Annotated in this window: 59 protein-coding genes, 1 tRNA gene and 5 pseudogenes (1 of these 65 running past the window's edge); 32 read left to right on the top strand and 33 right to left on the bottom strand. The window is 60.1% G+C overall.

The window, feature by feature from the left end:
- Positions 1-186: 186 nt before the first annotated feature.
- Positions 187-897, bottom strand: a complete 711-nt coding sequence (locus tag X727_RS163050; RefSeq protein ID WP_023672467.1) for an SIMPL domain-containing protein — start codon at positions 895-897, stop codon at positions 187-189.
- Between the two features lie 134 nt (positions 898-1,031).
- Here X727_RS163050 and X727_RS163055 point away from each other — a divergent pair.
- Positions 1,032-1,107: transfer RNA gene (locus X727_RS163055), tRNA-Ile, on the top strand.
- A gap of 96 nt (positions 1,108-1,203) precedes the next feature.
- On the opposite strand, the gene X727_RS1000000168820 is transcribed toward X727_RS163055, so the two are convergent.
- The 3 genes from X727_RS1000000168820 to X727_RS1000000168810 form a co-directional block, all read right to left on the bottom strand.
- On the bottom strand, positions 1,204-1,542 hold the full coding sequence (locus X727_RS1000000168820) for a site-specific integrase (protein ID WP_245265772.1): 339 nt from the start codon (positions 1,540-1,542) through the stop codon (positions 1,204-1,206).
- Positions 1,539-2,159: a hypothetical protein gene (locus tag X727_RS1000000168815; RefSeq protein ID WP_245265777.1), complete on the bottom strand. Its 621-nt coding sequence runs from the start codon at positions 2,157-2,159 to the stop codon at positions 1,539-1,541. The genes X727_RS1000000168820 and X727_RS1000000168815 overlap by 4 nt, the downstream gene beginning before the upstream one ends.
- A 405-nt stretch (positions 2,160-2,564) precedes the next feature.
- The gene (locus X727_RS1000000168810; protein ID WP_023833479.1) at positions 2,565-2,894 is read right to left on the bottom strand and encodes an SOS response-associated peptidase family protein; all 330 of its coding nucleotides are present in this window, start codon (positions 2,892-2,894) and stop codon (positions 2,565-2,567) included.
- Positions 2,895-3,900: 1,006 nt separating this feature from the next.
- Between X727_RS1000000168810 and X727_RS01000000164290 the strand changes: the two are divergent.
- Positions 3,901-4,368 (top strand): annotated as a pseudogene (locus tag X727_RS01000000164290) (toprim domain-containing protein); the annotation flags it as partial.
- 333 nt (positions 4,369-4,701) lie between these two features.
- Positions 4,702-5,211, top strand: a pseudogene (locus X727_RS28025) (hypothetical protein); the annotation flags it as partial.
- On the opposite strand, the gene X727_RS163060 reads toward X727_RS28025, so the two are convergent.
- Both X727_RS163060 and X727_RS1000000167700 read right to left on the bottom strand, forming a co-directional pair.
- Complete coding sequence (locus X727_RS163060) at positions 5,208-6,086, bottom strand: adenylate/guanylate cyclase domain-containing protein (RefSeq protein ID WP_023833476.1); 879 nt, start codon at positions 6,084-6,086, stop codon at positions 5,208-5,210. The pseudogene X727_RS28025 and the gene X727_RS163060 sit on opposite strands and share 4 nt — an antisense overlap.
- Positions 6,087-6,813: 727 nt before the next feature.
- Positions 6,814-6,963: a hypothetical protein gene (locus X727_RS1000000167700; RefSeq protein WP_023833475.1), complete on the bottom strand. Its 150-nt coding sequence runs from the start codon at positions 6,961-6,963 to the stop codon at positions 6,814-6,816.
- Positions 6,964-7,271: 308 nt separating this feature from the next.
- Between X727_RS1000000167700 and X727_RS163070 the strand changes: the two genes are divergently transcribed.
- Together X727_RS163070 and X727_RS1000000165975 are read left to right on the top strand one after the other, a co-directional pair.
- A complete protein-coding gene (locus tag X727_RS163070; RefSeq protein WP_023744401.1) occupies positions 7,272-8,015 on the top strand; it encodes a hypothetical protein in 744 nt (247 codons plus the stop codon).
- A gap of 1,377 nt (positions 8,016-9,392) precedes the next feature.
- Positions 9,393-9,521, top strand: coding sequence for a DUF768 domain-containing protein (locus X727_RS1000000165975; RefSeq protein WP_023744403.1), 129 nt, complete (start codon positions 9,393-9,395; stop codon positions 9,519-9,521).
- A gap of 194 nt (positions 9,522-9,715) precedes the next feature.
- On the opposite strand, the gene X727_RS163085 is transcribed toward X727_RS1000000165975, so the two are convergent.
- Positions 9,716-9,901 carry a hypothetical protein gene (locus tag X727_RS163085; RefSeq protein WP_023833470.1) on the bottom strand — a complete coding sequence of 62 codons (186 nt, stop codon included), beginning with the start codon at positions 9,899-9,901 and terminating at the stop codon, positions 9,716-9,718.
- A 293-nt stretch (positions 9,902-10,194) separates the two neighbouring features.
- Here X727_RS163085 and X727_RS163090 point away from each other — a divergent pair, with 293 nt between their 5' ends.
- The 3 genes and pseudogenes from X727_RS163090 to X727_RS1000000169520 all read left to right on the top strand — a co-directional run.
- Complete coding sequence (locus tag X727_RS163090; RefSeq protein ID WP_023706903.1) at positions 10,195-10,434, top strand: hypothetical protein; 240 nt, start codon at positions 10,195-10,197, stop codon at positions 10,432-10,434.
- 169 nt (positions 10,435-10,603) lie between these two features.
- Positions 10,604-11,104 (top strand): hypothetical protein, encoded by a 501-nt coding sequence (locus X727_RS1000000167695; protein WP_155923512.1) that lies wholly within the window; start codon positions 10,604-10,606, stop codon positions 11,102-11,104.
- A 936-nt stretch (positions 11,105-12,040) separates the two neighbouring features.
- Positions 12,041-12,242, top strand: a pseudogene (locus tag X727_RS1000000169520) (helix-turn-helix domain-containing protein); the annotation flags it as partial.
- 278 nt (positions 12,243-12,520) lie between these two features.
- Here X727_RS1000000169520 and X727_RS163100 read toward each other — a convergent pair.
- Genes X727_RS163100 through X727_RS163120 form a run of 5 tightly spaced genes read right to left on the bottom strand, consistent with a single transcriptional unit; the run spans position 12,521 to position 16,993 of the window.
- Positions 12,521-13,060, bottom strand: a complete 540-nt coding sequence (locus tag X727_RS163100; protein WP_023744408.1) for a prepilin peptidase — start codon at positions 13,058-13,060, stop codon at positions 12,521-12,523.
- A 1-nt stretch (position 13,061) separates the two neighbouring features.
- Entirely contained in the window at positions 13,062-13,613 is a 552-nt protein-coding gene (locus X727_RS163105) for a tetratricopeptide repeat protein (RefSeq protein WP_023833468.1), read from the bottom strand.
- Between the two features lie 53 nt (positions 13,614-13,666).
- Positions 13,667-14,587 carry a type II secretion system F family protein gene (locus X727_RS163110; RefSeq protein ID WP_245265748.1) on the bottom strand — a complete coding sequence of 307 codons (921 nt, stop codon included), beginning with the start codon at positions 14,585-14,587 and terminating at the stop codon, positions 13,667-13,669.
- Positions 14,588-14,633: 46 nt separating this feature from the next.
- Entirely contained in the window at positions 14,634-15,605 is a 972-nt protein-coding gene (locus X727_RS163115) for a type II secretion system F family protein (RefSeq protein WP_023744411.1), read from the bottom strand.
- Positions 15,605-16,993, bottom strand: coding sequence for a CpaF family protein (locus X727_RS163120; RefSeq protein WP_023833467.1), 1,389 nt, complete (start codon positions 16,991-16,993; stop codon positions 15,605-15,607). Before X727_RS163120 ends, X727_RS163115 begins: the two co-directional genes overlap by 1 nt.
- 531 nt (positions 16,994-17,524) lie before the next feature.
- On the opposite strand from X727_RS163120, the gene X727_RS163125 reads away from it, so the two are divergent.
- The 10 genes from X727_RS163125 to X727_RS163175 all read left to right on the top strand — a co-directional run bounded on the left by X727_RS163125 (position 17,525) and on the right by X727_RS163175 (position 25,790).
- Complete coding sequence (locus X727_RS163125; protein WP_023833466.1) at positions 17,525-17,746, top strand: Flp family type IVb pilin; 222 nt, start codon at positions 17,525-17,527, stop codon at positions 17,744-17,746.
- Positions 17,747-17,846: 100 nt separating this feature from the next.
- Positions 17,847-18,689, top strand: coding sequence for a Flp pilus assembly protein CpaB (gene cpaB / locus X727_RS163130; RefSeq protein WP_023833465.1), 843 nt, complete (start codon positions 17,847-17,849; stop codon positions 18,687-18,689).
- 324 nt (positions 18,690-19,013) lie between these two features.
- On the top strand, positions 19,014-20,465 hold the full coding sequence (locus X727_RS163140) for a type II and III secretion system protein family protein (protein WP_023833463.1): 1,452 nt from the start codon (positions 19,014-19,016) through the stop codon (positions 20,463-20,465).
- Positions 20,452-20,748, top strand: a complete 297-nt coding sequence (locus X727_RS163145) for a hypothetical protein (protein WP_023744416.1) — start codon at positions 20,452-20,454, stop codon at positions 20,746-20,748. Before X727_RS163140 ends, X727_RS163145 begins: the two co-directional genes overlap by 14 nt.
- A 69-nt stretch (positions 20,749-20,817) precedes the next feature.
- Positions 20,818-22,341 carry a pilus assembly protein TadG-related protein gene (locus X727_RS163150; protein WP_081726023.1) on the top strand — a complete coding sequence of 508 codons (1,524 nt, stop codon included), beginning with the start codon at positions 20,818-20,820 and terminating at the stop codon, positions 22,339-22,341.
- Between the two features lie 7 nt (positions 22,342-22,348).
- Positions 22,349-22,840 (top strand): TadE/TadG family type IV pilus assembly protein, encoded by a 492-nt coding sequence (locus X727_RS163155; protein WP_023833462.1) that lies wholly within the window; start codon positions 22,349-22,351, stop codon positions 22,838-22,840.
- Entirely contained in the window at positions 22,834-23,469 is a 636-nt protein-coding gene (locus X727_RS163160) for a TadE/TadG family type IV pilus assembly protein (RefSeq protein WP_023744419.1), read from the top strand. The genes X727_RS163155 and X727_RS163160 overlap by 7 nt, the downstream gene beginning before the upstream one ends.
- Positions 23,466-24,632 (top strand): AAA family ATPase, encoded by a 1,167-nt coding sequence (locus X727_RS163165; RefSeq protein ID WP_023833461.1) that lies wholly within the window; start codon positions 23,466-23,468, stop codon positions 24,630-24,632. The genes X727_RS163160 and X727_RS163165 overlap by 4 nt, the downstream gene beginning before the upstream one ends.
- Positions 24,613-25,200: a L,D-transpeptidase gene (locus X727_RS163170; protein WP_023833460.1), complete on the top strand. Its 588-nt coding sequence runs from the start codon at positions 24,613-24,615 to the stop codon at positions 25,198-25,200. The genes X727_RS163165 and X727_RS163170 overlap by 20 nt, the downstream gene beginning before the upstream one ends.
- A complete protein-coding gene (locus X727_RS163175) occupies positions 25,197-25,790 on the top strand; it encodes a hypothetical protein (protein WP_023681011.1) in 594 nt (197 codons plus the stop codon). Before X727_RS163170 ends, X727_RS163175 begins: the two co-directional genes overlap by 4 nt.
- 23 nt (positions 25,791-25,813) lie before the next feature.
- On the opposite strand, the gene X727_RS163180 is transcribed toward X727_RS163175, so the two are convergent.
- Together X727_RS163180 and X727_RS163185 are read right to left on the bottom strand one after the other, a co-directional pair.
- Positions 25,814-26,353: a hypothetical protein gene (locus X727_RS163180; RefSeq protein ID WP_023833459.1), complete on the bottom strand. Its 540-nt coding sequence runs from the start codon at positions 26,351-26,353 to the stop codon at positions 25,814-25,816.
- A 129-nt stretch (positions 26,354-26,482) separates the two neighbouring features.
- Positions 26,483-26,716, bottom strand: coding sequence for a hypothetical protein (locus X727_RS163185; protein WP_023681013.1), 234 nt, complete (start codon positions 26,714-26,716; stop codon positions 26,483-26,485).
- Positions 26,717-26,908: 192 nt separating this feature from the next.
- Between X727_RS163185 and X727_RS163190 the strand changes: the two genes are divergently transcribed.
- Positions 26,909-27,247, top strand: a complete 339-nt coding sequence (locus tag X727_RS163190; protein ID WP_196814966.1) for an AIPR family protein — start codon at positions 26,909-26,911, stop codon at positions 27,245-27,247.
- On the opposite strand, the gene X727_RS1000000169760 is transcribed toward X727_RS163190, so the two are convergent.
- The 7 genes and pseudogenes from X727_RS1000000169760 to X727_RS1000000167685 form a co-directional block, all read right to left on the bottom strand.
- The gene (locus tag X727_RS1000000169760) at positions 27,187-27,534 is read right to left on the bottom strand and encodes a conjugal transfer protein TraD (RefSeq protein ID WP_348524520.1); all 348 of its coding nucleotides are present in this window, start codon (positions 27,532-27,534) and stop codon (positions 27,187-27,189) included. The genes X727_RS163190 and X727_RS1000000169760 overlap by 61 nt on opposite strands.
- 277 nt (positions 27,535-27,811) lie before the next feature.
- Positions 27,812-29,149 (bottom strand): HlyD family type I secretion periplasmic adaptor subunit, encoded by a 1,338-nt coding sequence (locus tag X727_RS163195; RefSeq protein ID WP_023833457.1) that lies wholly within the window; start codon positions 29,147-29,149, stop codon positions 27,812-27,814.
- 19 nt (positions 29,150-29,168) lie between these two features.
- On the bottom strand, positions 29,169-30,842 hold the full coding sequence (locus tag X727_RS163200; protein ID WP_245274101.1) for a type I secretion system permease/ATPase: 1,674 nt from the start codon (positions 30,840-30,842) through the stop codon (positions 29,169-29,171).
- A 201-nt stretch (positions 30,843-31,043) separates the two neighbouring features.
- Positions 31,044-33,560, bottom strand: a complete 2,517-nt coding sequence (locus X727_RS28175) for an Ig-like domain-containing protein (RefSeq protein ID WP_245274100.1) — start codon at positions 33,558-33,560, stop codon at positions 31,044-31,046.
- Positions 33,529-33,963: pseudogene (locus tag X727_RS1000000168795) on the bottom strand (Ig-like domain-containing protein); the annotation flags it as partial. The gene X727_RS28175 and the pseudogene X727_RS1000000168795, both read right to left, overlap by 32 nt.
- Positions 33,964-33,992: 29 nt before the next feature.
- Positions 33,993-34,328 carry a hypothetical protein gene (locus X727_RS1000000169515; RefSeq protein WP_032888130.1) on the bottom strand — a complete coding sequence of 112 codons (336 nt, stop codon included), beginning with the start codon at positions 34,326-34,328 and terminating at the stop codon, positions 33,993-33,995.
- Between the two features lie 10 nt (positions 34,329-34,338).
- Positions 34,339-34,812, bottom strand: coding sequence for a hypothetical protein (locus tag X727_RS1000000167685; protein ID WP_155923510.1), 474 nt, complete (start codon positions 34,810-34,812; stop codon positions 34,339-34,341).
- 518 nt (positions 34,813-35,330) lie between these two features.
- On the opposite strand from X727_RS1000000167685, the gene X727_RS1000000167680 reads away from it, so the two are divergent.
- From X727_RS1000000167680 to X727_RS1000000168780, 3 genes are all read left to right on the top strand, one after another.
- Entirely contained in the window at positions 35,331-35,558 is a 228-nt protein-coding gene (locus X727_RS1000000167680) for a hypothetical protein (RefSeq protein WP_155923509.1), read from the top strand.
- A gap of 287 nt (positions 35,559-35,845) precedes the next feature.
- A complete protein-coding gene (locus X727_RS1000000168785) occupies positions 35,846-36,391 on the top strand; it encodes a hypothetical protein (protein WP_245265751.1) in 546 nt (181 codons plus the stop codon).
- Positions 36,388-36,600: a hypothetical protein gene (locus tag X727_RS1000000168780; RefSeq protein ID WP_245265752.1), complete on the top strand. Its 213-nt coding sequence runs from the start codon at positions 36,388-36,390 to the stop codon at positions 36,598-36,600. Before X727_RS1000000168785 ends, X727_RS1000000168780 begins: the two co-directional genes overlap by 4 nt.
- Before the next feature lie 205 nt (positions 36,601-36,805).
- Here X727_RS1000000168780 and X727_RS1000000167675 read toward each other — a convergent pair whose 3' ends face one another.
- Positions 36,806-36,961 (bottom strand): hypothetical protein, encoded by a 156-nt coding sequence (locus X727_RS1000000167675; RefSeq protein ID WP_023744425.1) that lies wholly within the window; start codon positions 36,959-36,961, stop codon positions 36,806-36,808.
- A gap of 313 nt (positions 36,962-37,274) precedes the next feature.
- Here X727_RS1000000167675 and X727_RS1000000169510 point away from each other — a divergent pair, with 313 nt between their 5' ends.
- Positions 37,275-37,406, top strand: coding sequence for a hypothetical protein (locus X727_RS1000000169510; RefSeq protein ID WP_023707393.1), 132 nt, complete (start codon positions 37,275-37,277; stop codon positions 37,404-37,406).
- Positions 37,407-38,096: 690 nt separating this feature from the next.
- Here the strand turns inward: X727_RS1000000169510 and X727_RS1000000165955 are convergent.
- From X727_RS1000000165955 to X727_RS163205, 3 genes are all read right to left on the bottom strand, one after another.
- Positions 38,097-38,303, bottom strand: coding sequence for a KTSC domain-containing protein (locus X727_RS1000000165955; RefSeq protein WP_023697380.1), 207 nt, complete (start codon positions 38,301-38,303; stop codon positions 38,097-38,099).
- A 23-nt stretch (positions 38,304-38,326) separates the two neighbouring features.
- Positions 38,327-38,527 carry a hypothetical protein gene (locus X727_RS1000000167670; RefSeq protein WP_155923316.1) on the bottom strand — a complete coding sequence of 67 codons (201 nt, stop codon included), beginning with the start codon at positions 38,525-38,527 and terminating at the stop codon, positions 38,327-38,329.
- Between the two features lie 187 nt (positions 38,528-38,714).
- Positions 38,715-38,903 (bottom strand): DUF3606 domain-containing protein, encoded by a 189-nt coding sequence (locus X727_RS163205; RefSeq protein WP_023715450.1) that lies wholly within the window; start codon positions 38,901-38,903, stop codon positions 38,715-38,717.
- A gap of 123 nt (positions 38,904-39,026) precedes the next feature.
- Here X727_RS163205 and X727_RS1000000167665 point away from each other — a divergent pair.
- Both X727_RS1000000167665 and X727_RS163210 read left to right on the top strand, forming a co-directional pair.
- Positions 39,027-39,900, top strand: a pseudogene (locus X727_RS1000000167665) (ATP-dependent DNA ligase).
- A gap of 88 nt (positions 39,901-39,988) precedes the next feature.
- On the top strand, positions 39,989-40,348 hold the full coding sequence (locus X727_RS163210) for a metalloregulator ArsR/SmtB family transcription factor (RefSeq protein ID WP_023833452.1): 360 nt from the start codon (positions 39,989-39,991) through the stop codon (positions 40,346-40,348).
- A 437-nt stretch (positions 40,349-40,785) separates the two neighbouring features.
- Here X727_RS163210 and X727_RS163215 read toward each other — a convergent pair whose 3' ends face one another.
- From X727_RS163215 to X727_RS163235, 3 genes are all read right to left on the bottom strand, one after another.
- Positions 40,786-40,983, bottom strand: a complete 198-nt coding sequence (locus X727_RS163215; RefSeq protein WP_023715452.1) for a hypothetical protein — start codon at positions 40,981-40,983, stop codon at positions 40,786-40,788.
- Between the two features lie 256 nt (positions 40,984-41,239).
- A complete protein-coding gene (locus X727_RS163220) occupies positions 41,240-41,548 on the bottom strand; it encodes a DUF982 domain-containing protein (protein ID WP_023833451.1) in 309 nt (102 codons plus the stop codon).
- A gap of 1,296 nt (positions 41,549-42,844) precedes the next feature.
- On the bottom strand, positions 42,845-43,150 hold the full coding sequence (locus X727_RS163235) for a hypothetical protein (protein ID WP_023697371.1): 306 nt from the start codon (positions 43,148-43,150) through the stop codon (positions 42,845-42,847).
- A gap of 69 nt (positions 43,151-43,219) precedes the next feature.
- On the opposite strand from X727_RS163235, the gene X727_RS163240 reads away from it, so the two are divergent.
- From X727_RS163240 to X727_RS1000000165455, 3 genes are all read left to right on the top strand, one after another.
- Entirely contained in the window at positions 43,220-43,429 is a 210-nt protein-coding gene (locus X727_RS163240) for a DUF768 domain-containing protein (RefSeq protein ID WP_023697370.1), read from the top strand.
- A 1,784-nt stretch (positions 43,430-45,213) separates the two neighbouring features.
- Complete coding sequence (locus tag X727_RS1000000165460; RefSeq protein ID WP_155923508.1) at positions 45,214-45,528, top strand: hypothetical protein; 315 nt, start codon at positions 45,214-45,216, stop codon at positions 45,526-45,528.
- A 95-nt stretch (positions 45,529-45,623) separates the two neighbouring features.
- Positions 45,624-45,857: a hypothetical protein gene (locus tag X727_RS1000000165455; RefSeq protein ID WP_023697367.1), complete on the top strand. Its 234-nt coding sequence runs from the start codon at positions 45,624-45,626 to the stop codon at positions 45,855-45,857.
- Positions 45,858-45,956: 99 nt separating this feature from the next.
- Here the strand turns inward: X727_RS1000000165455 and X727_RS163245 are convergent, their stop codons facing one another.
- From X727_RS163245 to X727_RS163260, 4 genes are all read right to left on the bottom strand, one after another.
- On the bottom strand, positions 45,957-46,928 hold the full coding sequence (locus X727_RS163245; protein WP_023833449.1) for an NAD-dependent epimerase/dehydratase family protein: 972 nt from the start codon (positions 46,926-46,928) through the stop codon (positions 45,957-45,959).
- A gap of 11 nt (positions 46,929-46,939) precedes the next feature.
- Entirely contained in the window at positions 46,940-48,082 is a 1,143-nt protein-coding gene (locus tag X727_RS163250; protein ID WP_023833448.1) for a DegT/DnrJ/EryC1/StrS family aminotransferase, read from the bottom strand.
- Between the two features lies 1 nt (position 48,083).
- Entirely contained in the window at positions 48,084-49,109 is a 1,026-nt protein-coding gene (locus X727_RS163255; protein ID WP_023697364.1) for a Gfo/Idh/MocA family oxidoreductase, read from the bottom strand.
- A gap of 297 nt (positions 49,110-49,406) precedes the next feature.
- Positions 49,407-49,892, bottom strand: a complete 486-nt coding sequence (locus X727_RS163260) for an acyltransferase (protein WP_023697363.1) — start codon at positions 49,890-49,892, stop codon at positions 49,407-49,409.
- Between the two features lie 193 nt (positions 49,893-50,085).
- On the opposite strand from X727_RS163260, the gene X727_RS163265 reads away from it, so the two are divergent.
- From X727_RS163265 to X727_RS163280, 4 genes are all read left to right on the top strand, one after another.
- Positions 50,086-51,720: a hypothetical protein gene (locus tag X727_RS163265; protein WP_031201966.1), complete on the top strand. Its 1,635-nt coding sequence runs from the start codon at positions 50,086-50,088 to the stop codon at positions 51,718-51,720.
- 396 nt (positions 51,721-52,116) lie between these two features.
- Complete coding sequence (locus X727_RS163270) at positions 52,117-52,929, top strand: polysaccharide deacetylase family protein (protein ID WP_023697361.1); 813 nt, start codon at positions 52,117-52,119, stop codon at positions 52,927-52,929.
- Positions 52,926-53,897, top strand: coding sequence for a glycosyltransferase family 2 protein (locus X727_RS163275; protein ID WP_196814965.1), 972 nt, complete (start codon positions 52,926-52,928; stop codon positions 53,895-53,897). The genes X727_RS163270 and X727_RS163275 overlap by 4 nt, the downstream gene beginning before the upstream one ends.
- Before the next feature lie 30 nt (positions 53,898-53,927).
- Complete coding sequence (locus tag X727_RS163280) at positions 53,928-54,869, top strand: glycosyltransferase family 2 protein (RefSeq protein WP_196814964.1); 942 nt, start codon at positions 53,928-53,930, stop codon at positions 54,867-54,869.
- An 8-nt stretch (positions 54,870-54,877) separates the two neighbouring features.
- Here the strand turns inward: X727_RS163280 and X727_RS163285 are convergent, their stop codons facing one another.
- Positions 54,878-54,975: the 3' portion of an acyltransferase gene (locus X727_RS163285; RefSeq protein WP_023697358.1), read on the bottom strand. It continues 991 nt past the right edge of the window; 98 of the gene's 1,089 nt are visible here — the last part of the coding sequence; its start codon lies off the right edge, out of view; the stop codon is at positions 54,878-54,880.

Raw genomic sequence — 54,975 nt, 5'->3', positions numbered from 1 at the left:
AGGATCAGCCTGGAGTACCTGGAGTAGCGGCATGACCCTTCTAGGGTCAGCCAGGAGCCCCTTTCCCTCCGCGGAAAGGTGCGGCTCGAAAAAACCCCGGAGGCCAGTCCTCCGGGGTTTTTCATGTCGGAAATCTGCGGTTCCGGCCGACGGGTTCAGCAGAACCGCGCCCAGCCCGGCGGCCTGCTACTTAAGCTCGAATGTCACTGTTACCTGCACGGCGTAGGCATTCTCGCCGGCCTGCACGGGAACCGCGGCGCCTGCCGCATCGAAGGCCTTTGCATTGATCGGCATCGGCGCCGGCGCAACGTTCTGGTCGGTGATTTCCAGCACCCGGCCTATGCTGACGCCGGCGGCTTCGGCCAGCGTCTTGGCCTTGGCCATGGCATCGGCGACCGCCTTCTTGCGGGCTTCGGTGACGGCAGCTTTCGGATCCTCGTTGGAGAACGAAATGCCTCCGCCCTGATTGACGCCGAGCGACACAGCCTTGTCGAGAATCTCACCTGTTTTGTCGATGTCGCGGATGCGCACCGAGAGTGTGTTGGTCACCTGGTAGGCGACAAGCTCGGCTTCCTGGCTGCCGTCCGGTTTGTTGGTGTAGTTGTAACGCGGGTTGATCTGGATGCCGGCGGTCTGCAGGTCGCGGTCCTTGATCCCTGCCGACTTCATTGCCGCGATCACGGCGGCCATGGCGTCGTTGTTGGCGTCGAGTGCCGCGCGTGCGGTCTTGGCCTCGCGCATGACGCTGAGCGTCAGCAGCGCCAGGTCAGGCGCCACGGTCGACTGGCCTTCACCCGACACGATGATGCGGGGCGGGGGCAGCGAATCGGCAGCGCTTGCCATCGCCGGAAAAGCGATCGCGGCGGCAAGTGCGAGCGGCAAAATATGTCTGGTCATGAAAATCTCCTCGGTGTGCGATCCAGTCGCGCCTGTCGACTAGGGCGCGAATATGGGCTGATTTGGGCGATCTCGGCCAGCTCGTCCGGAAAGCCTTGTGCCGCGCAAGGAAAAACACTAATCCAGCGCGCGTGGGGCCTGTAGCTCAATGGTTAGAGCCGGCGGCTCATAACCGCTTGGTTGGGGGTTCGAGTCCCTCCGGGCCCACCATGACCTTTGATTTTGTTATTAAAAATATGCCTCGGCCCAAAACGTTTTGGGCCCATTATGGGCCCGAAGAAAAGGGCACCCGATATGGGACCCTGCTCATGGTCGGTTGATTTCACTTACTTGACGACGCGCAGCCGCTCGCTGCTTCATCGCATCGCGTTTGGTCTCGCGCTCGTTGATGGCGCGGGCTATGTCGACGGCCATTCGCTTCTTGTTAGCCTCCCGGACATATTCGTCCGTCACCGTCATGGAAGAATGCCCCATCGCCTCCATGATGGCACGCGATTGGATGTTGCATTCGGCGAGATACGTGCCGAAGGTGCGGCGTAGCCCGTGGAGAGTGTAGCCCTCCGGAATGCCGGCCTGCTTGTTCCAATGTGCCATCATGCCGGTGAGGCTCTTTTCCGCGAATGGACGCCCATAGGCATTCTTCAGTACCGTTCCGCCTTTCGAACGTCGAGCGGCGCCAAGGCTTGCGCCAGCTTGTCGAGGATGGGGATAAACATCTCGCGACCGCCGTGACGGTTGCGGTTCTTCTTCTGCCGGAAATCGAAGGCTTCGATCACCTCTAGGGAGCCATCGAACAGTTCGATCTCCTCGAAAACCAAATCGTCCCATTGCAACGAGGCGATATCGCCTCGTCGGTTGCCCAGCCAAAAGGCGAGCGCGTAACAGGTGCGCGGCGGGGAGCCGATCGGATGGCGCGCCTCGAACTTTTCACAAATGGGGACCGGCCACGCGGGATTGGTGGTGGATTTAGGAATGCGGACGCGGATCGACAGTGAGGGATTGTTCTGCGGTTTGATCCATTTCTCAACTTCGATCCCCACCCACAGGAGCTTCTTGATTGCGACCAGCAGGTGCTTGGCAACCGTCCGGTTGGCGGCAAAGGCGCTTTCGACAATCGCACGCAGATGGTCGGCGTCGAGATGTTCTACTGGCGTATCGCGCCAAGTCAGCGGGTAGGCAGGTTCGACCTGCATCCCAAGGAAGCGTTCAATCAGCCTGACATTCTTCCGCTGCGTTGCTTCGTCAAAGTCCAGCCATTCCATAGTCCCTTCAAGTCGCCGCGCTGCATGACCGAACGTCTTTGGCAACGCCCGACCGGGTAGGTCGATGATAATTGCCTTCAGGCCCTGGCTCTGGGTCGCCCTCCGTCATCAACAAGCGATTCGTGTGTCATCGCAGTGTAGAATCACACCCGATTCCGCAGGGCAATACCTATCTTAGCGCCTATGCCNCAAGCGATTCGTGTGTCATCGCAGTGTAGAATCACACCCGATTCCGCAGGGCAATACCTATCTTAGCGCCTATGCCGGCCAGGCCGGGATGGTCGTTGGGCAACGTGTTGACGGCACTTGTCTTCACCTCACGCCCAACCCGGTTGAACTGCAGCTGACCGTCGATGTCGTGGCTGAGAATGTCCTTGAGGCTGACCTTGGGCGTCGCCGGTCCAGCTAGGCGTCATTGCATGCCTGGTCGAGAATGAGAGGCTGTCGATCATGCAACTGCTTCATCGGGTCTGCGGCAGGCTCTGTAATGATGGTGCAGCTGGTTATGTCGAGATTGGACTTGTAAGCCCATATGCCTGCAAACGAGAAAGGCGCGTGGCCAGGCTGGTAGATGTGCCAAGGGTCTTTCTTCCCGTCGGCTGGCGATATCGTCCATTCATAGAAGCCACCTGCCGCGATCAGACATCGCTTTGACTTGAAGTCGTCGCGGAACGCTGACGCCGTGTCGGCCCCCTCAATCCACGCATTGAAAGGGACCGGCCACCAATTCCCCATGGGGATATTCGGTGTGCGTCGCAGTCCTAAGAGTGAGAGGGGTGCGCCCGTCTTAGGCCGGAAGGCGTAGTTGCATGCAATTTGAGCCTCAGCTAATGTTGTCCTGTGACGAGAATTCAAACCCCTCGTCAGCTTTTAATGAGATTTTACGCCCGCTGGCTCGCGCCGGCGGGTTTTTTCATCCTACGCGGGAATTTGATAAACGTCGCTTCGGTCTCTGGCTGAACCGGTTCACGCTAATCGACGGCTGTCCGCAGATCGGGCAGGCATAGACATGGTCGCGACGTGGGCTGGCTCGGCGTTGCATCGCTCGCCGGCAATCGGGCCGAGATCGGACAGTTGGTCGTTCAGTTAGGCCTTGTCGACAAGCGGCGTTTTCGCTTGGGTGCAACGTGGCTCTCCACCAAGCGAACGTGCTCGATTTCGACAGTCACCAGCGGCCGATCGGAGGCGCAAGTTTCTACATATCAGGCTCGTTTTGATCGCGCTTGTCGGCGCCCCAGCACGACCCTTATTTCGTTCGCATTTCCGCCTAATGGGCGCTGCAAGCCGGCGCCCTAGTTGCAAGGCTGCCAGCCGCGACCGCCGGCCTTGTTCTTGATGTTCATTCCAGGCCACGAAGGTCGGCCGCGCAACCGCAACCGGAGGCCTACCTATGGGTGAGGTTGTTGGCTAACGCTTGTTCAGCCGCGGGGTCTGGCTTTCGGCCCGGGAAAGGTAGCCGATGGGTTTGCAGCCAATCTGGCTGACCGCTTATCTCTGAGCCAGAGCGACATCGTTTTCCTTGCTAGCAACTCATCGCGGTCGCTATCCGCGCTGCTCTTGCCAGCAATTGCATAGTCGGCCCTGTTGGTTCGAAAGTCCTGTTTCTGCACGGGCATGGTTGCTACTCCCGTCGGCCTCCCCCTCGGCCCGACGGAGCCAGTAGCTGCCGATGCATCGCGAGAGTCTACCAATCGGGGATTGCGTTAAAAATGAAAACACTCAGCGGATGTTAAACGCCGGATTGACCGGCGCGCACCGCACCTGGCTCGCACGGGACAGCGCCGGCAAGGCACCCGTCGACACGCCGCGTCGGGCAATGGGTGACCTTCTGAGTCACGCGTCCGCTTCGGCGTACCCGACAGCGTCATGGCGGCAGGCGAAGGTCGAGACGACGCTGTCGCTCAGATGCGCCTTGCCTGACATGGCGATGGCTGCAGCACTCTCGGCAGCCCATCTTGCCGCCATCCTGTTCCCTCCGAACCTGCGGCGGCTCTACGTCATCCGCGACAACGATCCGGCCGGTGACGGTGCCAGAGACAGCCTGATGGAGCGCGCGACCGACGCCGGAATCGAGGCAATCGTGCTGTCGCCGGCTATGGAGGACTTCAACTAAGACCTCGGCCGTTTCGGACTTGCCGCCTTCCGTGCCCCGATTGCGGACCAACTGATGCGCAAGGACTGCCTCCGCTATCTGAAGCGGTTTACTTGAGCCGGCAGGGAAGCGTGCGGCGGCGCACGGTGCCGGCGGCGTTGCCTGGATGCGGTAGAGAACCGCGATCCGGCCTTCGAGAGGGCGATCAGCCCACAAGCTCGCCGGCCAGGCAATGGCGGCGGCCGACTATTCTCCGGCGGCGCGCGATTGCTGGCGAAAGCCAGCGATAGGGTGCGACGCCTTTCCATCGCGATGCAAAATAGCCGGCCGCCGCCATCCTTCGCTACGCTCCGGCCCTCCGCTTCGCTTCGGGTGTCCGGCCAACCCGCCCACGGGCTCTCGTCGCCATGAAGGCCGCGAGGGGCGCGGTCAAACCGACGGGAGCATCCCATGGCCGAGCACGACGACACCGAACCGCACCACGCAGCTTCTCCGACCGCTCACATCCTCACCGAACTCCAGCTCTATGGCTGGCGCCCCTATGCCGACGAGCCCGACCCGCGACTGCTTCCCAGCGGCGACCACGTGGCCGGAGCCGTGGCCGACATCTATGACGCTCTCATCGCCACCTTGGCCGACACGCGCCTCGAACCCGACCTCGATGACCTGCTCTGGTCCGTCACCAATGTCTTCCACCGAGCTGTACACCGGATCGAGCGGCAACTGGACGACAACGAGCATGCCCAGCGCTGCCTGCAGCGCGAACAGGATGGCAGCGAGATCAAGGCGGTTGAACTCGAGACACTCACCGCCCAGGGCCAGNTGCCTGCAGCGCGAACAGGATGGCAGCGAGATCAAGGCGGTTGAACTCGAGACACTCACCGCCCAGGGCCAGACCATGATCGACGGCGCGATGCCTTCGACCTGATGCGTGACCAGGCGGCCAACCACTACGATCAGGCCGGCGCAATCTTCGCCGCGAGCAGAACGCGGTTCGCCAATGTGTGGACGCTGAGTTCCTTACGATGTTGGGCGGAGAGATCGAGCGGTTTGAACGCGCCGCCGAGGTCGAGCGAGAGCAACTCGGCGTAGATCGGTCCGACCTCCGAGGGATGTTCCCCGTAACGTTGAACAATCGCGCGAAATTTTTCATCGCGCATGGCTTCGCTGTCGGCGGATGAAAAGCCTGCAAGCCGGCTTAGGCGTTGGATGATGGGGTAGAAGGCTGAGGTGATGTGATAGGGGGAGCACTGCAGCCGGATTAGCTCATGATGGCTCTCATAAAGCCGTTCCTCGAGCGCATCCACGAGGCGCGACTTCCCGATGCCCGCTTCTCCCGACACGAAAACCGCCTGGCCTTGGCCGGCTTCGGCCAACTCCCAGCGCTCGAGCAGAATGCCGATTTCGCTGGTTCGGCCGACGAACTTCGACAAAGCGCGATCGTGCGCTGCGTCGAACCGGCTTTCCACCTCCCGCTCGCCACGAACCGCGAATAGGGCAATAGGCGATTTGAAGCCTTTCAACTCCTGCTCACCGAGGCTCTCGATCTCGAAGGACTGCCCGGCGAGCCGACGCGTGCTGTCGGCAACGACGATCTGACCGGGAGCGGCAGCGCTTTGCAGGCGCGCCGCGAGATTGGGTGTGTCCCCTGCGATTGAGGCGCGCTCGTTCACGCTGCTGCCCGCAATGTCGCCGACCACCACGTGGCCCGATGCGATGCCAATACGCGCCTTCGGTTGCTCGCCGTCGGGCGATTGGATGGCCTCGACTGCGGCGAGGGCCTGGAGGCAGCCCGAATGGAACGCTCTGCGTGATCCTCGTAAGCCATCGGCCACCCGAAATAGGCAAGCACGCCGTCTCCGAGATATTTGGCAACATCGGCCTCGAATTGTGGGGCAGGGAAGGGCGGGCACGCTCCCGAACGTTGATCATGCAGTAGCACGGCTATGACTGACGTCTGTGCACGAAAAGGGAAGGCAGGAAGGAGGGTAGTAGTGACGACGGATATGGCTGGACAGAAATCGGATGGCCTGCTCTTCCACAATCGGAGCCGTGAGGCTCGATCGAATTGCACCCATGATGGATGGAGCGGATAGATAAGTAATATCAGACGTTGCGGGAGACCGTGCAGAAATCGCACACGGAAGTCCTGCTTCTCTTCTTTTTCGTTCCCACGACGGAGCCGCCGACAGCCCCATTCGGACGTTCTTTGCCGACGATATTGCGTTGCAATAGACGTTTGAATACAAACAATCCGACAGGTCCATATCGCATGCTTTATACGCTAAGGGATTGGATTAGCCGAAGCAGGCCCATATCCTCGAAGGAGTCGATGCCATCCAGATCCGGTCTTGCCTCGGCATTTACCCGGGTTTTCCTGCCAATGTCGGTTTTGCGCTCATCCCTTCCTGCACACGTCGATGCGGCCTTGCCGGCGCCGCGCATCCGCTTCTCTCCAGGCGGCTGGCAGGTCCCCAACATGTCCTTGATGTGCCGCGAACGAGCCGCGGCCGCCAGCAAGGGTCCAAGCGATTCTAAGAGGCATTTTGCGCAGCAGATGTTTCAGGGTAAGGTCTGGAAGGAATACGACTGCACCGAAGCCCTTAGCCGCTGCGGGCGTTGTAGATGAGTGCGGATCTCGTCGGTGGCGCGTTCGCCAACGTTGTCCCAGATGTAGAACACGGCGGCAAGGATCAACAGAACTAATCGCATGATCTGCGCCTCGGTAACGTGGTTTGCCCACGGCGCTTAGGCGAGTTGAAGGTTTCGGCCCGAGTCCGCGCGCATCCTCAACACCAGCAGGCGCGTCGCTGCGAATGGCGTCAAAACAATAAGCGCCATCGTGGTGTTGACTAAGAGCGACAGCAAACAGATCGAGCTTTGGGCGTAGCAAACGGATTCCATGACGTTCCCCTTTTCCATCGTTACTGGTGGCCTCCGTGCGGCAAGAATGATCCTGGTTCACGAGAAATACAAGCAGTTGCTAATACGTTGATATTTCCCCTAGGGTTGGGGCAACGATGCGAAATCGACGCCGGTCAGTTGTTTGGATAGCGATTGCCCTTGTCCTGGCGGCGTTGGCGATCACGGCGGCGATCATTGGCTTTCAGAATTTACAGCGCTCGTCACCGATCATGGTCTCGGCTGTCTCGGCCTTTAATACTGGGGGGCTCGTCCCTGGCCCCACGGTTAAGGCGCCCTCGAAAAACCTTGGTGCTGTTGCTACCGGTAGGGATATCTGGCTCGAAGTCTCATGGAAGTTTTTCGGGGAGTTGCGGACGCTAGATACCGTAACTGTCGGCGACCTTCGGGCAAGGCGCCTGGTGCGCAGTCATGATGTGCCCTCAAGCGCCAATTCCGAGATCTGGTTCATATCAGCCGGCAGCGGCGACATATTGGAAAACACAACGTCGACCGACATCGGGTTCACTTTTGATGGCGGCAACCCGTCTGTCACGGCGCAGATTTACAGAGTGGTTGGAGCTTCTGAGATACCTGCCGCGATAGCTGCAGAAAGCGGCGACAGGATTACCATCACCATTCCAGCCGATGGCATCGCTTTTATCTCGCTCATCGCTTCCGGCACCACCTCCGGGTCCATGAGCAATGTCACCGAAGATTTTAGTGCCCTTTGTGGAAAGGATTTCCTTGGCATCCATGCATCAACAAGTTCGACCTCCGCTGAATCAGAGACTGCTACGTTTTCGGGAAACTCAACGGCAGATTTTGCAGCTGTCGCACTTCAGTCGGCCGCAGCGAGATAGCTAACCAGCCAGCGCCATTCCAAAGCAAACGCCTAGGCCGACAGCGAGGCCAAGGAACAGCTTGGCGGCAAGATCGAGGGCGAAGGCGCGGACTGGGCGCCACACGTCTGAGCGGGGCTCTCTGAGGGCATTGGCGATATCATCGAACACCGTTTCCATGGAATGATTCCAAATCGGAACTCCGGGAATGTGAATCCTCAGTTTGTTCCACTGTCGCCCCATTGGGCAACCTGCACGGTTCACCCGAAACCGTGCAGGCAGCAAAGGTGGCTTAACGCACCACTCTGAAGCCAGTCGACTCCAGCGACGCTAGTGCCGTCTCTGCAAAGGTCGCGCAATTGTCCAAAGGATCATTGTTTTCATAGAGCGTTGGCTTGATAGGCTGCTGCTATGCCTTCAAAAATGGCGGTTAGAACTTGGTCGCGGCCTCTGGCGGCGCCAGCGGCCGGTTCAACAGTCATCTTTGGTGTTTCTGGGTGTTTGCCTTCCATGAGGAACTCGAGGAGCGCCGACACCAGCCACTCGGTGCTGTCCCTGTCCAGGGTCCCGCAAGACTCGGCCGGGCTCGCGTCACCTCGCCGGGCGGTGCGAGCCCACAATCGCGGGCCATCTGGTCCGCTGCTTCAGCTTGGGCTTCATCAGAATGAAGGGCGACATGGTTCATCCGAATGTAGAAATTTGCGTTGGGGGGAGGTGAGAATGAGGCTACCAGGAAATGTGTTGGCTGGGAGAACGCCGAGGTGCAGTGCGGTCCGCGAAAGCGATCAATGAGGTTGAATGCACAGAACGTGCCGCCAAGACAGCCAGGTTGAAATCGCTACGCTTGGCTCAGATCTTGCCAGAGGCCGACCCGCACTTTTCGTTCAACGAGGAACTCGACTGCTCGGTACTTGTCGCCGTGCTGGCTCGGGAACCGCATTATAATCCAAAGCGGCCCGAATCCCATTCTTTCCGGCGGCTGCCCCTGCGACGAGGCCTTTGATCTCCTCAAGCAGCGCCGTTAGGCTTTGTTAACAATCGGCTTTTTTCGCCGTGGCGACCCCACATGGCTCTCAACAACGCGCACGTGCTCGGCGTCGACAGTCACCAGTGGCCGCAGGCTGACGGTTACCTTGTCGCCGATGCGCGTGACCGGGCCGACTAATTCCATATCTGGCCGATCACGGCCTTCGAAGTCGAATCGACAACCGCATGCGGGAAGTCATAGGAGGGAATCGTCACGCTTATGCGATCGGGTGTCACCCGGCCGCGGGCGGGTGCAGTGTCAAGGATGAGAGGTTGCTAACAAATGAGCGTCCGTGGCCTGAGGTTTCTCGATAAGTGGGTAGCCAACAACTGCCCATTGTGGCGCGGGGAGACCCCATCTCGGTTGGCGACTTGAAAGACCAGTTGATGACAGCTGCCGAGAAGGCCGGGATTCCTGCCGACGAGATCAACGGCGAGCTTGAAAGCGTCTTCGAATTGATTATCGAAGTGAATCGTCGTGTCGCCGAAAGGGTGGACTGAGCCTGAGGCTTCCCCGACGTGCCGGTCATGTCCTACATGCCGGACTGCCTGACAAGGGGCTCGCTTACCTAACCGGCCAGCGCCACGCCAATGCCATCTCAGAGCAAATGTAGATCGACACCGCGAATCCGTGAATCCCCGGTTTGTTCTGGTCATGGCTTCTGCGCCGGTCCGGTCACACAGCGCTAGTGCGTTCACCCCTCCGGCTGGGCAGGGTCCGGTTCTTGGTGCCGCTCTCGTTGATTTTCGAGGAACAGCTTGGCGAGTTCGCCCCACTCAGGATGATCCGTGGTTTTATGCTCTTCTACGAACTCGAGGAAAGCCTTGCGCAAAGCGTCAAGGTCGAAAACCCCAAGATGCTCGCCCATACCGTCGTCCATGCCCGCGACTCTCAACGGTATTAGCTTGTCCTCTCGTTTGAGCCTTCAAGAGGGATTCCCTGAGTTTTGGCTTGGGAGCGCCTACATGGTTAATGGCGTGATTGCTGATATGACTATATCTAGGCAGCGCGGGGGCTCTATCTTCGCGCGCGGTGGCCGGTGCGGCCCCACACCCAAAGACTGCAGCGACCATTTCTGTGGATGGGTAGTGCTAGCCGATGCGACATCATGCTGCAGCGATATTTTAGAATCGGCTAATTGTGCAATCGCTAAATTAATGAAATGCGTGAGGAATGTATTTTCCACAGTTCCTGGTCGGCATGTCTGCCACTGCGATCATTGTGGCGATCTGGACCTACATCGAAGCCGGTTCAATTTGGACCGCGCTCGGCTGTGCGGTCCTTGCGCTGATCGTTCTGCAAGTCGGGTACGCCGGGCTGGTCGTTTGCTTGATATACTGGCGATCATCGGAAGCGGCTGACTCGACTAGTCGAATTTCGGTCGCGGCTCAAGAGAACGTCGACGGCATCTGATAGCCCGCGATCGTCTCGGCACGGTCACGTGACCCTGGGGCAGCAGTTTTGCCTCGCAGTGCCGCCAGCAAGTGGGCCTACAACGTGTTTGCGGTGACAGACACCTNACCCTGGGGCAGCAGTTTTGCCTCGCAGTGCCGCCAGCAAGTGGGCCTACAACGTGTTTGCGGTGACAGACACCTACCCCGAGCTTCGGGCTGAAAGCCCTATCATTGATCCAGACGCGGAACTGGAGGACGGGTGCGTTGTGGTCGCCATGTTTGGAGGCGGTCATCCGCAAACCATGAGCTGGTGCAACAATCACGGGCGAGGCTATGGGGGCCGCTTTGCCGCCAAGGGAAGTCTGCACGAGACGTTCCTTCTCGATTCCCTGGTGTGCGGACGAGGGCCATCTTCTTGCATTCGCATCCTCGGCCGGGTGTTCGGCTACCGGCCGCGCTTCCCGCGCTACAGAACCTGGAACGATCCAGTTTGCTTCTCGAATAATTTGGCTCGCAGCCTCACGGTGGCGGGCTTTTTTGTTGCTCAGCCCCAACGTCTCGACGCCGGGCTGCGGAACGCAAACGTCGTGATGTCGTCACGGGAAATCCCGATGTCGCTGAGCATGTCGTCTGGTGACGCGCTCAACTCGTCCGTTGCCTTCAACAGCGCGTTCTGCTCGGCTCGATGACGGACCCAATCGGCAAGGGGACCAACTGCGACAAGAGGAAGATTCACAAGCATAGGAAGGTTCACAAGCATCGGGACCACTCCCTTTACCCCTGCAGGAAACTGCACGTAGCCTACGCCGATACGTCGATGCGTCTGTGACAAACCTCACAGTCCGATCCGACGGGGCAAAAACTGCCCGGATGCCTGACGGTGGCGGGCTTTTTATATATTAGCAATGCATAAAATTCGAGAAGGTTCATGGCATGGTTGTTAGCAAACTCGCTGCTATCGTGCGACGCAGGTCTCGGTGGATGGTGTGCTGGAATGCGCGGGGCTGGATGGATCAGGGGTCTGATGGAAGCTGACGCTCGCGATCTGCGGAGCGAGATCAGTCGGCTCCAAATAGACTTGATCGCTGCCGCCAACTCTCAGGGTAAATCCAGGCTGCATGACGTCGCGCACACACTGCGATGCCAGAAGGCGCGGCTGGAACGTCTGGAGGAGTGCCTCGCTTCAATGACGTCGAATGTCCGGCCAGAGGCATCCGCAACCCCGCCCGATGAAGGCCGGCCGTAAAAGGCAGCTCATCATTTCCGAAAGAGAACCCGCTGCCTCACGGTGGCGGGCTTTTTATTGCTCAGCCCCTTGCCGGCAGCGTCTTGTCCGTGTTGCGGCGGAAGGTCATGCGAAGCCGGAAATTTTTTTGCCAGGAATGGTCGCCTCCGCGCCGATCGCCGGCTCCCGAGGCAGATCATCACCAGGCGACTCCTGCAAAAGCAGATAGTTTGGGAGACTGTGTGCAGAAAGCGCACAGATTCTTCTTCTCTTCCTTTTTTCGATCTGGAACCTGCCATTAAAGCAACCTTCGATGATCGTGCCAATGTCGTTAGGAGCGCTGGGGAACGCATGGCACGCTGTGCAGGCGCGAACTGAGGCGGGGCGGCGGGCGCGCGGCCGCTAGCAAGAGATCCTGGCGGTCTTCGCCGCACGGGTCGGCGAAACCATTGCCGCGTTATGAACTCGCCGGTGACGATTCGGAAGTCGGCGAGCGCACCATCGACGTCCAGATCAACCGCCTGCGCCGCAAGATCGAGCGCGATCCGTCCAATCCGGTCTGGCTGCAGACGGTACGCGGTATTGGGGACAGGCACCAGTGATCGCCTATGTACGGCGCCATTTTCGGACGAACGTCTTTTTGATGATTGGGAGCGGTGGCGGTTCGGCGCTGATAATTGTTAGTGTCGCCGGTCTGTTGACAACAGCCGCAAACGGGAACGCCACGGCACCAACAATCAATCCAGCCGCCAACCAGGCTACTGTCGACCGGTAATCCTGTATCATAGCCCACCCTCAATAGACAGATAGACTGCCAGTTCGGCATTAAGCAAAGGTTACGTCGGCGCGCGCTTCGTGCAGCAGAGCGGACTGCCGAGGTTCAATTAAGCTGATCCAGGATTCCGGAGCTGCTCGCCAGCACCAGACTTTTGTAGATCACAAACGCGATCGTGCAGATTGCCGCGACCGAAATCGGCACGCCAAACGGCACGACGCCCTTGCGGTCCAAGTGCTGGACAAAGAGCCGGAAGGCGCCTGCCGGCAGCATAAGCGGGTTTCTCACGATCGCCGCGGTGGCGAGGGCGAGGATCAGCAACAACACTGAAAACATGGCGAGATTGCCGCCGCCGATCAGGAACGGCGTAACCGCCATCAGCTTGACGTCGCCGGCGCCGATCTTTCGCAGGCCCCAGAACGGGAAAAGCATGACAAAAAGCAGAAGCCCGGCAACCGCGCTCAGCCCCATTCCAAACCATGATCTCGAATAGAGCGAGAAAAGCGCAAGCGACCCCAAGCCCAGGCCAAGCAGCAGCAGTACATCGCGATTGGCTATCTTCTGGGTAGTAAAATCGAGCCAGGCGACTCTTGCGAGCAGCGGGACGGTGAGCGCCTTGAGCAGTACCGATCCAAAAAACAGCATGCTACTGCCGCTCGACGTTCTTCACACTGGACGACAGAAGCTTCAGATTGTTGACCACGGTCGGATCGTTGGGCGCCAGTTCATAGGCCTTGAGGAAATTCGCACGTGCGTCCTGCAGCTTGCCGCGCAGCAGGTAGGAATAGCCGACATTGTTGTAATATTCGGGCGACGCGCCAACCAGTTTGAAGGCTCGGGCGTAGGCTCGGTCGGCGAGGTCGAAGCGGCGGATGCGGTCGCTGCAGGCGGCCAGGCCCATCCATGCGCCACCATCGTTGGGTGCCAGTTGCGTCGCCTTGTAGAACAGCGCTCCGGCATTGCCGTAATTTTCCGCCCGGAACTGGTTCTTGGCCTCGGCAACGGCCTGGTCCGAGGCATAATATTCGACGTCACCGACAGTCTTCAGTCCGTCGAACGCATCACCAAACGATGTCACATCGCCTTTTGAAGGCTCGTTGGTGCGAACGACACCGTCGGTGGTGACCGCCCCGTTCGTCTGGCAGCCGACGAGTGCCGCCATGAACAGGCAGGCCACGACTGCAATTGGCCTTTTCATACAATCTCCCCGTGAGTCCCCCGACCCATATTAGGACCAAAGCATATGCGCAACTAGAAGAAAATGCCCTTCATGCGAATGATCACCGGCAGCATGATGACCATCAGCACGACAGGAAAGATGCACAACCCTAACGGAATCATCATTTTGACGGGCAAGGAGTTGGCCTTCTCCTCTGCCGTCAGGATTCTCTGGCCTCGCATTTCGTCACTGTAGACGCGCAGCGCCTCCGTCAGGCTTGTGCCAAGCTCTTCCGATTGCCTAAACAGCACGGCTAGAGCCCGTGCCTCTTCAAGCCCGATGCGTTCCGCGAGCTCGCGCAGCGCATCCCGCAACGGCTTGCCGGCGCGCAGCTGCAGATTCATGATCGACAACTGAATACCCAGCCATTTGTGCGTGGCGGCAAGTTCCGCGCCGACCCGCTCGACCCCTGCTTCCAAGCTCATGCCGGCGTCCGCGCAGGTGATCATCATGTCCATGAAATCTGGAAACCCGCGACGATAGGTTTCCTTCTGAGCATTCTCGAAGCGATCGAGCAGAATGGCTGGGATCACTATGCACCCCAGCCCCAACAAGGCGGAGCCGGCTAGAGCCACGAAACCGGGTAAATGCGGTGGCAACACCCGGGGCAGGATTGCGTAGGCAGCCAAAAATCCGACACACACGGCGCCGAGCCGCGACAGGGTATAAAGCAACGGAGCGCTCGCTTGATAGAAGCCGGCGCGAAACAGCTTCGCTTCAAGCGCGCTGGGCTCCTGCCGCTCCTTTTCCATTGTTCGAAAATATGCGTCGACAGGTCGCTGCGCCGCAATCCTGGCCAGTTCTTCCTGACCCGCGAGCGAGCGGGCGTCGACCACACCTTCGCCTACAAGGCTTTGCGTGACCAGTTTTCGCGTCTGCAGGGCCGGCAAGAAGACAAGCGCGCCAAACAGGAAAAGCGCCACCGCCGCCACGAAAACCGCGATGGAGACCATGAAGCCCAAGTCGCTGGGGTTGGAAAGCAGGTTAATGGCTCGCTCCTCAGAAGTCGAAATTGACCATTCGATACATGATGAAGTCGCCCAACAGGGCCCACACTCCAAACCCAACAAAAACAGGGACAATCAGCGGGTCGTGCCATACTTTGCCATAATAAGACGGAGCCGTAACCTGAAGGATCAAGAACATCACAATTGGAAACAATGAGATGATCCAGGCCGAGACTCGCCCCTCGGACGAAAGCGCTCTGATTTTCATCCGTAGTTTTTGCCGTTCACGCAGCACGGATGAGAGATTTGCCAGTATTTCGGTGAGATTGCCGCCGGTCTTGGATTGAATTGACAGCGCTATCGAAAGCAGGTGGAGGCCCTCGAATCCTACCCGCTGAGACAGTTTTCGCACGGCCTGTTCCATGCTGAGCCCAAAGGTGATCTCGTCGGACACGATTCCGAATTCGGTTCCCAGGGGGTCGGGCATTTCCCGCGCCACAAGGCCAATTGCCACTGAGGCCGGATGTCCAGCGCGCAGCGAGCGTACGATCATGTCGAGTGCATTCGGGAGTTGCTTCGCAAATTTCTGGATTCGCTTGCTGCGGGCCCGGCGAAGCACGAGAAGGGGCAGCGCAAACCCGACAACAAGAAAAACGACGAGTGCGAGCAAGAACGACTTTCCCAAGACGAATGACAGCAGCAGCGCCAATGCCAAGGAAGCGCAGACGAACATCCCGCCGAATGTCAGCGGATTTCCGGTAATGCCGGACTGGGTATAGAGCCTATTCAGCCCTACCAGGCCAAAAAGAAAGTCCCCCGATTCCGTCAGTCCCCGCTCGCGCAGCAAGTTTTGCAAAGTCCGCTCAGCCGGAATTTCATCTGACAATCTCTTCAACCGACGATTGATCGCCCCGGCTGCCGCACGGCGACCGGCAAAGGAAAGATACAGAGCCTCGCCGGCGAGAATGACCGACGCCGCCGCAAGCACATAGATGAAGTAAAGCAGCCCCTGACCGGTCAGCATCAGAGGGCGACCTGCGGATTGAAGGCGTCCTTGGTGAAATGATGGCCGAGCGTCGCTGCTTCCGCTGCAAACCGGGGCCGGACGCCAGTGGCGCGAAAATCACCTATGATCTTGCCATCGGCCGCGACCTCGCGGCGGACGAATTGATAGATTTCCTGCAGCTGCACGATATTGCCTTCCATGCCGGTAATCTCGGAAATCGACGTTACGCGCCTGCCTCCATCGGCGAGCCGTTGCGTCTGCACGATAATGTCGATGGCCGAAGCAATCTGCGCTCGAATGGAATCGTGCGTCATCGGCATGCCGGCCATGCCGACCATCTGCTCCAGACGCGATATCGCGTCGCGCGGGGTGTTTGCGTGAATAGTGGTCATCGACCCTTCATGGCCGGTGTTCATCGCCTGCAGCATGTCGAAGGCCTCCTCGCCACGAACCTCGCCGACGATGATGCGATCGGGCCGCATGCGCAGCGCGTTCTTGACCAATTCGCGCTGGCGCACCTCGCCCTTGCCCTCGACACTGGGCGGGCGGGTTTCCAGTCGCCCGACATGCGGTTGCTGCAATTGCAGTTCCGCCGCGTCCTCGATGGTGATCAGGCGTTCCCTGGAAGGAATGTAGCTCGACAGCGCGTTAAGCAACGTCGTCTTGCCGCTGCCGGTGCCACCCGAAACCAGAATCGACTTGCGCGCCTGAACGGCAATCCGCAGCAGATCGATCATCGGCTGCTTGATTGAATTGAGCGTCATCAGTCGTTCGAGCGAATACGGATTCTTCGAGAATTTGCGGATTGAAACCAGCGGACCGTCTACCGAGATCGGCCGCACCGCGATGTTGACGCGCGAGCCGTCGTCCAGGCGCGCGTCAACCATTGGCGACGATTCATCGACCCGGCGGCCGATATTGGAGACGATCTTGTTGATGACGCGCAGCAGATGCGCCTCGTCACGAAATCGGATTGCCGTCTCTTCGATCATGCCGCGCCGCTCGATGAAGACACGCTTGTGTGTATTGATCATTATATCCGTGATGGAATCGTCCTTGAGCAGCGGCTCGATCGGACCGAGCCCCAGCATCTCGTCGGCCGTGTCGATGGTCAGTTGATCGAGCTCGCGGGCATTCAGCGGCACGTTTCGACCGCGAACGAACTCACGCACGATCGGCCGGATCTCATTGAGGATTTCATCCTTGGAGGCATTTTCAAGGGCGGTCAGATTGAAGCGATCGATCAGGTGGCGATGAAGCTCGACCTTGAGCGTCAGGAAATCGTCGCCGCGCGATTCAATATCAGCGGTCGGCGAAAGGGCCGGAGCGACAGGCAGCACCGCCGGCTGCTCGGCTCTTGTCGCGACCTGCTGCTCGCTTGGTCCCTTGATAAACCGCCCCAGCATAATCCCTTATACCCCGCTAGCCCCTTATTAGCGGAAACTAAACGTTAACCAAGCGAGGCACAAGCGCTGGAGGGGCTCACGTGAGGCCAATGCTTTCAACATAGTTAAGGAGGACGCCAGAAAAATATCGTTTTATTTCGATCCGCCCGCTTAACCCTCTACCCCAACTTCCACCTCACGGAACCTTTCATGCCGCAACAAATGAGATGCTGGGTGAAAAATCTCCGTAAACCCTTAGATATAAAGGAATATGCAGGTATGCTAATATTTCTATCGTTCTGCCTTGGCTGCGGCCAAATTGTGAACGAATGGTTAAGGAGGGTTGAAAAATCAGCAGAATCAAGCTCTTGTAAGGATTCAAGTCGCCCTTGAACTCGCGAGCATAGGTATTGGAAGGTTAAGGAATTGTTAATCCCGTTTGACTCTGCTTTTTCGCGAGCCTTAGGATTGAGGTGACGGGGGATGCTTGGGTATGGAGTTCATCCTTGGCTCTGTCTCGTCGGGTTCAAACCTCCAAGGGGAGAAATTGACATGAAGAAGCTCATGACGATGACCCGGCAGTTCCGCGACGACGAAAACGGCGCTGCTATGGTCGAATATTCTATCTTGGTCGGCATTATCGCTGCGGCCTCGCTGCTGGCGATCCTGGCCATCGGCGGCTGGGTCGGTGATCAGTTTACAGGCCTTTGCGCCAATCTCGACGGCAAGGGCGTCACGGCTACCGGCGCCACTGGTGGCGATTGCACGCCGTGATATGAAGTGAACTCCCGGGTCGGGATCGATCTCGACCCGGGTTTTTTCTGCATCAGGAAGAAACTAGCATCGTCCTGGGGGGCGATTTTGGGGTGGAGAGATGCGCGCCAATACTCTTATCATGATTGTCCTCGCCGGCGTGTTCGGCGTACTTGCGGTTGTGCTTGCCAATTTTTGGCTGGCGAGCCAGCGCACTGCGATGGCGCAATCCAATGGAGCACAGACCAGTACGGTCGTCGTTGCGGCAATGCCGCTGAAATTCGGCGACACGCTGGATGCGGACAAGCTGCGCGAGATCCCGTGGCCGGCCGGCGCAATACCAGCAGGCGCGTTCAAGACCACCAAGGACGCGATGGCCGGCAACGGCGCAAGGCAGGCGCTGCAGGCTATCAGCGCCAACGAGCCGGTGCTCGCCACCAAGATCACCGGTCCAGGCCAGCGCGCCACACTTTCGGCGGTGCTGGGTGAAGGCATGAAGGCCGTATCCATCCGCGTCAACGACGTGCTTGGCGTCGCCGGCTTCGTCTTCCCGGGTGACCGGGTTGATGTGCTGCTGACGCGCTCGGTGCGCGGCGATGACGGCATGGACAAGAGTTTTGTCGACGTTCTGCTGCAGAGCATGAAGGTGCTCGCCGTAGACCAGGTCGCTGACGTGAGCAAGGACAACCCGACGGTGGTTAAGTCGGTGACACTCGAAGCCACCACAAAGGACGCGCAGAGACTGACGCTGGCCGCCGGTGCGGGGCAGTTGTCTCTTGCACTGCGCCAGGCAGCCGCCAACAAGGGCGAGGCGACCGAACGCGTCACGCTTTCCGATCTGAACGGCGAGACGCCGGACGATGTCGCGAAGAGGCAGGCCGAACTTGANGACCGAACGCGTCACGCTTTCCGATCTGAACGGCGAGACGCCGGACGATGTCGCGAAGAGGCAGGCCGAACTTGACAAACAGGCCGCTGCCGACGCCGCGGCCGCCGCCGAACGCCAGCGCGCGGATGACAAGATCGCCGGATTGGAAAAGGCCGTGGACAGGGTGGGAAACCAACTCGACCAGTTGAGCAAAGTCAAGCCGGTTCCGGCCGTAGTGACGGCACCCGCATCAAAAGAAGTCGTCAAGGAAGTTATCAAGTATTTGGAGCCGGCACCGCCGAAAAATGTTACAGTGGGCGTATTTCGCGGCGTGAAGCTCGAATCCTATGATGTGCCGCGACAACCATAAAGGGACGCGGCGAAGCGGGGCTGCCGGCGGCAGCAGTTTGGGAGACGGGTATGCAGGGGTTTTGGATGAGGGTAGTGGCGGCCGCGCTGTGCTGTTTGGCTGCGCTGCTGACGTCGATTGCGGCGGCTGAAGCAGCCGACCGGTTCATCGACGTATCGAACCCGAGCGTCCATCGCATCTTCCTGCCGATGTCACAGTCGGTGACGCTCCAGGTGAGCGCCAATCTCGGCGACATCGTTGTCGGCGACGAGAAGATCGCCGATGCCCAGCCCATGACCGACCGGACGCTTTATGTCATCGGCAAAGGCGCCGGCACCACCACCGTCAATCTTTTCTCTCCGGAAAAGCGCTCGCTCGGCGTCATCCAGATCGAAGTCGGTGTCGACGTCAGCGACATGGCGCAGGCGATCCGTCAGGTGGCGCCTCGGGCGCGCATCGANATCGAGATCGGCTCGATTAACGGCAAGGTCAGGCTCGGCGGTCACGTCAAGGATGGAGCCACGCTGGCGTCAATCCTGGAGGTGGCGCAGCAGTATGGCCCCGACGCCATTATAAATTCCGTCATTGTCGACGACAGCCAGCAGGTCAATCTCGAGGTTCGCGTGCTTGAGGCCAAGCGTAATGCCGGTAGGGATCTTGGTGTTTCAATAAGGAGCACGAATCGCAGCGGCACAACCCGTACAGGCACGGGTGTTGCAGCCGCCGACGAAGATGGCGTGGTGCTTGGCCCGGGCGATCTGCTCAGCGGCCTCTTGTCGGGCAGCAATCCATTTGCGGCTTTGATCACCCGGGTTATCGACAGCAACATCAAGGTGGACCTGATTATCGAAGCACTCGAGGCCAAGGGTGTGGTACGCACGCTGGCTGAGCCCAACCTTACGACGCTTTCGGGCGAGCCGGCCAGCTTCAATGCCGGCGGCGAAGTGCCCATCCGTGTTATCGGCACCGATGGCCAGATAACCATCACGTACAAGCAATTCGGCGTCAATCTGCTGTTCACGCCGGTCGTACTCGACGACGGCAAGATCCATATGAAGCTGGCGCCGGAAGTGAGCGACCTCACCGGCTTCACCACCGCCGGCGACCCGATCTTCACCAACCGCAAGCTTGATACCGTCGTCGAATTGCGCGACGGCCAGAGCTTCGCGGTCGGCGGGCTGTTGTCCAGCAAGACCACCAAGCTGCAGAACCAGGTGCCATGGCTCGGTCAGGTGCCGGTCATCGGGACGCTGTTCCGAAATTCGAGCAACCAGAAGGAAGAGACCGAACTGGTCGTCATCGTCACGCCGCACGTCGTGCGGCCGGTGAAACCCGGCGAACAACTGGCGACCCCGTTCGACAAGACACGGCCGGCCAACGATCCGGAATTCTTCGTGCTCGGTCAGCTGGAGGTGAACAAGGATATGATCCGCAAATACGAAACGGGCGACGGCGTGACCGGACCCTATGGCCACATGCTGGACTTCAAATCGAAGGACAAGATGCTCTATGTCAAGAAATAGCGTCCTGATCCTCCTCTTGTGTGCCGGCGCGCTGTCAAGCTGCGCCGCCGACTATCTGAACCATTACGATTCGGTGACCCTGGCCGCCGGCGACACACAGAAATACAATTCGCTGGCGCAGACGGTCGATCCGTTCAACCCAAACTCGAAGAACACACACATCGAAGGCGACGGCAGGCGGGCTGCCGCTGTTGCCCAGGGCTACAAATTTCCGCCGCCACCACCGCCGCCGCCTGCGATCACGGTCAATGTCGGCGGGGCGGTGAACAACGGAGCGAATTGAACAGAAGGATGCGGTCGCAATGCGCCGGGTGAGCGAGGGGCCTGGTGCAAGGAAGCAGAGAGTAGGGTCATGTTGGGGACCATTAGGGCGTTCTGGAACGATCAACGCGGCATAGCGATGATCCTGGTGGCGATTATGTTGCCGGTGCTTATCGGCTTCGCGTTGCTTGCCATCGATATGAGCCGGGCCAACGGGCTTCACAACGATCTGCAGAAGGGTGTCGATGCGCTTGCGCTTGCGACAGCCGCGGAGCTGGATGGCAAATCGGATTCGATCACCCGGGCCAATCTGGCGAAAACGACCCTTCTGACCAGCCAGACGACCAAGTTTTCGACGTCAGGCGATCACACACTTGCTTTGTCTGACGTGACCATTACCTACCTGACCGGTATACCCGCGAGCGACAGCATAGCATTGGGCGCCGACGGCGTTGACGCGAATGGCGTCAACTGGGCAAGCACCGATCCCAAGGCGGTATCATTTTCCCTGGTGACGGTGAACGCTTCCGGACTTGCCGATGGCGCCGGTGCCTTTGAAACGATCTTCCCCGCCAGCTTTATCGGCAGCAAGGACACCATCGATATCCAGCCACAGGCCGTGGCCGGGTTCGTTCAGTCGATCTGCGAAACCGTGCCGATCTTCATGTGCAACCCGTTCGAGACGTCCGACCCGTTGACTAGTAAGACGATCCAACAGGCCTTTGCATCGGGCGATACTTACAGCCGTGAATTTCGTATTCTCAAAGTCGACAGCAACCCCGGCCCAGGCAACTTTGGCCTGCTGGACAACGGTTTGACGTCGGTACAGGACGGAATGGCCAGGGGATCCGCAGGTACCTGCTACAGTCGCACTTCGCTGACATCCAAAACCGGCGTCACCTTGGGACAGGTCAACACTGGCCTTAACGTCCGCTTCGATCTCTATCAGGGATCTTTGAAAAATAACAAAGACCTTGGCTACCGCCCGGCGAGCAATGTACGCAAGGGAGCCAGCAAGAACAGCAATTGCAACAAGTTTGATGTCGCGACAGATGGTTCCGCAGTGCCTCTGCCGGTTGGCAGCGGCTATGACTCGGCTAAGGGCATGACGCTGCCGATCGCAGCGAATTCGTTCTGGACTGCCTACTGGGCCGCCAACCACAAGAACGCTGCCTATCCGAACCTCCCGGCGAAGACTGACCCGCTCAAGCGTAGCGTTCCCGCGTCCAGGTATGACGTCTACATGTATGAAATCACTGCCGGGATCGTGGCCGACAAGTCGAAAGGGCCTTCAAACGAAGTGGGAACGCCTTCCTGCTACAAGGGAGACCTCACCAAGGCAGATCCGAGCCGCCGGCTGATGAACATGGCCATCATCGATTGCAAGGCGAACCAGGCGAAGCTGAACGGGCACACCGCAGTCCGGCCGGATGGCTATGCCAGCGTCTTCCTAAACAACCCGATCCAGAAGGTGAATCCCAACGACGAGGACAATCCGGAAAGTACCGGCGCCGAAAAACCTATCAGCCTGGAGATCGTCGACGTCGATGGCGGCTTCGCCAACAACACCCTTGTCGACAAAGCATTCCGCAATGAAGCCCAGTTGTATCGGTAGAGCCGACATGACCAAGCTTGGCCAAATCATCCGGCGGTTCCAAGGCGACGAAAGGGGCGCCGCCTTGGTGGAAGTCGCGATCACCGTACCACTCGTCTTGCTGTTGTCGGCCGGTGTGTTCGAGTTCTCCAACCTTTTGAACACGCGCCTGCTCCTTGCAGCAGGCGTTGAGGATGCAGCCCGCTACATGGCGCGCTGCAGTAGCGATTGGGAGACTACTTGCAAGGGTCAGGCCCAAAACCTTGCTGCCAATGGCGCGGTCGTTGGCGGCAGCGCAAGAGTAGCTGGCTGGCTTCCACCGACAGTTTTGATCACCAAGACATCCACTCCTGCGACCGATGGCAGTGGCAACATACTTTATCTAAGTAATAGCGCCAACGTTGATGTTGTGCTGGTCAGCACCACTTTGCCATACAACGGCATGGTGTTCTGGGATTATCTGGGCTTTGGAAGCATCGACATCAAAGTATCGCATCAGGAGCGCGTCTTCGGATGGTGATGAAAGACCGAAGGTTCTGCGCTGAGCAGTCTGGCGCTACGATGGTCGAAATGGCCATCGCCCTGCCATTGCTGTTGACGCTTCTGCTCGGTTTCGTCGATTTCGGCTACGCCTTTTACCAATGGAACGCTGGAAACAAAGCTGTGCAAGCCGGCGCAAGACTCGCGCAGATTTTTACTCCTGTCGCCATCGGGCTTCCATCTGAGACGCTGACGCAGAGCGATATCACCAAGGTCGGCACCGCGGTCCCGGCCGGCACGTATGACTATGTCTGCGCTGCGAGCACAGCAGGTGTCGCTTGCTGCAGTATCGGAGGCGGCTTGTGCAACCCCGTCAACGCGAGCCAGGTCGCGTTCGACGCGATCTATGACGGCACCGCCAACCGTGCCGGAATGCATGACTTTCTGCCGATGCTGGAAAAGTCAGAGGTGCGGATCGAATACGCCGCCTCCGGCCTTGGCTACTGGACGCGGCCCAGCGGGCCGGTGCCGACGATCACCGTAAGCATCAAAAATCATCCCTTCCAATTCTTCTTCCTGGCCGGACTGCTCGGATTCGGAAACATCACCATGCCCTCCATGCTGAGCACGGTCACGGGCGAAGACATGAAGAGCACGTGGACACCATGAACGCCATCAACACCAAGGTTACACCGACTAAGCGAAAGCAGGTGGCGCTGTTCTCGTCGGATGCGAATTTCAAGCGCGATGTGGCGACGCGGCTCGACGCGCTGGCGATCTACGACATCAGGATTTCCGAGACCGGCGACTTCCTCAGGGGTCCGCCCGCGGACACGCGCCCCGGCATCGTCATCCTCGACCTCGGCAATGGCGAGTTGCTCGGCAGGCCGGGCATCGTCGAAGTGCGCGCCCTTTGGGCAACCGTGCCGCTGATCGCGGTCTCGGACGAACTGTCGTCGGAGCAGACGCGTGTGCTGGTGCGCATGAACGCTTCGGACTGGCTGCACAAGCCGCTCGACGGCAAGGAACTGCTCAATGCGGTGACCTTCCACGACACCGGCAACCAGGGAACCAAAAGCCGTATCATCACCTTCATCAGTGCGAGCGGCGGCGCCGGCGCGACGACGCTCGCTCTCTCGGCGGCCGAGTTCCTGTCATCGAAGTCGAAAGAGCGGGCGGCTTCCACTTGTCTGGTCGACCTAGATTTCCAGAGCGCCAATTGCGGCGCCTATCTCAACCAGTTCAACCAGTTCGACCTCGGCGGCATCATCGGCCAGCCGGAGAGGCTCGACGTCGAGCTGATGGATGTCATCAAGCTCTCGCGCCCGTCCGGGCTGACGCTCTATTCCTTCGAGAGGCCGCAATTGCCTTTTGAACCGCAGGGCAGTGATTTTGTCTTCCGGCTGCTGGACCTCGTCGCCTACCGGTTTGACGACATCGTCATCGACCTGCCGAACATCGAGACGCCTTGGCACAATTCCGTGCTGTCGACGAGCGATGAGATCTTCATCGTCTTCGAACTCAACGTCGCCTCGCTGCGGCAAGGCAAACGGCTCTACAAGAAGATCCGTGAGTTGCGTGGTAATGCTGTCAGCATCACGCTGGTGGCCAACAAGCACAAGCGCAAATGGTTCGGCAACCACTTTTCGCGCAGCGAGCTGGAAAAGATCTTCAAGGCGCCGCACATCAAGTCGGTCGCGCTGGACAATGCGCTTCTGACCGATGCGTTGAACCGTGCTATCCTGCCTGCCGAGGTGGATGGGCGTGCGCGCTTCAACAAGGACCTGAAGCGGATGTTCAAAGAGCGGCTCGATGACGCTGCTGCCAAATAGGTATCGCATCGTCCTTGGGTTGGTCTGCGCCATGGGCATGGCGCTGGCGATGTCGGTCCAGGATTTTGCCAGCGCGCGATCGGCACTTTCGGATCGGCCGCCGCTGCCGGCAATGGGGCCCAGCCTGCGCAAGACTGTCGCCTTCGAGACGACCGAACAGCCCGGAACAATCGTTATCCGCAAGGGCGAGAAAGCGCTTTATCTGGTGACCCGACAAGGCCAGGCGCTTCGCTATCAGATCAGCGTCGGACGCGACGGATTTGGCTGGACCGGGGTAGTCAAGGTGGGGGCGAAGACCGAATGGCCGGAATGGCACCCACCCCGCGAAATGCGCGCCCGCCAGCCGGACCTGCCGCAAATGGTGCCTGCCGGTCCTTACAATCCACTCGGCGCCAGGGCGCTCTATCTGCTTCGGAACGGGCGTGACACGCTCTATCGGATACACGGAACCAACGATCCCAAGGGTGTTGGCTTCGATGGAACATCGGGGTGTTTTCGCCTTACCAACACCGATGTGATCGATCTCTTCAGGCGCGTCGCGATCGGCGCAAAGGTGGTGGTTCAATGACGATGATCAGCGAACCGGACATGCCGGCAATCGAGATTGGGACAGCAACCCACATTGGAGAGCAAGCTGCCGTTGTGAAACCGAGCGACAGAAGCATTGTCGGCGCCGTCATCATCGGCACGTCCCTGCTCACCTTGGTGAACATAATAGCCGCAGTCTATCTCTACCGCGGCATCAGCGATATGCGCTTTCTGGAAGGGCGCCTGGAACAACTCGGGACGTTTGAACAACGAATCGGGGGCCGGCTGGACACGGTCAACAACGGTTTTCAGAGCCGATTTGAAAAACTGGACACTCAACTGCAGAGCAGCTTTGGCGAAATCAACCGGAGCATAGCCCGGCTGGAACAGAACCAGCCTATTGTCCATGACGAAATCACGTCGAGCGCAGCGGAACCTTCCGTCGACACGACCAGCAGCATGGCGGAGGCGCCTGCTGTTCTCGATGGTGAAGACGCGACCGAGCCCAGCGTCGTCGATACACCGCGTCCGCCCAAAAGGAGGATTGCAGCTGCAGCGCCTGCCCCAAGCCCCGACTACCAGCGCATAGAGCAGGCCGACGGCAAGGTTTACTACCGGAAGATCAACTAACGCCGGAAAAAGGTGGGGCTATCCTAGAGATCTCGCTGCAGAGCAACGAGCCTAGCGGCCAGCGCTTCGGACCGCTGTCGGGTTTCGCTGAGGAAGATGACATGGCAGTAGGCGCATGCCGTCACGCCCAGAAACAGCACAAGACTGTTGTTCAAGGTGAAATCGACCGTAAGTTGGAACGGAAGGCCGCCGGGTACCGTGAAAGAGGCGATCGTGCTGGCTGTTTCGGAATGGCTGGTGACAGCGATCATCAACCCGGCGAAAAGCAGGGCGACGTGGTTGGCAAGGAAGAAGAACGCGGCCGACCTTCTTGTGCGGCACGCCATCCAGCAAACGATCGACGCGGCGGCCAGCATCAAGGCATCAAGGACCATCGACGACCCGAGATAAAGATCGACCTGTTGCCAGAACATCGTCGACAGCGGCCTTAGTTCAAGCCAAAACCGCCACATTGTGGGACTGGCCGGATATGCTCCCAGCAAGAAAGTCGCCATGCGCTCCCCTGCCAAGATCAGCAGGATCAGAGCTGGGAAGGCAAAGAGCATTATCGACTTGCGCTTCATGTCACCCTCGACAAATTGGCAACAAGATAGCTTGCAGAGATTGAGCGAGGCTTAACGGAGCGTTGGTGGTCCTGCGGCAGCGCAGCCAGCGGCGCATGGCAGCTGCATATCAGAAAGCGCCATGCGCCATTAGTTGTTTTGGGTGAGCACGAGCGTCACCACCTTCGGCTCGACTCGTTGCAGACATCGTTCCGGAATATTGGGCCACATCGCCTTGGCGCATCCCTCTTCGCCTGGCGCCGGCGCCAGCGAGAGTTCTGAGCTACGGGCTTCCTCGGCGGTCGACAGGAATACCTGTGTAGCCAGCGCGGTCGCCATGGATACCTGGACGAGGATAAGAGCGTAAGCGAAACTTCTGATCATCCGCTCGCAACGCCGAATTCGCGAACTGGTTCCAATGGCCTGCCCACCGGGTAACCACGATCGCGATTTTTGCGCTTCAGTGCCTTAGCAGTCATCGAATTCTTAGATAGCAAACCTTCGTCCATGTCCCAGCTCCTCGCCCAGACCGCGGAAACGGACGCGGTGGTTGTGGGCTCGACGTAGGTCTTGCCATTGCTGATCAGCGTGATTGCGCGGCAGACGACCGGTTCGATCTTCCGCGCGTGGCGCAAGGAGGATGTGGACGCGAGCCGCCTCCAAGTGCCGCTCAAGATTATCGAGATTCTGGACGATGGTGACACCGGGGAGATCGCGCCGCGCGTCTCCCAGTCGGCCAACAATCAGAACGAGGTCGACATGGCCGACTTCTCGTCCAATCATCGCTTCCACCGACGGATGCAGGAGCTTTCGGGTCGATCTGGGCGCGCCCGGCGGGCGGGATGCAACGTCAGTCACGCTGGTTCTACGAACGTGCGCGCGGTAGCGACGAAAGCTTCCTGCGCGGGCGTTTGACTGCGGCGTCGGCGCTGGCGCACCGGAGAAGTCTGCTGTTCGGGCTTCGTGCCGGCCGCTGCTCGCGCCAACTGTGGGTAAGTTCGCCGTCCCATCCGCTCGTCATGCCCTTCAGTATCGAACGCCTGGCTACCCTTCTCAGTCCATAATCGTTGGGCTTGCTCGCCTTCTGGGCTCTGGACCTTCGCGGTCATCCAGAGCATCGCGCCGTAGTTGGCAGCGCGATCGTAGTTGGTCAGATCAACGATGCCTGCCGTGACGAGGAGGCCGATCGGACGAACATACACGAACAAACATATCAATTTGTGTTGCAGCCATGTTGGAGGGACAGCAAGGAATGGGCCGAGACATGCCCGGAAAGAAAGGATTTAAGCGACACAGAGCCGGAAAGTTCGTGCAACATGGAACTACCCCAACCGTAATCGCCAGAAATCGAAATAAGCTCCCGGATGGGTTGGGCCGCCTTGGAGATGGCGCAGACGATCGAATAAGATGGGTCTCGCCACCTACCTTGGACCGCGTCCGCAAATTGAAAAAACGCGAATATGTTGGGCGCGAAGCTCGTTACTTCTGGCGAAACGCGGAGTGGAACGACACAACCAGGGGGCCTAAAATGTAGTCCAGTGCGGTGCGTTCCTCGGTGAGGATCATGACTGACGCCGGCATGCCCGGATAAAGCGCAATCTGTGGGGCCCCGGCCAATTCCGCGGGATCGACCGCTACGTCGGCAAGATAGTAGGGAAGCCCGGTCTTGCTGTCGGTGACGCGATCCGCCGAAATGCGGGTGATCCGTCCATGAATGACCGGTATCGAACGCTGCTTGTAGGACGTGAAGCGGACCTCGGCCGTCATGTCGGCGCGCAGGCTGGATATGTCCTCGACCTTCACCTGCGCCTGAACGATCAACGAATTCCTAGTCGGCACGATGTCGAGGATGGTCTGGCCGGGGGCGACGATCGCGCCGGTCGAGAAAACGGTGAGATTCATCACCTGGCCGTCATAGGGCGCCCGCACTTCGGCGCGGTCGACCGTGGCCTGCGCGGCGAACATTTTCGGTACCAGGTCGGCGAGGTTGGACTGGGCGTCGATCAGCATGGTTGAGAGTTTTGCGCGGCGCTCGTTGGTGAGCTGCGCAATCTGGCTTTCAAGCTCGGCCTTACTCTGGCGGTTTCCGGCTATATCGCCGAGAGTCTGGTCGATCAGGCCCTGCAGGTCGGAGGCGGAGCGGTCGAGCTCCAGGACACGCGTGCGCGTTGTCAGGCCGGCCTTCAGCAACTTGTTGAGGCCTGCCTTTTCATCAATTGTCGACTTGAGCTGCGCACGAAAAGATTCGACGCGCGCCTGCTTTCCATCGATCTGCTCGTCGAGTTCGGCTATCCGTTTCTGCAGGATCTGCTTGGCACCGGCCATCGAGGCGCGCTGGCTCCCGAGGTCGGCAATTTGGTTGGTCATCGCGTCCTGCAGATAGGCCTGGTGCTCAGCGGTGATGTCCTTCGGAAAGGCGACTGCCTCATGGCCGTCGAGCTCTGCACGAATGCGGGCATCGGTAGCGCGCAACAACGCATATTGCTGCGAATAGAGGTTGAATTCGGAACGGGCGTGCGTGTCGTCGAGCACCACCAGCACATCGCCTGCCTTGACGATGTCGCCATCCTTGACGCGGATCTCCTTCACCGTGCCGCCGTCGAAATGCTGTACGCTCTTTCGATTGCCTTCCACCTTGACGATGGCGTCGGCGAGCACGGCGCCGTTCAGCGGGGCAAAAGCCGCCCAGCCGCCGAAGATACCGAAGAAGGCAATGATGATCAGCAGGCCGACAGAGGCCGGCACCCGGATCGAATCCGGGGCCAGGATACCGGTTTCGCCGGACAGGCTCCGGTAGGTGAGGGCGCCGTCGCTCATCGATCTCTCCGGCCACAGCTCATTGGGTTGCCACCGCCATTGGAGCCGCGCGCTGGTTGAGCAGCGCCACGATCTCGTTTCTCATGCCGAAGGCCTCGACGGCGCCATCGCGCAACAGAAGGATCTTGTCGACATTGGCCAAGGTCGAAGGCCGGTGCGATACGATGATCACTGTGCTGCCGCGGCGCTTGAGCTCGATCGCGCACTCGCTCAGCGCGCGGTCGCCATCGGCGTCGAGATTGGAGCTCGGCTCGTCGAGAATGATCAGGTTCGGCGTCCCGAATACCGCACGAGCAAGAGCAATCCGCTGCCGATATCCTCCCGACAGCACTGCGCCGCCTTCGCCGATCTGGGTCTTGTAGCCCTGCGGCAGCCGAATGATCATCTCGTGAACGCCGGCGAGCCGCGCGGCGGCTATCACCTCCTGGTCGACATTGGTCTTGAAGCGGCCGATGTTGGCGGCGACCGTATCGGCGAAGAGTTCGATATCCTGCGGCAGGTAGCCGATGTGGTCGCCGAGCGCGTCGTGCCCCCACTGCGACAGGTCGGCCCCGTCCAGCCTGACGGTGCCGCGGCTGGGTTGCATGACGCCCGCGAGATGACGCGCCAGCGTCGACTTGCCGGCGCCGGAAGGGCCGACGATTCCCAGCGCCTCGCCTGCGTCCAGCCGGAATGATACGTCGCGGAGAAGCACTTTCTGCTGGCTGGCAATTGCAAAGCTGACCTGCTCGACCGAAATCTTGCCGGTGGGCTTCGGCAGGTTGAAAGATCTTTCGTTGAGCGCCCCCCCGTCGACCAGCTTCTCGACCCTTGCCAACGCCGCCCGGGCCAGGATCAGGCTGCGCCAAAGGCCGACGATCTGCTCGACCGGCTGTAGCCCCCGGCCCAGCAAGAGGCTCGCCGCAAACATGGTGCCGCCGGTGATCTGCCGCTCGATCACCAGATAGGCGCCGAAGCCGAGGATCAGCGACTGCATGGTGAGCCGCAGGAACCGGATCAGGCCGGACATCAGGGCGGCGCGATCGCTTGCCTCCGCTTGGCGCCGCAGCGCCAAGTTACGGTCGCGCCCCCAGCGGCGGATGAGACCGTCGATCATCCCCATGGCGCGAACGACTTCCGAGTTTCTGAGGCTCATTTCGGTAAAGTTGTAGTTGGTCGTCGCCAGGTCGTTGGCCTGCTTCAGCGGCGAACGCACGAGATACTCGTTGAGCACGGCCATGGCGATCAAGAGCAGCGAGCAGCCCAGCGCGAAGAAACCGAGCCACGGATGCAGCAGGAAGATGATGCCGATGTAGATGGGTGACCATGGCAGGTCGAACAGGGCATGGATGCCGCTGCCGGTGATCACCTGCCTGAACGTATCGAAATCGCGGATCGGCTGGCTTTGCGAGGAGCCCGGCGATGGGGTTTCGACCGACGCGGCGAGGATCTTTGCCGACAGCAGCCGGTCGAGCCGCGCGCTGGCACGCGTCAGGACCCAGGCGCGCACCAGATCGAGGCCGGCCAGCGAAAGGAAGGCCGCCAGCAACACAAGGGTCAGCATCACCAGCGTGGTTTCGCTGCCGCTGGTGACGACCCGGTCGTAGATCTGCAGCATGTAAAGTGGGGACGCGAGATAGAGCAGATTGATCGCCAGGCTGAATGCCGCCGCAACGAGAAAATAGCGGCGGCATGCGCGAAGCGCGTCCTTCACAATCTTGGATTTGTTGTCGAGACTCAACTACCCAGCGGAAAACCGCCCCCCCTGTCCACGCCCGGAACCGATACTACTCCTGATCGTCCAACCGGCCACGTGATCCCTTCCTCTTCCTGCCGTAAACCTTAATTCGTAAGCTGAATCAGGAACCGGCAGCATGAGGAGAGCCGCGCCTGTCCGCGCGGCTCTCCTTTTGGTTCACATCACAAAGTCGCTCACTTGCACCACCGTGCTGCCGGTGCCGTCGTCGGCAAGTGTGAAGCTGTGGGCATCGTAGACGCCGAGCAGGTGGAGCGTGGCGTTGTGCGTGCCGTCCGTGACGGTCAACGTTCCTCCGGTGCCGTCGAGGTCCGCCTGATAGGCAGCGGACGTTCCGGTGCCGAACAGGATGTCTTCGAGGTTCACCTTGTCGTCATTGGTGATGCCGGCGATGCTTCCGCTGAAATCGAAGGAATCGTCCAGCTGCAATGTGCAGGCAGCATTCGCCGCGAACGTGACGTCGGTTGAAGAGGCCGCGCCGAACTCCAGCTTCGACAGGTTGCCGATCGTGGCATCGCCGTCGCCAGTGACCTGGCCGTTGATGTCAATGTTACCGCCATTGGCCCAGATCATGCCGGAATTCGCCAGCCCGCCGGTGATCGTAAGGCCGCCGGAGCCGGTTGCCTCCAGCGTTCCCGAATTGACGACGACGCTGCCCCCGGTGTCGATGACCAGCGCATTCGAGCCGGTGGCGATGATGGTGCCGCTGTTGTCGAGGCTGAGCATCCCGCCGCCCAGCTGGCCGGCCCCCGAGATCGTGTTGTCGACATTGACCAGGGTGACGCCCGGCCCCGTGCCGGAGATGACGTTGGCGGTGCTGTCGGACAGCAGGATCTGCCCGCCACCCTGCAGGGTCACGCCATGCTGGATGACCTGCAGCAGCGTATCGCCGCCCATCGAGTCGAGCGTGATGAGGCCGCTGTTGTTGATAATGCCGCTCAGCGGCAGCAGAGCGCCGTCGCCGATCGTCATGGTGCCTGAATTGTTGACCACCGGCGTCTGGTCGAAGACGAAATTACTTCCGGTGAGTGCGCTTGAGTGCACGCCATCAAGCGTGATCGACTGCCCGTCGCCGAGCGCTATCACCGCGTTGCCGTTGGCGTCGTCGACCATATGCGCCTGGACGTCGGCGAAGCTTGCCAATCCGTTGTACCCGATGAGGTCGATCTGGTCGGCCGCAGCGTCGAAGCTGTGCACCGTGTCGTTGCCGATCGGCTGCGAGAAGACGAAGAGATCGTTTCCGCTGGAGCCGGTCAGCACGTCGTCGCCGGACCAGGCAAAGATCGGCGAGCCCGGAGCGTAGGCCTCGACATTGTCGGCAACCGACGCGGTGCCCACGGTGCCGTCGACGTTGATCCAGGTCATCTGGACGTCGAGCACGGCTGCTCCGGTGAAACTGGCCGGCGTGGTGACGGTCAGGCCGTGCAGGTCGCTGGTCACAACCGTCCAGCTGCCGTCGGCGTTGTCGGTTGCGCCATCGATGCTCCAGCCCGAAGGCACGTCCTTCACTGTGACGGTGATGAGCGCGCCTTGCTGTGACGGATCGGTCAGGGCGAGATTGATGGGCTCGCCGGAGACGCCGGCGGGAAAGCTTTGGTTTCCGGGATTATTTATGGGAATTGCATTTGAGCCTAGGCCTGGGTTTCCGGCAACGTCGGTATAGCCGTTTGCGAGTACCGTAATCGAGTGAGTTCCCGAGCCGGAGTTGCCCACGCCTGTCACAACTACTGTAAATTGGGTTTGGGTGGCGTTCGCAGTCACTGAGAAAATCGTTCCACCTACGACCTGCAAATCTGCGGCGGTAAATGTACCTGCTGTCAAAGCTTCACTGAACGTGAGAACAACAGTTCTATCGTTATTTGTGGGTGCCTTAGTGACGGTGGCTGGTGATACGACGAACGGTTTTGTGGTATCGCCGCCGGTATCGATGGTGACCGTGTCGGAGCCGGCAGCGCCGGTGTTGCCGGCAGGGTCGGTGTAGCTGCCAGCCGCCACCGATACTGACCCCGTCGCAGAAACCCCGTCGGTCGCCGTGAAGGTGGCGTGGTAAGTGGTCGCGGTATCCTGTGTGAAGCCGGTGATCGTGCCATTCGTCGGCGTGATGTCGCCTACCGTGAAGCTGGCGCCTGGCGCCTCCGAGAAGGTGAAGGTGACGTTCGAGTTGTTGTCGGTGTCGCTGAGCGCGCCGTCGACGATGTTGACGATGACGCTCGGGTTGAGCGTGTCGATGGTGACCGTGTCCGTCCCGCTGGTGCCCAGATTGCCCGCCACGTCGGTGTAGCCGGCGTCAACCGTCACCGAGCCCGCCGTCTCGCTGGCGTCGGTCGCCGTGAACGTCGCCGTCGCCGCGGTATGCCCGGCGTTCCAGGTGAGAGCCGACAGCGTGCCGCCCGCCACCGTGATGCCGGCGCCGCTTGCCAGACCGGCAAACGTCGCGTCGCTGACCTTCTCCGAGAAGGTGAAGGTGACGTTCGAGTTGTTGTCGGTGTCGCTGAGCGCGCCGTCGACGATGTTGACGATGACGCTCGGGTTGAGCGTGTCGATGGTGACCGTNGGTGACGTTCGAGTTGTTGTCGGTGTCGCTGAGCGCGCCGTCGACGATGTTGACGATGACGCTCGGGTTGAGCGTGTCGATGGTGACCGTATCGGAGCCCGCCGCGCCGGTGTTGCCGGCAAGGTCGGTGTAGCCGCTGGCCGTTACCGAAACGGAGCCAAGACCATCAAAACCGTCTGCCGCCGTGAACTTCGCCGTATAATGCGAAGCATCAATCTTCACAAAATCAGTCAGCGTGCCATTCATTGCCGTAACATCGGCAGAATCGAAGCCCGTCACCGGACCAAGAAAAGTGAACGTCACGACCGAGTTGTTGTCACCATCATTTAAGGAAGGGTAGACAATATTTACGGAGACAGGAACATGCCCGGCGTTATCGAGAACGACAACCCGCTCGATCGCGGAGACCTTGAGGTTGATCGTGGCGAATGTAAATTCTGCCTGACCTGCTTGGCCGGTATTCGTGTTCGAGTTCGCGGCAATGAAGGCACGAAACTGAGCAAGTTCGGTGTTAAACGCCGTCATGAATGACGTATTGGCTAGTTGATCATTGCTTAGATAGATAGCGAGCGTATCGATCTCGGCAGTGCCTTTCGCAGCATTGCCGTTACCGCGTCGTAGGTGTCGTAGCCGGAAAAGGCTGTTTGTCCGACGGTTGTCCCTGTGCCGTAGACTTGGCTACCAAACTTGTACTGATTTTCCCACGCGCGATAGATGAGCGTGTCCGCTCCCGATCCGCCCAGGACCGTATCGAAACCACTGCCTCCATCGAGCGTATCGGCGCCTGAACCGCCATTCAGGCGATCGCTTCCGGCACCGCCCAAAAGCACGTCGTCTCCACTACCGCCGACCAGATTGTCGTTGCCGCTTGTACCAGTTGCCGTTGCCATACCCCGTCCCCTATCTCGCTAGTTGTTCTTGTCGATCGAGAAGTGCCGACATTGACCTGCCGCTTGCAGCGGCGTCGCTCAAAAATTGTGAACCTATGAGGGCAAGTTCGCCTTCGCCAACAAACGGCTTGATCCTGGGAAAGAGCGCCGGACCAAATGAGTTCGCATCCAGACCAATGGCATGTGTACCAATGCCAAACGCCCACGCTCGCGAGTCCGGCAAACACAGCTTGATGCCTGCTGAATCTGCGCAGGCAACAGCGGGCTTCTTCGGATCGGTCGAGGCGGAAAACTCATCATTCGGAGAGCAAAGTGTGATTTCGGCCAGATCGCTACTCGACCCATCGAGAGATATAATGGTCAGAACGGTGGAAATGGGGACGGGCGCATTTTCGGCTAAGCGGTAGGTATAGTCTCCGCCCTGTGGCGTATCGGGAAGCAACGTCGACATTCCGTCGGCGTTTATGATTTGAGAAGCAGCCATTATAACCCCCTTACTCATACACAGATGCCCCCACATCCGTTTACCGACCGCACTGAAAAGACAAAGCACTCGCTATCAAAGCTCATAGACTTAGTCAGCCCACCCAGCCACCGCTATGTTACGCCTTGCGAACGGCTGACTCAGCAGTACCGTTTACGGATGGCGGCTCGATGTTGATGATGATGATGATGATGTTGCGACGAGATTGGTCGTCGCGCTGCGTCTCCCCTTGCGTCGGCAAACTCGTCGGCTGCCGATCATGTTTTTAAGAAAATGCTTATATTAGGAGATTATTAACTCTTCCGAGGGGGAGTCGTCAACATTCGACTAGCGTGACAGTTAACAGTCAAAATAAAACGTGCACGGAACCGGCTGCGGACCGCCTTCCAGAAACGCATGCCCCAGTCAGGTGAATGTGTAGCAGCAACCGCCGATCTCATGGACAATTGCGTTTCACTGTGTCGGTTGCTGTAACCATCTGAGAAGGTCCCAAGAGTCCGAATTTCCGCACCTTGGCCTTGTCTTTCGACCAGGAAGGGCAGGGATGGTCTGATTTCGATGCATCGTCTCCGGTAGGAGAGGTAATTAGGCGCGATCAATATCCGGTTTCGATCATTCTCAGGCCGGCTCGAATTGTCCTGGAAGTCTTAATTGGCATCGAGAAGGTGATGGGGCTGCCCGTCAAGGATCTGCTCCAAGCAGTTAATCCAAAACCTCACCAATCTTTTGGAAAACGCGGCGGCTGAAAAGGCGGGAGCAACCCAAAAATGGCCGGCACACTGATCTCCTTCAAAATTGCCGATATTGCGCGCGGATCAAGAGCGCACGCTAAGGCAACATGGAGCCTGGCAGGGTAGAGGCGACGGGCAAGATCGTGGTCATCGCCGCTACACATACGAGCGAACCGGAAAACCCCATCGACCAGTGTATAAAAAATCATGCGCGTTCGTCTTAAGGGGCTGAACAGCCGCACGAAACAACTCGCCGACGGCAGCCTCGTCACCTACTAGTGGGCTTGGAAGGGCGGGCCACCTTGCCTGGCAAGCCTGGAGATCCCGAATTCATCGCGGCCTACAAAGCTGCCGCCGCGACCAAGGCCAAGCCGCGCCAGGGCGCGCTCCTGTCCGTGATGAATGAATTTCAGGCCAGCTCGGATTTGGATGACCTGGCGCCGCGCAAGCAAGCCGACTATGTCAAGCTGATCAAGGTTATCGGAAAGAAATTCGGTGACTTCCCGCTGTCGGGCATGAGCGACCGCCGCACGCACGGCATCTTCATGGAGTGGCGCGACGAGCGCGCCAAGGCATCGCGCCGACAGGCAGACTATGGCTGGCAGGTGCTGGCGAGGATCCTGTCCTGGGGACACGGTCGCGGCCTTGTTCAGCCAATCCTTGCGAGAAGGGCGGGCGCCTCTATCGCGGCACCAGGGTGGCTAACGTCTGGACTGCCGCCGACGAGGCCGCATTCTATGCCAGCGCTCCCGCGCACCTGCATCTGCCGCTCACACTGGCCTTGTGGACCGGCCGGCGCCAGGGCGACCTGCTGCGGCTCACTTGACAGCAGTATGACGGCAAGGTGATCCGCCTGCAGCAATCCAAGACCGGAACTCGTGTGGTCATTCCCGTCGGAGGGCCGCTCAAGGCGTTGCGCGACAAGGTCGGGCAGATACTTTTGAACAGCGACGGCGTGCCATGGACCTCAGATGGCTTTCGATCATCGTGGCGCAAGGCCTGCGCCTCGGCCGGGGTGGTCGGAGTGACCCTCAATACATTCGCGGGACTGCTGTAACGCGCCTGGCGCTCGTCGAGGCCTGGGTGCCGGAAATCGCAACGATCACCGGCCACAGCCTTCCTCAACCGAGATCCGGCGCTCGGCGAAAGCGCCATCCGCAAGCTCGAAACGGGAACAAAAATTACCGACCGTGCGTCCGACTGACACGAAATGTTCTAATGATCAAACGGAAAAATCGCTTTCTGGGGAACCTGGATTCGAATCATAGCTGCAGGTCACGTCGCACCTTTACCGGATAGCCGTCGGCATCCTTGCGCTTGTCGAACTGCTTGGCGCGGCGATTGCAGCCGGCATCGAAGTAGTCTGCCGGCCAGCGAACTTCACCGGAGGGCAGGGTGCGCTTGCGGACTTTAGCCATTCCTATTCCTCGCGGTACTTTGGATTAGGTTGCGTGGTGTGGGAGCGAGCTTGCCAGACCGTATAGCGTTCCGCCTCTTTCGCCAACTCTCTATCATTTCTTTCCGCGACGCTCCGATGGCCTCGAAAACCTCTTGGCCGATGGGGACGTCTCCCGAGGCGTATTCATTCGCAAGCTTGATTGCTTCGCCTAACTTTGGATTGTTGGCGAATGGCGCAAGTTCAACGAAAAGATTGAACAGGTTGTCCAGACCGGAACAGTGCCGACTAACGGTTAATGTCGGCAGTGTCCCGAATCATGATTGGCTGGAGCGATGGCGGTACTGGCGTTCGATCTTGTCTATTTTTCCGGCCTGACCCTAGGCGACCTGCTGGGCAGCGTCATTTCGTTGCTGGCGTGTTTGGTGCTCTACAACGTTTTGGCTACGGACCGCCCGAACCGATAGGTCGGGTCTAACCCGCGTTCGCCATTCCAAAGCCAAGGCCCAGGCCGATTGCGACGCCAAGGAACAGCTTGCCGGCCATGTCGATGCGAAGGCGCATACAGGGCGCCATGCGTCTGTGCGGGCGCTCTGAGGNCAAGGAACAGCTTGCCGGCCATGTCGATGCGAAGGCGCATACAGGGCGCCATGCGTCTGTGCGGGCGCTCTGAGGCCGTTGCCGATGTCATCGAAGATCGTTTCCATCGGTCGAGTCTCCGAATCTGTGAATCCCCTGTTTGATCCGTCAAAGTCTAACGATCAGGGAAGCGCCATGAAAGCACGTGCAGTAACGGTTGATTCAACCATTGCTGGTATAAGTGTGGGGTGGGTGGCGGCTCCGACAGCTCGGGGGTGGAACTGAGTGCCGAAGCCGCCTGCGCAGCCAAGGTTGGGGTTTGACCGCGCCGTCCTATTCTGGGACAGCGCGGTCAACGATTCGTTAAAATGATCCGGACCTAATTAAGTCGGTGCTAATTGCGCCCTTCGGCCTTTTTGCGTCAGCCGGGAACATCCTCGCTCCGAGGCTGTTCGGTCACACCCGGCTCGCGTTCTCAGCGGTCCTGCCGGTGACCAAGATGGCCCCTCACTCATCATGGTCGGCCCGCGCTCGGAAGCAGGCGCGGGCCATCCCAACAAGCCCGGCGTCTCCAGATGTCAGCGCCCTGGCGCGAGCCGGACTGCATAACGATTGCGGATGTGGCTGTTAAAATAGACGCCCTTGGCAAAGGCAGCTTTGAACGCAGCAACGGCCTCAGCAGGTACGTCCAAAAACTCGTAATGCTTCCCGCTCGCTACAAACCAAACCGAGAGAACCCTAGTGTTGGGGTCATAGTCGAACTTGCGTATCGAGGTCGACGGCATGGTATGCCATTCAAAAAACTCAGCTAGCCGAGTTGGCTAAAACTGTATTCGAATATGTGGCCGCGCTTTTCGTCGGCAACCCTGATCCAGATGGGCTCGCTGGTGCGCAGAGTGATGTCGCGATCCGTCGCTTCCCGCGCCGCCCTGATCGGCGTTGTCGCATGGACGATGTGGGTAGCCGTCACGGTATCGCCGTCCATTTCCTCAACGTGGTATTTCGGCACTTTTGGTCCTAAGCGTCCAGTTCGAGCGGCTCGTGCTCCGGATCGGCATGATAAGTGACCTGGCGAAAATCGCGCATGTCGATCTGTTGACCGCAAACAGGGCAAGGGAGGAAATGCGCGAGTTCGCTCGCGGGCGGGCCTTTATGTCGGTGCCCGACTAGTGGTCTGCCGAGATCAGATAGCCTGGTCATTGTTTCCGCAGCGCCTTGGCTACCCGCTCCAAAGTCTCGCGTTGGTTGCCGTGCTTCGCGATCAGCTCTTTGACCTGCTGGGGTGTGATGCCGGTCTTTGTTGCGAAATATTCAACTTCATAATCCTCGTCGGCCGAGACACGGTCCCGATCGCGAAAACCCCGCTTGCTCTTGTCATCGGCCATATCGTTTTCTCCTTCCTCATCCCGCAACGCCGAGTTGACGTGTTTGTTGCACCAAAAGGCTGATTCCGGTTTCGGACCTATTTTAGCTTAATCTTATTGCATCGCCGGAGGGTGGGTCAGTGCATGCGTTTGAAGTTCATCGAGCCGTTGATGCCGACCCTTGTGGAGAAGCCTCCCGAAGGGTGAAGGCTGGACCCACGAGGTCAAGTTCGACGGCTACCGATCGCAGATGATCATTGATGAAGTCGGCACACGCATTTATACGCGCAACGGCCACGACTGGACGGCGAAATATCGCGACCTGGTGAGAGAGGCCAAGCGCCTTGGTGCCGAAAGCGCCATTGTCGAGGGCGAGATCCTCGTTCTGAACGACAAGGGCCTTTCGGACTTCGCAGCGCTGCGCAAAGCCATCACCCGCCGGCAGCACGACTTGTATTTTGTTGCCTTTGATCTGCTTCATCTTAACGGCCACGATATGCGCGATAAGGCGCTAGAGGAGCGGCGCGAGATCCTGGCCAGCATGATCGAGCCCGGCGGGCGCATTCAATTTCGGCGAGCCCCTGCCGGGCGAAGCGAAGGCCATCTTTCACTTGCTCGACAAGGCCGGACTTGAAGGCATTGGTGTCGAAGCGGAAGGACAGCAAATACCGAAGCGGTCCGTCGACCAACTGGCTGAAGGCCAAGTGGTATGCGATCGACGAGTTCGATCTGCTCGGCGTCGAGCGTGAAGCGGGCAAGCCGGCTTTCGCTCTGATGGCTGAGCGCGGCACCGGGCGCTATGTCGGAAGCGCATTCGTCACCTTGAACCGGGAAATTGCGCGAGAGGCTATGGAAACGCGTCCAGGAGCACTCAGGCACGACGCCCAAGGGCATCGTGAAGCGGCCGGCCACGCAATGGGTCAAGCCGAGGCTGATCGGCCGCGTGAAGCATCTGCGCGGCGAGGATGACCTGCGGCTTGCATGGCTGCAGGATTTCCGCGAGGATGAGGATCAATAGGAATTTGCTTTTTTGGCGGAACTGAGGGTTTGATTCCGCGTTCCTGCAGACTTAAGTTCCTATCTTGGTAGGACCTTAGTCTGATTCGATGATTTCAAGAAGCCTTGCCGCCAGTGCCAAAACCGTCTCCGCCTTTCTCAACTTGATGGGAAATGAGAAGCGGCTTTTGATCATGAACCACCTGGCCGGCGGCGAACTTTCGGCCGGTGTCCTCGCCGAGAAAGTTCAACTCAGCCAGTCGGCTTTGTCGCAGCATCTTGCCAAGCTCCGCGCCTTCGGCCTTGTCGGCACCCGACGCGACGGTCAAGTAATCTACTACTACTGCTCATCCGGCGCAGCGCGCGAATTGCTAGCTATGCTGGACGGCTTCCTGATGACCGGACGACCGCTCGCGGGGCCAGGTCCGCACTACGTCGCCCATAGACTTCGCCGGCTGCGAATGGCCTGAGAAGGCAAATCTAAGACCTAAACGGGGGCGACCCGAACCAGGTGGATCGCTAAGTTCGATGGACCTAACGGGGCACGAGCGGCCCGCGCCAGCCTGTAAAGCACAGCACGGGCCTCAACCGTCGACATCGGTTGGCAGCGGGAGACGCTGCAACCACCCAACTCACCCGCCTGACGCCTGTTCCCCGGACAGACAAAAAGCCCGCCGCCTATGCGTTTTGCGCGCAATTAGTTCGCGCAGTTCACTGGCGCTAGTTGACCATCTCGCGCAGCGGCTTTTTTCGCCTCGGCAGTACATAGGGCGGCCCAGCAGCTTGTTGCGGGGGGGCGCTAACGGGCGGCCACTGGGCCTGACCGGTGATACTTAGCGCCGGCTGGCAAACATATGGGCACTGCTACCAATGCCCACGAAACATACAAACGAAGGAAGGACGCGATCTAACCCACGATCGCCATTCCAAAGCCAACACCAAGGCCGACTGCGAGGCCCAGGAACAGCGTGGCGGCAACATCGAAGGCGAAGGCGCGGACCGGCGCCACAAGTCCGGCGGGGCTCCCTGAGGCCTGGCCGGTATCATCGGAAACCGTGTCCATGCCTTCATAGAAACGCCCGCACTGTGAATCCCCCTGGAACATTGTAGGCTCGAAACACTTGGGGCGATCGCACTGTTCCCATATCAGTGTCTCCCAAAACTGCCCACTACCTGAACGGTGGTGGGCTTTTTTGTACATTAGCGGAACCTGAAATTTGGGGGCATGTTGATAGAACGGCAGCGAGTGGGTGTTCGCTGCTGGTCGAGGTCCCGCAAGACTCGGCCGGGCTCGCATCACACCTGCCCCGGTACGGTGCGAGCCCACCGTCGCGACCAAGCGAGATCCCGTGTGTCGGTCTCTATTTGATACTCGGGGACGGCGGTTCATCATCACGATGGTTTATGGCACGTTGTTCGACATGCCGAGCGCCGGGCTCGGGCTGCAGCAAGTGCTGGTCGATAGCGGCGGCCTTGAACGCCGCAAATGCTACGGCCGGACTGCAGCTTCCATCCTTGGCCTCCGCGATCAATCGGCACGCATCCCTATAGGCCGCCGCACCCTTATTTGGCCACTGCCCCTGGAGCGCATCCTCGGCCTCACAAATAGAGGAAACCGTCATTGATTTCCGGTCTACCAGCTTAACGAACAGCGGTAAAAAGGTGCCCATGGGCACAACCTCCCGGTCTTTAGTGCGCCGAACGCAACAAGAGCTTTTTGGTTTCCATGCCTATTTGATTTTTTGACCCATTTTAGCACAAGCCAATTGAATCGACGGATTGGGACGACCCAGCCATAGGGAATGGCTTTCTAAAATTGTATGGAACCGTAGCGAGAACCGCACATTTCCTAATCTGAGCGGTCGATTCTTCGGATGTAGCCGTGACTATGGAAACCCGCTGTTGCGCGCGGATGGCGGTTTTCTTGGCGTTGATCCGCTACCGGTAAGAGAGGCTAAGTCCCATGAAAGACCGGTGGGAACCTGACCACCAGTTCATTGAAAGCGCCCGCCGTGGCCAGCGCCGAGCGGAGAGCCAGCTGGAATCCCTACAATCGACCATCCAAGAGACACGCCGCGTACTAGAGGCTTCACGGAAGCTCTAGGAAAAGATTGCCGAACGCAAAGACCATCCCCAGCCATAAGGGAATGGCCGGTGCAGTTGGGCAAGCTTGTGGGGGGCTTAACTGCACCGGCCACTGCGGGAAGACAGGAAGCCCCGCGCTGCCGAAGATATATGCGTATTAGGAACCGAGCGAATTATCTCGCAATGCCATCTTGAAGGCTCAACCGCGAAGCCAACTTAGTTCCGAGAGAATGGGCGGATTGGTGAACGCAATGTCGCACCCGGTAGCAGTGAGCATCTTTGGGCTTTGGACCTTGCCGACCTGCGCAAGGCGTTTGGAAAGTTCGCTCAAGAGCACGGGACAACGCCTCTTGAGCGGAACGAGCACACCAAGCTGTTCCTTGAAGAACGAAGGGAACGCTGCCACGAACCGGACCCTACGGGCATTAGGACAATCATTCAGATCGTCAAGAGATGGAAGCCGAGGGCGACGAAGCCGCCGTCGAGCGCCCCTGAGAAATAGCCATTTTGCCGTATGAATCCGTTTTTGATTGAAGGAAGGGTTTCGAAGCCTATAAAGATTGTGGTTACCATTGCCTTTTGGGAGGATGCGATGGTTGCAACGCCCATAGATATCGCTCAAGCGGCCACTGCGACTACCGCCACCTTGCTAAAGTGGCAGAAGTCCATGGAGGAACGCGCCACGTGCCAGAACATGGATCAATCGCGCAGGGCGATCCAAGCCTCTCGCGAACTGCTGAAGCGCCTTCGTCAACATCATCGCGATGACATGGCGCAAAGTTGGGAAGATGCCGACCCATCGTCGGCAGCTAGCGCGAGGCGACCAGAGCCGATGTGAAGGGAAAAGTTTCAGTGGCCTGTGCTTTGGGTCGGCTGTGCCGTTAGGCTTTGTCAACAAGCCGCGTTTTCCCCTTCGGCGCCACATAGCTCTCAACCAGCCGCACATACTCGGCGTCCACAGTCACCAATGGCCGGAGGCTCACGGTCACCTTGTCTCCATCGACGCGCGTGACCGTGCCGGTGACCTCCATATTCTGGCCGATCACGGCTTTCAAAGTCGAATCGACAACCGAATGCGGGAAGTTATAGGACGGGATCGTCACGCTTACGCGATCGGGCGTCACCCGGCCGCGCACAACCGCAGTGACGGCGACCTCATCGCCAACTTTGATATTGCCTCGAGCCATGTGCAAGACTCTGGGGTGGGCGGCTGCGGCGTCAAGATGAGAGGTTGCTAATAAACGAGCACACGCGGCATGAAGTTTCTCGACAAGTGGGTGGCCAAGCAGCTGCCCATTGTGGCGCTGGGGGATCCGATCACCATCGGTGACTTGAAAGATCAGTTGATGACAGCTGCCGAGAAGGCCGGCATCGGCGCCGACGAAATCAACGGCGAGGTTGAAACCGTCTTTGAACTGCTTGTGGAGGTGATGCGGCGGCGAGAGGTGCGCGAGGCTGGGCATTAGCCCGGAGGCTTCTCCCAAGCCTGTGCCGGTCCTGTCCCGTTCCATTTTATGAACTGCGTCTTCCTGCCGGTGATGGTCTCGATCGACTTCAACAAGGGCCGCTGGACCTCACGAAGAGCTTTGTAGTGCTCGCTGTGGTACGCCAGGAGCGGCCGACGATGCTCTTGTGCAGCGCCTCGGCTGCCGCCAGGAAGCGGTCAATTTCCGCCTGTGAAAGCTGTTCGGAAGGTTTGGTTCTGGCCATTGGCGATCTCAGGTCATGGAGCTTCGCCGCAACAAGGACTATAATCCTACATGCCGAGCCGGCTCGCAAGCGCGTCGCTGGCTTACCCGGAAGGAAGAGGTAGGGCCACGGCGCCAAGCGCAGCCATCAGGAGCAACCACCCGAGCAACGGCAGGCCCGGCGACCTCCTTTGGACACACACACAGGGAACGAAAAGAAGGGCGCCGAGCCTTACCGGCGCTGCTTTGTGAGGGAGACGACGCCGGATGAGATGAGAGTATGCGATCATGCCAATCTCCGCGAACCATGCGAATGAACGAAAGCCGTGTGACAGCGCGGTTGAGACCAAGGTAGGCGGTGCGATCAGCTACGGTGCTGAAGGGCGGGTGCGGCTTCAGTCGCAATCTCTGCCGGTGGATTTATAGCCGGACTTGATGACGCGCTCTGATCTTGTGATTTCATCCCGCAAGTTTGGCAGAGCCGATTTTCTGTTATGACTTCAGACGACAATAGTCGTGCCCAGCGTGTGATCGCGGATTTGGCCAGGGCGCAGACGTCATCAATACCCGCTTACGGCCGCTACGACCTCGGCGACAATGCCGCCCGGATCAGTGGGGTTCCTCGCCGAACTGCACCACGATGTAGTGGGGCAGGTGGGTGCGGCGCCGGCTGAGTGAAGGGTGATGCCAGGCACCGTTGCGGGCGTTGGCGCCGCTTGCGCTGGCGGTTCTCTAGGTGACGGCGGCGTGCCGCCGGAAGCCGCGTCGGCGCCGCTCTGGCCATAACCCATTCTTCAAACAGTTCCATCTTGCGTGCAGAGTGCGGTGATCTGGCTGACGAGCACCAGGCAGCGGCATCGGGACAGCGAACGGTGCCACCGACGTCCGGTACGGTCCGGTGCACTAGCCTGGCAGCTCGCGCACAAGGGCCAATGATGAATCGGCCGTCGTTGGTGAAAATCCAACAGAAGCATGCTACCAGCCAAATAGAAATAGCTAGAACCGCATGCGCCGGCCGACAGTTCCTTCAGGTCCGGCGAAGCTAAAGCAGCTGATTCGTTGCGTCAGGGGAGCTGGCGCGGCCAAGTATTCTAGTTGGATCTCATTGCCAGACGGCTCGCAAGCACCTCAAGTTCATCAAGCGTCAACTCAATCTGGTACCGGTATTGCGAACCGCTTGCATAAATGCCGCCGGCATCTATCGACATGATGACCGCCCCCGTTTCGGATCTGATATCGGCATCGCCCAACGGTCGATGGAAAATCGTTCGAGAAACACCTTCTCGTTTAGCAGGTCCCACTAGGATGCGCATTGCCTACCTCGCCCTGTTGCTTCGCCAACCAGGAAGCAGCGCCCTCGCGCCACGACAAAGCTTTAGAAGCAATTGCGGTGCCAAACCAAGGGTGTCCCAATATGAGCCAAAGATAGACGGCGCCATTCGGCGTTGGGGGACTGCGGCTTGGCTTCCGCTTTCGCACGCAGCTCAACAAGACCGACGCGTCGGCGTCGCCAAAATCCTGCGCACTTGCTGGTCCCGCTGGGGCTATATCAAGTCGGAAAGGTGCAACCGAACGCACCTGCTGCTAACGCACCGGCGAAGCTGAAAGCCAAGCTGCTCTATCTGGAGAACGCCGTCCGCCACTCGTTAAAGTCGTTCGGCATCCGCATGGGGCAAGGTCGGAGGCGGCGCCTTCGCGCAGGCGGTGCGCAGGCTGCGGCCGAGTTGACAGACGACATGCTCACCGGCCCGCGCGCGCTGTGGCGACAGTACTGCCGGCTGCATGATCTGGTCATGAGGACCGTCGCGCGCTGCGGGGCATGCTGGCGCTTTATGGCGATCCGCGGCGTCAGCCCGGTGACGGCAACTTCTTCATGACAGCGATCGAGGACCCGACGCGCATTCGTCCCTCAGGCGACTCGCCGCCTACTTCGGCCTAGTCTCGCGGCCCAGGCACTCGGGCGCTTCGATCGATGTTCGAGGTCCCTATCTCAAAGGCTGGCGACGCCGACGTGCGGCGCGCGCTCTCCGAGGCGGGTGTCGGGACGGATGACGCGCTTCAAGGCAAGGACAAGATCAAGAGCTGGGGCCTGGAGATCGGCAACGCTCTTGCCATCGCTAGGCCTGCGATAGCGCGCAAGCTGGCTGCGTTCATTTACGCCATGTGGAGCGACTGCACATTCTACGTCGCGATGGGCGGCGGGTGAGGGTGACGCCGCGGGGCGCGCCCATGTCAAGGATCGCACGCTTCTGCCATGTAGGGGCAAGCCTACCAGGAAAGATTTCGTCGTCGCGCGAGCGGTTCGTCAGGTCACCTGCCCGCGTGTGGCTCGCCACCAGTCGACCAGGCGGGTGAGGCCCTCATCGAGGTCGATGCTCGCCTTGAAGCCCAGCATCTTTTCCGCCTTGCACGTGTCGGCAAGGCGCCGCGAGACGGGGTTCACTTTGCGCTCGGGCCCGTACTCCGGCTGAAGGTCGGAGTCCATCACGCGCAGGAGTGAGGCGGCCAGTTCGTTCAGGCTGGTCTCCACGCCGCTGGCGACGTTGAACACATCGTCCTCCACGTCAGAAAGCAGGGACAGGATGTTCGCTCGGGCGATGTCCTCGATATAGACGAAGTCCATGGTGGTGGAACCGTCGCCGAGAATCAGCGGCGGCTGGCCGGCGTCGATGCGGTCCATCCAGCGGATTAGAACCTCGGTATACTTACCATGCAGGTCCATGCGCGGGCCGTACACGTTAAAATAGCGCAAAGCCACGTAGGGAAGGCCGTACATGTCATTGAACGAGCGCAACAGGCCTTCCAGCATGACCTTGCTGGCGCCGTACCAGGTGCGGTTGTTGTACGGGTGGTGGCTCTCTTCTGTCGGGAAGAGGTCGGCCAGGCCGTAGACCGAGGCCGAGGAGGCCGCGCAGATCTTCTTCACGCCCTTAGCCTGGGCGGCCTCAATGACGTTGTAGCTGCCGTCGCACATGACGCCCAGGGCTTCGCGCGGCTCGGCGGCGCAGGCGATGACCCTCAGGGTTGCCATGTGGATGACGGCGTCCATGCCGTCGGTGGCCCTGTGGACAGTTGCCACGTCGCGAATGTCGCCTTCGACGAGTTCGATGCGCGGGTCTTGCAGGGCTTCCTTGACGTTTTGCAGGCTGCCGCGGACCAGGTTGTCGAGGATCACTATCTTTTCCGGCGCGTGCTCCTTAAGCAGCAGGTCGATGGTGGTCGAGCCGACCAGACCGCAGCCGCCGGTCACCAGGATGCGAGAGCCTTCAAGTTTCATCGTATTCCCTGTCATCGGTTCGAGGCGTGTTTCCGGTTGAGTGGGGCCCGCTCAACGCTTGCTTGCAATTCGATGACCGCGGCCACGACCGCGTCCTGCTGCTGCTCCGTCAACTCCGGGAACATAGGTAGGGAGAGAACCTCGGCGGCGGCCTTTTCGGCGTGCGGGAACTGGCCCTGCTTGTAGCCGAGATCGGCGTAGGCGGGCAGCAGGTGAACCGGAATGGGATAGTGGATACCCGACTGGATGCCTTGAGCGTTCAGCGCCTCCCCCCAGCGCGCGCGGTCGGGCGTACGCACGGCGTAGATGTGGTAGACGTGGCGCACATCGTCGCGGACGAACGGGGTCGACAGGCCGATGCCGGCGAACATGGCGTCATAGCGGGCGGCCGTGGCGCGTCGCTGCTCGGTCCATCGGTCCAGATGTTTGAGCTTCACACGCAGGACAGCGCCCTGAAGGCCTTCCAGGCGATAATTATAGCCTTTGACTTCGTGATGGTACTTCCGCTCGGCGCCCCAGTCTCGCAGCATGCGAACCGCACGGTTGTGGTCGGCGATGTTGGTCGTCAGCATCCCGCCCTCGCCATAGGCGCCGAGGTTCTTGCCGGGATAGAAGCTGAAAGCTGCCATGTCGCCGATGGCCCCGACGCGCTTGCCCTTGTATTCCGCGCCGTGGGCCTGGCAAGCGTCCTCCAGCACCATCAGGCCGTGCTTCCGGGCGATGGCCATGATCGGATCCATGTCGGCGGGCTGGCCGTAGAGGTGGATCGGGATGATCGCCTTGGTGGCCGGCGTGACCGCGGCTTCGATCAGGGCCGGGTCGATGGTGTAGGTCGCAGGATCGATATCGACGAGCACGGGGGTCGCGCCTGTGTAGTAAATGGCCGCAACCGTCGCCACGAAGGTGAAGGGGGAGGTGATCACCTCGTCGCCCGGTCCAATCCCGGCGGCCAGCAGGCCCAGGTGCAGGGCGCTGGTGCCGGTATTGACGCCGACGCCGAAGGCCGCTTGCGAATAGGCGGCGAATTCCTTTTCGAATTCAGCGACGTCAGCGCCCAGGGTAAACTGACAGCTCTCCAAAGTGCGCTGAATGGCGGCATCTACCTCGAACTTGATCGTGGTGTACTGGGCTTTCAGATCTACGAACGGGATCATGTTAGGCTGCATCTTTGCGTCGCAGGTGCACGGTTTCGCCACGCCCGCGCATGGAACTGGTGGCGGCTTCGATGATCTCCACCACGCGCAGGCCAAGCCGGCCATCTGCGATGGGAACCCTCTTTTCGACGATGCAGTCGATCCACTCCTGGCCGGCGATACGCAGGGCCTCGGTGGAGTCGAGCTTGGGCGCCCACATGTCGCCCGTCCGGTAGCCGACGCGCATCTCGTGGATCTTGGCCGGGTCGTCGGTGAAGGAGACGCCCTTGTCGTAAACCTTGACCTTCTCGGACGGCTCCAGATCGTCGTAGGTGATCATCTTGTTGGAGCCGCCGACCAGTATGTTACGCACCTTCACCGGAGCTAGCCAACTCACGTTGATGTGCGCCATCATGCCAGAGTCGTAAAACAGCGAAATGTAGGCCAAATTTTCCGGGGTGCCGGGGAAGTGGTTGATACCGCTGGCCGAAACGGCGGTCGGATGTTCTTCGAACAGACGGTCGATGATCGCGAAGTCGTGGACCGCCAGGTCGGATATGACGTTTACGTCCCTCTGAAAGAGGCCCAGGTTCACCCGGGTGGCGTCGTAATAATAGATCTGGCCGAGGTCGCCGGCGGCGACGATGTCGCGCATCTTCCGGACTGCACCGGTATAGATGAAGGTGTGATCGACAATCAGGGTCAACCCGCGCTTGTCCGCTTCATTAACCAGCATCCTGGCCTGTAGCGAGGTTTCGGTCATAGGCTTCTCGAGCCAGAGATGCTTGCCGGCCTTTAGCGCAGACATGCCCAGTTCGAAGTGGCTATTGACCGGCGTCGCCACGGCGATGGCGTCGATCTCGGGATCTTGGAACAGGGCCTGGACGTCCCTGGTGGACTGCACACCCGGATAGCGACGGTTCACCAACTCGCGCTTCTTGGGGTCCAGGTCGGCGACCACGCGGACCCGGGCATCGGGGATCTCCATGAAGTTGCGCAGGAGGTTCGGCCCCCAATAGCCGTAACCGATGATGCCGATATTGATCATATTGACTACCCTTCACTCCGCCCCCGCCCACCGGAGTCTTGGAGGCTTGTTGGAGCCTGTCGTTGGTTGAGAAGGGATGCGCCGATCGCTCAATGCCGTGCCACCTCGACCTCTTCACAATGCAGTTTGAAGCTGCGAAGCGGTGCGGTCACTATGGCCGTTGGGTCATCAAGACCCCCTCAGGATCATCCAGCCAGGCGAGGGCAGGGCGCCGGATCTACCTCAAATGATCTCTCCGAATACACCAAAGGATCGCAATTCGGTGTACGAAGCCGTGCCGAGAGGGGCCGAGGGGGGTCAGCCAGTCTTTGCGGTCCTTACGTCTCCGACCACACGGGCTGGCACGCCGGCAGCGATGGCGAAGTCGGGGATGTCACGGGTGACGACGGCGCCAGCGCCGATCAGGGCCCGTTCTCCGATGGTCACGCCCGGGGTGATGGTGACGTTGGAGCCGATGGAGGCGCCCTTCTTGACCAGGGTCGGCTCAATTTTCCAGTCGGCTTCATTCTGCGCGCTCCCGTCCGGGTTGGTGGCTCGGGGAAGACGGTCGTTGGTGAACATCACCCCATGGCCGATGAAGACCTCGTCCTTGATGGTTACGCCCTCGCAGATGAAGGTGTGCGAGGAGATCTTGCAGCGCTCGCCGACTGAGGAATTCTTCTGGATTTCGACGAAAGCGCCGATGCGCGAGCCGTTACCGACCTCGCAGCCGTAGAGGTTCACCATACTGGGGTGGTGGATGACGACCTCGCCACGCAGCACCACACTGTCCGAAATAGGCATCGCTTCCCCCTGGAACTGTCTGTCACGTGCCATCGCCTGCAAATCGGATATGATCCTTGGTGCGCCGCTGAAGCGATAGCAGCGGTCGGCTACAGTTCTATGTAACCTGCTTTGTCGCTTGGCAAGCCTTCACCACTAGGTATAACAAGTTCTAGGGCAGGCCGCGACCGTGGGGGGAAGGATGCCGGAGACGATGCGATTTGAAGCCGTGCGCTCCGATTCCGAGGTGGCGCGTATGCGTCACAACTATGAAGAGTTTCAAAGCCTTCGGTGTGAGGCGGAGCGCTGTCTGGAGGCTGACGACCTCAACTCCGCGGCGGCCTATGTAGAGGCGGCGGTCACGCTTGCACGCAAGCGGCATTGCGGCTTTTATCGGTCCGAGCCGCTTGAGCAAATCCTGATCGAGATCGCGCGACGGACACTCGCCCCGAAGGCCGAAACTGCGCGACCGACGCGAACGAAGATCGGCCGCGTGCTGCATGTGGCCACCGCCTTGAGCGAAGTCGGCGGCTTGACGCGGATGATGCGCCGCTGGATCGTCGCCGACGAGAGCCGTCATCACTCCCTGGCCCTGTTGCGCCATCCGGGGAAGCCGCCGGCCTCGGTGCGCCAGGCCGTGGAGGCTCGTGGCGGACATATCCACGTAATCGGCGCAACACGCGGCGGACCGGTGGAATGGGCCAGCGCGCTCCGCAAGTTGTCGCTCAATTTCGACCTGGTCGTCCTGCACGTCAGCAACGAGGACCCGACGCCCAGTATAGCCTTCGCCGACGAGCGCAACCGACCGCCCGTGGTGCTGGTCAACCATGCCGACCATGCCTTCTGGGTCGGGCTCTGTGTGTGCGACCTGATCGCCAGTTCGCGCGTCTCGGGCGAGCGTCTGGTGGTGGAACGGCGTGGGATCTCGGCTAAGCGTCACGCCATCCTGCCGATCCAAATCGATCCGCCGATCCGCAAGCACAGCCGGGCCGAGGCGCGCCAGAAGCTCGGCATCCCGGTCGACGGACCGCTTCTGGTTTCGGTCGCGCGCGGCGTGAAATACCGGACGATGGGCGGGGTGTCGTTCGCCGACATGCATGTCGAGGCACTGCTGGCCCGATCCGATGCGCGGTTGTTGGTCGTCGGGCCGGGCGAGCCGGCCGATTGGCAAGACGCCATAGCGGCGACCGGCGGGCGGATCATTGGGCGGCCGGAGACGCCCGATCCTTCGCTCAGCTTCGAGGCGGCGGACATCTATCTCGACTCTTACCCCTTTGTATCGATTACCTCGATGCTGGAAGCCGGCGGGCTGGGCGCGCCCTGCGCGACGCTGTTTCCCTATCCGTTGGATGCTAACGTCATGAGCACCGATATGCCTGGGCTGGCGCCTACCATTGGCTTCGCCACCTCGATGGCGGAGTATAACCGCATCCTGGCGGACTGGCTCGCCGACCCGCAGGCGCTGCGTCGGCGGGGCGATGAGACGGCGGCCAATGTCAAGCGGCTGCACACCACGCCGAATTGGATCGAAAGCCTGGAGGTTCTCTACGCCAGAGCCGTCGCGATCCCGCCAGTCACACCGCTGCGTGGGAATGGCGCGCCCGCGAACGAGGAATTCTACGAAGGATATCCCGACATCCTGCTCAACGAGGTGTTCGGCGAGTTCGACAGCGCCGAGGCGATCCTGAAGCGTTCCCTGCGCCTGATGGCGCTGCCGGAGCGGCTACGGGTATGGCGGCGCCTGGCGCGGACCAAGAGCTTCGACGGGCCTTGGGACGCAGTCCGCAACCTGCTTCCCGAATGGCTGCCGCGGTCGGCGAGCCGGCTGAGGGGCGACAGCTGGATGTGAGTTTTAACGGCATGGTTTGCCCGGCGTCCCTTCGTCGGGCGCGTCTGCGACGCGAGATCGATCTTCAGATGCGACCCGCACACCTTATTCCCAGTACCCCTATAGCCTGAAGGGCTGTCAGTCAGGCAGCCATCGCGAATTACACTTTTGATTTAGCAGGCTGACAAAAACATACCGGGATACCCTTTTTGACTCTGGTCTGTTCAGCACCTCATTCTGATACGTTCGACGGAACAGAGCCTGTTGAGGCCTTGCTTTCCTTCTGGTGAGGATTGCGTTTGACGGGATGGGTATGGGTGCCTCGGGTTTCGACATGGTGGCGTTGGCGTCAGAAGTCATACTTGCCATGGGGCCTGCAATTCGACACCGACAGAAAGAACTGAGGCGAAGGTGAATATGATTGGGCGACCGCCGAAGATTCTGAAGCGGGCTGTCCGCGCCTTCGGTGTCGAAAGGCGTCATCTGGTCGGCGCACGCATGGTCCTCGAACGAGAGGGCATGTCCGTCCTTGGCCGACGCGTAAGCCGTTCGGGCGGCCGTATCCTGGCCTACCACTCGGTCGGCCAGCCGCTGATGGATCACAACGACGTGCCGCCGAAGCTGTTCCGTCGCCAGTTGGAGTGGGCCGCGGCGCGAGGCTACCGGTTCGTCCCGGCCTCGAAGATCGCTCGGACGGGGGGCGACCCGATGGACCTTGCCATCACCTTCGACGACGGTCTGCGCAGCGTGATGACCGAGGCCGCGTCAATCCTGAAAGACTTCGCGGTTCCCTGGAGCCTTTTCGTCGTCACCGACTGGAGCGAAGGCGGGTCTCCCTGGCCGACCGACGAGGTTCTAGGCTGGCGCGATCTGGAGCGCCTGGCCGCCGACGGCGCCGAAATCGGCAGCCACTCCGCAAGCCATCCCGATTTTGGACAGCTGGACGGCGCCGCCGCCCGTGAGGAATTGGACCGCTCGCGCACTATGATCGAGGCCCGGCTCGGCTTTGCGCCGACCTCGTTCGCAATTCCGCTCGGCCAATCGACCAACTGGACCCCGATCGCCATGCGGGAGGCCAAGGCAGCAGGTTATGAGCTGGTGTACGCCCAGGCAGAGGAGACGCGTTCGGCTGGCACCATCGCGCGGACCTTCATCACGCGCTTCGACAACATGCGGGTATTTTCGGCGGCCCTGGCGGGCGTCTTTGATCGGTGGGAGGAATGGGGGTGAGTCAGGCGCGCATCGTCTCGGTAGTCGTCCCGACCCGCGACCGTCCGCAGTACCTGGACCAGTCGCTGGCGAGCATTCGCGCGCTCGAAGGCCCGGATCTGACGTTTGAGATCCTTGTTGGCGACAACGGCTCCAACCACGACGCCACCGGCGCAGTGACACAGGCCCATGGCGCGCAGCACCTCATCGTGAGGACCGCGGGCGCTGGCGCCGCGCGCAACGCCGCGATGCAAGCGGCCTCGGGGGAGTTCCTGGCGTTCCTGGACGACGACGACGTGTGGACCGAGCAACATGTGCGGCCGCATTTGCAACTCTTCGATCGCCAGCCGGAGGTGGAGGCGGTCTTCGGTCAGGTTGTGATGGCCGATCCTAGTCTGCGGCCGATCGCGCCTCCCATCCCCAATGACGTGCGCCCCGACGGCGATCATCTGAAGATGATGCTGGACGGCTACTTCCCGCAGATCGGCGCCACGATGGCGCGTATCGCGGTACGCGACGCCTACGGTTATTTCGACGAGACCCTGCTGGCCGACCAGGACTGGGACTGGCATATGCGCGTCGCCAGCGGTGGGCATGTGGAGCATGTGGCCGTGCCATGCGTCTTGTTCCGCCAGCGTCCGTCGGGATCCTACGACGCCTTGGTCCTGAGCCGGATTCCCTATACGCGCAGGGTGTTTATGCGGCACGCCATACCCGTCTGGCGCAAGTGGCGCTCACCGAAGGAGTGGCTGCATTCCTATTTCGCCACGCTCTTGGGATTCTACACCTATTTCGCCGATGCGGCGGTGGAGCGGGCGGCCAAGGGGGATGCGAAGGGCGTGCGGTTCGCGGTGCGTCATGCGCTGCTGGTGTTTCCGTTCCGGGCGGTTAGGCAGCTCGTGAGGCCGACGCCGTTGCGCGCGGCGTTCTTCTGGTCGATCGGCCTAGGCGCGCGCCCGCCGGCCGTCGAGGACGCGGCGCTGGACTGAACGCGCGTGGAGCTTAAGGATCGGATGGGCATGCACGACGCCAAGGACGCGCCGAAGATCAGCACAGGTGCCCCGGCCATTAGCATCGTCATCGCCACACACAACCGCAGCCACGAGGTCCTCGAAAACGTCGACGCCCTGCTGCCGCAATGCGTCGGCCAGGCGGTGGAGGTCATCGTCATCGACAGCGCCTCGGCGCCGGCGCACGCCGATGTGCTGGAGACCCTGAAGGCGCGCCCGGGACTGAGCTTCATACGGCTCGACGAGCCCGGCGTTGCCCGGGCCCGTAACGCGGGTTTCGAGGCAGGCAAAGGCGATTGGATTGCATTGCTGGACGATGACGCGGTGCCGCGGCCCGGCTGGGTACAAGCGGCGATCACCTACGCGGCCCGCTGTGACGCCCAGACCGCCATCCTGGCGGGGCGGGTGGTCGCACACTGGCCCGACGACGCCAGCAGTCTTGAAATACCGCCGAGCCAGCTCGGACCGCGAGCGCGCTTGTTGTTGTCGGTGGTCGATGAGGACGGCTTCCGCGACACGACCGATCATCCCATCGGCGTCGGCGCCAACTTGTTGTTCCGCCGCAGCGCGCTTCAAGCTCATGGTGGGTTCGACGTAAAGACCGGTCGGGTCGGCTCGAACCTAGCCAGCGGGGAAGAGGCCCAGATGATGACCGATCTGATTGGAGCAGGTTATCGCTGTTGGTACGCGGATGCCTTCGTCGTGGACCACAAGGTCGATGCTGGCCGTCTTACGCGCGCGTGGCTCACAGAGCGCGCGCGCAAGGAAGGCGAGGTGGAACTGAGGGGTTTGAAAACGCCAGGCCAGAAGATCGCGCGAGCAATCAAGATGATCGTCGCCACCCCGGTGCTGGCCGCGTTCCAGATGCTCGACCGGCCCGAACGCGAATATTACCTGCGCCTGAACCACAACATTGGTCTGCTGCGGAAGCTGTTCGGTCTGGCAAGCTGAGGGGGGGCTCAGGCGATGGCCGGCGCGGCTTTCGGTGTCGCCCGATGGGCCCAGGCCATGATTGGTCGTTCAAAGAATCGCCAGGAGACGGTCGCCAAGCCGATGG

Origin of the sequence: Mesorhizobium sp. L103C105A0 (assembly GCF_000502215.1) — a bacterium.
Classification (GTDB): Bacteria; Pseudomonadota; Alphaproteobacteria; order Rhizobiales; family Rhizobiaceae; genus Mesorhizobium.
This window is presented reverse-complemented; position numbering and strand designations above follow the sequence as displayed.

What these genes read in the sequence shown, in the direction of transcription:
- X727_RS163050 (WP_023672467.1), bottom strand. Translation starts at nt 897, where the DNA reads ATGACCAGACATATTTTGCCGCTCGCACTTGCCGCCGCGATCGCTTTT.
- X727_RS1000000168815 (WP_245265777.1), bottom strand. Translation starts at nt 2,159, where the DNA reads ATGGAATGGCTGGACTTTGACGAAGCAACGCAGCGGAAGAATGTCAGG.
- X727_RS1000000168810 (WP_023833479.1), bottom strand. Translation starts at nt 2,894, where the DNA reads ATGGGGAATTGGTGGCCGGTCCCTTTCAATGCGTGGATTGAGGGGGCC.
- X727_RS1000000167700 (WP_023833475.1), bottom strand. Translation starts at nt 6,963, where the DNA reads ATGCGATTAGTTCTGTTGATCCTTGCCGCCGTGTTCTACATCTGGGAC.
- X727_RS163070 (WP_023744401.1), top strand. Translation starts at nt 7,272, where the DNA reads ATGCGAAATCGACGCCGGTCAGTTGTTTGGATAGCGATTGCCCTTGTC.
- X727_RS163085 (WP_023833470.1), bottom strand. Translation starts at nt 9,901, where the DNA reads ATGGACGACGGTATGGGCGAGCATCTTGGGGTTTTCGACCTTGACGCT.
- X727_RS163090 (WP_023706903.1), top strand. Translation starts at nt 10,195, where the DNA reads ATGTATTTTCCACAGTTCCTGGTCGGCATGTCTGCCACTGCGATCATT.
- X727_RS163100 (WP_023744408.1), bottom strand. Translation starts at nt 13,060, where the DNA reads ATGCTGTTTTTTGGATCGGTACTGCTCAAGGCGCTCACCGTCCCGCTG.
- X727_RS163105 (WP_023833468.1), bottom strand. Translation starts at nt 13,613, where the DNA reads ATGAAAAGGCCAATTGCAGTCGTGGCCTGCCTGTTCATGGCGGCACTC.
- X727_RS163110 (WP_245265748.1), bottom strand. Translation starts at nt 14,587, where the DNA reads ATGGTCTCCATCGCGGTTTTCGTGGCGGCGGTGGCGCTTTTCCTGTTT.
- X727_RS163115 (WP_023744411.1), bottom strand. Translation starts at nt 15,605, where the DNA reads ATGCTGACCGGTCAGGGGCTGCTTTACTTCATCTATGTGCTTGCGGCG.
- X727_RS163120 (WP_023833467.1), bottom strand. Translation starts at nt 16,993, where the DNA reads ATGCTGGGGCGGTTTATCAAGGGACCAAGCGAGCAGCAGGTCGCGACA.
- X727_RS163125 (WP_023833466.1), top strand. Translation starts at nt 17,525, where the DNA reads ATGAAGAAGCTCATGACGATGACCCGGCAGTTCCGCGACGACGAAAAC.
- X727_RS163145 (WP_023744416.1), top strand. Translation starts at nt 20,452, where the DNA reads ATGTCAAGAAATAGCGTCCTGATCCTCCTCTTGTGTGCCGGCGCGCTG.
- X727_RS163150 (WP_081726023.1), top strand. Translation starts at nt 20,818, where the DNA reads ATGTTGGGGACCATTAGGGCGTTCTGGAACGATCAACGCGGCATAGCG.
- X727_RS163155 (WP_023833462.1), top strand. Translation starts at nt 22,349, where the DNA reads ATGACCAAGCTTGGCCAAATCATCCGGCGGTTCCAAGGCGACGAAAGG.
- X727_RS163160 (WP_023744419.1), top strand. Translation starts at nt 22,834, where the DNA reads ATGGTGATGAAAGACCGAAGGTTCTGCGCTGAGCAGTCTGGCGCTACG.
- X727_RS163165 (WP_023833461.1), top strand. Translation starts at nt 23,466, where the DNA reads ATGAACGCCATCAACACCAAGGTTACACCGACTAAGCGAAAGCAGGTG.
- X727_RS163170 (WP_023833460.1), top strand. Translation starts at nt 24,613, where the DNA reads ATGACGCTGCTGCCAAATAGGTATCGCATCGTCCTTGGGTTGGTCTGC.
- X727_RS163175 (WP_023681011.1), top strand. Translation starts at nt 25,197, where the DNA reads ATGACGATGATCAGCGAACCGGACATGCCGGCAATCGAGATTGGGACA.
- X727_RS163180 (WP_023833459.1), bottom strand. Translation starts at nt 26,353, where the DNA reads ATGAAGCGCAAGTCGATAATGCTCTTTGCCTTCCCAGCTCTGATCCTG.
- X727_RS163185 (WP_023681013.1), bottom strand. Translation starts at nt 26,716, where the DNA reads ATGATCAGAAGTTTCGCTTACGCTCTTATCCTCGTCCAGGTATCCATG.
- X727_RS163195 (WP_023833457.1), bottom strand. Translation starts at nt 29,149, where the DNA reads ATGAGCGACGGCGCCCTCACCTACCGGAGCCTGTCCGGCGAAACCGGT.
- X727_RS1000000169515 (WP_032888130.1), bottom strand. Translation starts at nt 34,328, where the DNA reads ATGGCAACGGCAACTGGTACAAGCGGCAACGACAATCTGGTCGGCGGT.
- X727_RS1000000167685 (WP_155923510.1), bottom strand. Translation starts at nt 34,812, where the DNA reads ATGGCTGCTTCTCAAATCATAAACGCCGACGGAATGTCGACGTTGCTT.
- X727_RS1000000167675 (WP_023744425.1), bottom strand. Translation starts at nt 36,961, where the DNA reads ATGGCTAAAGTCCGCAAGCGCACCCTGCCCTCCGGTGAAGTTCGCTGG.
- X727_RS1000000169510 (WP_023707393.1), top strand. Translation starts at nt 37,275, where the DNA reads ATGGCGGTACTGGCGTTCGATCTTGTCTATTTTTCCGGCCTGACCCTA.
- X727_RS1000000165955 (WP_023697380.1), bottom strand. Translation starts at nt 38,303, where the DNA reads ATGCCGTCGACCTCGATACGCAAGTTCGACTATGACCCCAACACTAGG.
- X727_RS163205 (WP_023715450.1), bottom strand. Translation starts at nt 38,903, where the DNA reads ATGGCCGATGACAAGAGCAAGCGGGGTTTTCGCGATCGGGACCGTGTC.
- X727_RS163210 (WP_023833452.1), top strand. Translation starts at nt 39,989, where the DNA reads ATGATTTCAAGAAGCCTTGCCGCCAGTGCCAAAACCGTCTCCGCCTTT.
- X727_RS163215 (WP_023715452.1), bottom strand. Translation starts at nt 40,983, where the DNA reads ATGTTCCAGGGGGATTCACAGTGCGGGCGTTTCTATGAAGGCATGGAC.
- X727_RS163220 (WP_023833451.1), bottom strand. Translation starts at nt 41,548, where the DNA reads ATGGGCACCTTTTTACCGCTGTTCGTTAAGCTGGTAGACCGGAAATCA.
- X727_RS163235 (WP_023697371.1), bottom strand. Translation starts at nt 43,150, where the DNA reads ATGGCTCGAGGCAATATCAAAGTTGGCGATGAGGTCGCCGTCACTGCG.
- X727_RS163240 (WP_023697370.1), top strand. Translation starts at nt 43,220, where the DNA reads ATGAAGTTTCTCGACAAGTGGGTGGCCAAGCAGCTGCCCATTGTGGCG.
- X727_RS1000000165455 (WP_023697367.1), top strand. Translation starts at nt 45,624, where the DNA reads ATGTTCGAGGTCCCTATCTCAAAGGCTGGCGACGCCGACGTGCGGCGC.
- X727_RS163245 (WP_023833449.1), bottom strand. Translation starts at nt 46,928, where the DNA reads ATGAAACTTGAAGGCTCTCGCATCCTGGTGACCGGCGGCTGCGGTCTG.
- X727_RS163250 (WP_023833448.1), bottom strand. Translation starts at nt 48,082, where the DNA reads ATGATCCCGTTCGTAGATCTGAAAGCCCAGTACACCACGATCAAGTTC.
- X727_RS163255 (WP_023697364.1), bottom strand. Translation starts at nt 49,109, where the DNA reads ATGATCAATATCGGCATCATCGGTTACGGCTATTGGGGGCCGAACCTC.
- X727_RS163260 (WP_023697363.1), bottom strand. Translation starts at nt 49,892, where the DNA reads ATGCCTATTTCGGACAGTGTGGTGCTGCGTGGCGAGGTCGTCATCCAC.
- X727_RS163265 (WP_031201966.1), top strand. Translation starts at nt 50,086, where the DNA reads ATGCGATTTGAAGCCGTGCGCTCCGATTCCGAGGTGGCGCGTATGCGT.
- X727_RS163270 (WP_023697361.1), top strand. Translation starts at nt 52,117, where the DNA reads ATGATTGGGCGACCGCCGAAGATTCTGAAGCGGGCTGTCCGCGCCTTC.
- X727_RS163280 (WP_196814964.1), top strand. Translation starts at nt 53,928, where the DNA reads ATGCACGACGCCAAGGACGCGCCGAAGATCAGCACAGGTGCCCCGGCC.